General features: G+C 38.2%; 63 protein-coding genes. 36 read left to right on the forward strand and 27 right to left on the reverse strand.

Going from position 1 to position 56,769, the window contains the following annotated elements:
• The first annotated feature begins 434 nt into the window (after positions 1 to 434).
• The 5 genes from ESZ26_RS05170 (at position 435) to ESZ26_RS05190 (ending at position 5,145) form a co-directional block, all read left to right on the forward strand.
• A complete protein-coding gene (locus ESZ26_RS05170) occupies positions 435 to 1,403 on the forward strand; it encodes an HlyD family secretion protein (RefSeq protein WP_146798651.1) in 969 nt (322 codons plus the stop codon).
• On the forward strand, positions 1,400 to 2,371 hold the full coding sequence (locus ESZ26_RS05175; RefSeq protein WP_146798653.1) for an ABC transporter ATP-binding protein: 972 nt from the start codon (positions 1,400 to 1,402) through the stop codon (positions 2,369 to 2,371). Before ESZ26_RS05170 ends, ESZ26_RS05175 begins: the two co-directional genes overlap by 4 nt.
• Positions 2,371 to 3,519, forward strand: coding sequence for an ABC transporter permease (locus ESZ26_RS05180; RefSeq protein WP_146798655.1), 1,149 nt, complete (start codon positions 2,371 to 2,373; stop codon positions 3,517 to 3,519). The genes ESZ26_RS05175 and ESZ26_RS05180 overlap by 1 nt, the downstream gene beginning before the upstream one ends.
• A 164-nt stretch (positions 3,520 to 3,683) precedes the next feature.
• Entirely contained in the window at positions 3,684 to 3,875 is a 192-nt protein-coding gene (locus tag ESZ26_RS05185; protein WP_146798657.1) for a DUF3185 family protein, read from the forward strand.
• Positions 3,876 to 4,056: 181 nt separating this feature from the next.
• Positions 4,057 to 5,145: an endonuclease/exonuclease/phosphatase family protein gene (locus ESZ26_RS05190; RefSeq protein ID WP_146798659.1), complete on the forward strand. Its 1,089-nt coding sequence runs from the start codon at positions 4,057 to 4,059 to the stop codon at positions 5,143 to 5,145.
• 43 nt (positions 5,146 to 5,188) lie between these two features.
• On the opposite strand, the gene ESZ26_RS05195 is transcribed toward ESZ26_RS05190, so the two are convergent.
• The 10 genes from ESZ26_RS05195 to mlaF form a co-directional block, all read right to left on the reverse strand.
• Positions 5,189 to 5,749 carry a TrmH family RNA methyltransferase gene (locus tag ESZ26_RS05195; RefSeq protein ID WP_146798661.1) on the reverse strand — a complete coding sequence of 187 codons (561 nt, stop codon included), beginning with the start codon at positions 5,747 to 5,749 and terminating at the stop codon, positions 5,189 to 5,191.
• A gap of 132 nt (positions 5,750 to 5,881) precedes the next feature.
• Positions 5,882 to 6,484 carry a flavin reductase family protein gene (locus ESZ26_RS05200; protein WP_146798663.1) on the reverse strand — a complete coding sequence of 201 codons (603 nt, stop codon included), beginning with the start codon at positions 6,482 to 6,484 and terminating at the stop codon, positions 5,882 to 5,884.
• Positions 6,474 to 6,923, reverse strand: a complete 450-nt coding sequence (locus ESZ26_RS05205; protein ID WP_146798665.1) for an SMI1/KNR4 family protein — start codon at positions 6,921 to 6,923, stop codon at positions 6,474 to 6,476. Before ESZ26_RS05205 ends, ESZ26_RS05200 begins: the two co-directional genes overlap by 11 nt.
• A gap of 308 nt (positions 6,924 to 7,231) precedes the next feature.
• Positions 7,232 to 8,494, reverse strand: a complete 1,263-nt coding sequence (gene murA / locus ESZ26_RS05210; RefSeq protein ID WP_146798667.1) for a UDP-N-acetylglucosamine 1-carboxyvinyltransferase — start codon at positions 8,492 to 8,494, stop codon at positions 7,232 to 7,234.
• 28 nt (positions 8,495 to 8,522) lie between these two features.
• Positions 8,523 to 8,780 carry a BolA family protein gene (locus ESZ26_RS05215; protein ID WP_070374871.1) on the reverse strand — a complete coding sequence of 86 codons (258 nt, stop codon included), beginning with the start codon at positions 8,778 to 8,780 and terminating at the stop codon, positions 8,523 to 8,525.
• A gap of 12 nt (positions 8,781 to 8,792) precedes the next feature.
• A complete protein-coding gene (locus ESZ26_RS05220) occupies positions 8,793 to 9,107 on the reverse strand; it encodes an STAS domain-containing protein (protein ID WP_170246312.1) in 315 nt (104 codons plus the stop codon).
• A 37-nt stretch (positions 9,108 to 9,144) separates the two neighbouring features.
• Positions 9,145 to 9,777: an ABC transporter substrate-binding protein gene (locus ESZ26_RS05225; protein ID WP_146798671.1), complete on the reverse strand. Its 633-nt coding sequence runs from the start codon at positions 9,775 to 9,777 to the stop codon at positions 9,145 to 9,147.
• 29 nt (positions 9,778 to 9,806) lie between these two features.
• On the reverse strand, positions 9,807 to 10,274 hold the full coding sequence (mlaD, locus tag ESZ26_RS05230; protein WP_146798673.1) for an outer membrane lipid asymmetry maintenance protein MlaD: 468 nt from the start codon (positions 10,272 to 10,274) through the stop codon (positions 9,807 to 9,809).
• A gap of 56 nt (positions 10,275 to 10,330) precedes the next feature.
• Positions 10,331 to 11,107: a lipid asymmetry maintenance ABC transporter permease subunit MlaE gene (gene mlaE, locus ESZ26_RS05235; RefSeq protein ID WP_146798675.1), complete on the reverse strand. Its 777-nt coding sequence runs from the start codon at positions 11,105 to 11,107 to the stop codon at positions 10,331 to 10,333.
• Positions 11,107 to 11,913: a phospholipid ABC transporter ATP-binding protein MlaF gene (gene mlaF, locus ESZ26_RS05240; RefSeq protein ID WP_146798677.1), complete on the reverse strand. Its 807-nt coding sequence runs from the start codon at positions 11,911 to 11,913 to the stop codon at positions 11,107 to 11,109. Before mlaF ends, mlaE begins: the two co-directional genes overlap by 1 nt.
• A 316-nt stretch (positions 11,914 to 12,229) precedes the next feature.
• Between mlaF and ESZ26_RS05245 the strand changes: the two genes are divergently transcribed.
• The 12 genes from ESZ26_RS05245 (at position 12,230) to mgtE (ending at position 21,633) form a co-directional block, all read left to right on the forward strand.
• Positions 12,230 to 13,213, forward strand: a complete 984-nt coding sequence (locus ESZ26_RS05245; RefSeq protein ID WP_146798679.1) for a calcium/sodium antiporter — start codon at positions 12,230 to 12,232, stop codon at positions 13,211 to 13,213.
• Positions 13,214 to 13,257: 44 nt separating this feature from the next.
• Positions 13,258 to 14,223: a KpsF/GutQ family sugar-phosphate isomerase gene (locus ESZ26_RS05250; protein ID WP_146798681.1), complete on the forward strand. Its 966-nt coding sequence runs from the start codon at positions 13,258 to 13,260 to the stop codon at positions 14,221 to 14,223.
• A gap of 1 nt (position 14,224) precedes the next feature.
• Positions 14,225 to 14,770 (forward strand): 3-deoxy-manno-octulosonate-8-phosphatase KdsC, encoded by a 546-nt coding sequence (gene kdsC, locus ESZ26_RS05255; RefSeq protein ID WP_146798683.1) that lies wholly within the window; start codon positions 14,225 to 14,227, stop codon positions 14,768 to 14,770.
• A complete protein-coding gene (lptC, locus tag ESZ26_RS05260; protein ID WP_146798685.1) occupies positions 14,767 to 15,333 on the forward strand; it encodes an LPS export ABC transporter periplasmic protein LptC in 567 nt (188 codons plus the stop codon). The genes kdsC and lptC overlap by 4 nt, the downstream gene beginning before the upstream one ends.
• On the forward strand, positions 15,314 to 15,856 hold the full coding sequence (gene lptA, locus ESZ26_RS05265) for a lipopolysaccharide transport periplasmic protein LptA (protein WP_146798687.1): 543 nt from the start codon (positions 15,314 to 15,316) through the stop codon (positions 15,854 to 15,856). The genes lptC and lptA overlap by 20 nt, the downstream gene beginning before the upstream one ends.
• On the forward strand, positions 15,853 to 16,584 hold the full coding sequence (lptB, locus tag ESZ26_RS05270; protein WP_070374882.1) for an LPS export ABC transporter ATP-binding protein: 732 nt from the start codon (positions 15,853 to 15,855) through the stop codon (positions 16,582 to 16,584). The genes lptA and lptB overlap by 4 nt, the downstream gene beginning before the upstream one ends.
• 78 nt (positions 16,585 to 16,662) lie before the next feature.
• On the forward strand, positions 16,663 to 18,171 hold the full coding sequence (locus tag ESZ26_RS05275; protein ID WP_146798689.1) for an RNA polymerase factor sigma-54: 1,509 nt from the start codon (positions 16,663 to 16,665) through the stop codon (positions 18,169 to 18,171).
• 23 nt (positions 18,172 to 18,194) lie between these two features.
• Positions 18,195 to 18,482, forward strand: a complete 288-nt coding sequence (gene hpf, locus ESZ26_RS05280; RefSeq protein ID WP_146798691.1) for a ribosome hibernation promoting factor — start codon at positions 18,195 to 18,197, stop codon at positions 18,480 to 18,482.
• A gap of 45 nt (positions 18,483 to 18,527) precedes the next feature.
• On the forward strand, positions 18,528 to 18,983 hold the full coding sequence (gene ptsN / locus ESZ26_RS05285; RefSeq protein WP_146798693.1) for a PTS IIA-like nitrogen regulatory protein PtsN: 456 nt from the start codon (positions 18,528 to 18,530) through the stop codon (positions 18,981 to 18,983).
• 28 nt (positions 18,984 to 19,011) lie between these two features.
• A complete protein-coding gene (gene rapZ / locus ESZ26_RS05290) occupies positions 19,012 to 19,866 on the forward strand; it encodes an RNase adapter RapZ (RefSeq protein WP_070374886.1) in 855 nt (284 codons plus the stop codon).
• A 13-nt stretch (positions 19,867 to 19,879) separates the two neighbouring features.
• Complete coding sequence (locus ESZ26_RS05295) at positions 19,880 to 20,155, forward strand: HPr family phosphocarrier protein (protein WP_146798695.1); 276 nt, start codon at positions 19,880 to 19,882, stop codon at positions 20,153 to 20,155.
• A gap of 119 nt (positions 20,156 to 20,274) precedes the next feature.
• On the forward strand, positions 20,275 to 21,633 hold the full coding sequence (gene mgtE, locus ESZ26_RS05300) for a magnesium transporter (RefSeq protein WP_146798696.1): 1,359 nt from the start codon (positions 20,275 to 20,277) through the stop codon (positions 21,631 to 21,633).
• A 108-nt stretch (positions 21,634 to 21,741) separates the two neighbouring features.
• On the opposite strand, the gene pmbA is transcribed toward mgtE, so the two are convergent.
• Positions 21,742 to 23,109, reverse strand: a complete 1,368-nt coding sequence (pmbA, locus tag ESZ26_RS05305) for a metalloprotease PmbA (protein WP_395880742.1) — start codon at positions 23,107 to 23,109, stop codon at positions 21,742 to 21,744.
• Positions 23,110 to 23,216: 107 nt separating this feature from the next.
• Between pmbA and yjgA the strand changes: the two genes are divergently transcribed.
• A complete protein-coding gene (gene yjgA / locus ESZ26_RS05310) occupies positions 23,217 to 23,741 on the forward strand; it encodes a ribosome biogenesis factor YjgA (RefSeq protein WP_146798698.1) in 525 nt (174 codons plus the stop codon).
• A gap of 154 nt (positions 23,742 to 23,895) precedes the next feature.
• Here the strand turns inward: yjgA and efp are convergent, their stop codons facing one another.
• Positions 23,896 to 24,465 carry an elongation factor P gene (gene efp / locus ESZ26_RS05315; RefSeq protein WP_146798700.1) on the reverse strand — a complete coding sequence of 190 codons (570 nt, stop codon included), beginning with the start codon at positions 24,463 to 24,465 and terminating at the stop codon, positions 23,896 to 23,898.
• Positions 24,466 to 24,521: 56 nt separating this feature from the next.
• Here efp and epmB point away from each other — a divergent pair, with 56 nt between their 5' ends.
• Positions 24,522 to 25,538 carry an EF-P beta-lysylation protein EpmB gene (gene epmB, locus ESZ26_RS05320; protein ID WP_170246321.1) on the forward strand — a complete coding sequence of 339 codons (1,017 nt, stop codon included), beginning with the start codon at positions 24,522 to 24,524 and terminating at the stop codon, positions 25,536 to 25,538.
• A 38-nt stretch (positions 25,539 to 25,576) separates the two neighbouring features.
• Positions 25,577 to 25,888, forward strand: coding sequence for a hypothetical protein (locus ESZ26_RS05325; protein WP_146798702.1), 312 nt, complete (start codon positions 25,577 to 25,579; stop codon positions 25,886 to 25,888).
• Between the two features lie 85 nt (positions 25,889 to 25,973).
• Here ESZ26_RS05325 and ESZ26_RS05330 read toward each other — a convergent pair whose 3' ends face one another.
• From ESZ26_RS05330 to ESZ26_RS05345, 4 genes are all read right to left on the reverse strand, one after another.
• Entirely contained in the window at positions 25,974 to 26,483 is a 510-nt protein-coding gene (locus ESZ26_RS05330; protein WP_146798704.1) for a DUF3016 domain-containing protein, read from the reverse strand.
• Between the two features lie 112 nt (positions 26,484 to 26,595).
• Entirely contained in the window at positions 26,596 to 27,129 is a 534-nt protein-coding gene (gene sigX, locus ESZ26_RS05335; protein ID WP_146798706.1) for an RNA polymerase sigma factor SigX, read from the reverse strand.
• A gap of 19 nt (positions 27,130 to 27,148) precedes the next feature.
• Positions 27,149 to 27,973 (reverse strand): mechanosensitive ion channel family protein, encoded by an 825-nt coding sequence (locus ESZ26_RS05340; RefSeq protein WP_146798708.1) that lies wholly within the window; start codon positions 27,971 to 27,973, stop codon positions 27,149 to 27,151.
• The gene (locus ESZ26_RS05345; RefSeq protein ID WP_146798710.1) at positions 27,973 to 28,239 is read right to left on the reverse strand and encodes a hypothetical protein; all 267 of its coding nucleotides are present in this window, start codon (positions 28,237 to 28,239) and stop codon (positions 27,973 to 27,975) included. The genes ESZ26_RS05340 and ESZ26_RS05345 overlap by 1 nt, the downstream gene beginning before the upstream one ends.
• Before the next feature lie 258 nt (positions 28,240 to 28,497).
• On the opposite strand from ESZ26_RS05345, the gene ESZ26_RS05350 reads away from it, so the two are divergent.
• The 5 genes from ESZ26_RS05350 (at position 28,498) to ESZ26_RS05370 (ending at position 34,862) form a co-directional block, all read left to right on the forward strand.
• Positions 28,498 to 29,553 carry an OmpA family protein gene (locus tag ESZ26_RS05350; RefSeq protein WP_146798712.1) on the forward strand — a complete coding sequence of 352 codons (1,056 nt, stop codon included), beginning with the start codon at positions 28,498 to 28,500 and terminating at the stop codon, positions 29,551 to 29,553.
• A gap of 1,139 nt (positions 29,554 to 30,692) precedes the next feature.
• Positions 30,693 to 31,661: a DUF1852 domain-containing protein gene (locus tag ESZ26_RS05355; protein ID WP_146798857.1), complete on the forward strand. Its 969-nt coding sequence runs from the start codon at positions 30,693 to 30,695 to the stop codon at positions 31,659 to 31,661.
• Between the two features lie 63 nt (positions 31,662 to 31,724).
• On the forward strand, positions 31,725 to 32,768 hold the full coding sequence (locus ESZ26_RS05360; RefSeq protein WP_146798714.1) for a methionine synthase: 1,044 nt from the start codon (positions 31,725 to 31,727) through the stop codon (positions 32,766 to 32,768).
• A 244-nt stretch (positions 32,769 to 33,012) separates the two neighbouring features.
• The gene (locus ESZ26_RS05365; protein WP_146798716.1) at positions 33,013 to 33,843 is read left to right on the forward strand and encodes a sulfite exporter TauE/SafE family protein; all 831 of its coding nucleotides are present in this window, start codon (positions 33,013 to 33,015) and stop codon (positions 33,841 to 33,843) included.
• Between the two features lie 134 nt (positions 33,844 to 33,977).
• Positions 33,978 to 34,862, forward strand: coding sequence for a LysR family transcriptional regulator (locus ESZ26_RS05370; protein WP_146798718.1), 885 nt, complete (start codon positions 33,978 to 33,980; stop codon positions 34,860 to 34,862).
• Positions 34,863 to 35,136: 274 nt separating this feature from the next.
• Here the strand turns inward: ESZ26_RS05370 and ESZ26_RS05375 are convergent, their stop codons facing one another.
• Both ESZ26_RS05375 and ESZ26_RS19180 read right to left on the reverse strand, forming a co-directional pair.
• Entirely contained in the window at positions 35,137 to 35,745 is a 609-nt protein-coding gene (locus ESZ26_RS05375; RefSeq protein ID WP_146798720.1) for a hypothetical protein, read from the reverse strand.
• A gap of 15 nt (positions 35,746 to 35,760) precedes the next feature.
• Positions 35,761 to 35,910 (reverse strand): hypothetical protein, encoded by a 150-nt coding sequence (locus tag ESZ26_RS19180; protein WP_170246311.1) that lies wholly within the window; start codon positions 35,908 to 35,910, stop codon positions 35,761 to 35,763.
• Positions 35,911 to 36,618: 708 nt separating this feature from the next.
• Here ESZ26_RS19180 and ESZ26_RS05380 point away from each other — a divergent pair.
• The gene (locus tag ESZ26_RS05380) at positions 36,619 to 37,341 is read left to right on the forward strand and encodes an NYN domain-containing protein (protein ID WP_342353829.1); all 723 of its coding nucleotides are present in this window, start codon (positions 36,619 to 36,621) and stop codon (positions 37,339 to 37,341) included.
• A gap of 167 nt (positions 37,342 to 37,508) precedes the next feature.
• Here the strand turns inward: ESZ26_RS05380 and groL are convergent, their stop codons facing one another.
• The 3 genes from groL to ESZ26_RS05395 form a co-directional block, all read right to left on the reverse strand.
• Positions 37,509 to 39,152 carry a chaperonin GroEL gene (gene groL / locus ESZ26_RS05385; RefSeq protein ID WP_146798724.1) on the reverse strand — a complete coding sequence of 548 codons (1,644 nt, stop codon included), beginning with the start codon at positions 39,150 to 39,152 and terminating at the stop codon, positions 37,509 to 37,511.
• Between the two features lie 120 nt (positions 39,153 to 39,272).
• The gene (locus ESZ26_RS05390; RefSeq protein WP_146798726.1) at positions 39,273 to 39,566 is read right to left on the reverse strand and encodes a co-chaperone GroES; all 294 of its coding nucleotides are present in this window, start codon (positions 39,564 to 39,566) and stop codon (positions 39,273 to 39,275) included.
• A 117-nt stretch (positions 39,567 to 39,683) separates the two neighbouring features.
• A complete protein-coding gene (locus ESZ26_RS05395; RefSeq protein ID WP_146798728.1) occupies positions 39,684 to 40,196 on the reverse strand; it encodes an FxsA family protein in 513 nt (170 codons plus the stop codon).
• Between the two features lie 158 nt (positions 40,197 to 40,354).
• Here ESZ26_RS05395 and cutA point away from each other — a divergent pair, with 158 nt between their 5' ends.
• Both cutA and ESZ26_RS05405 read left to right on the forward strand, forming a co-directional pair.
• Complete coding sequence (gene cutA, locus ESZ26_RS05400; protein WP_146798730.1) at positions 40,355 to 40,666, forward strand: divalent-cation tolerance protein CutA; 312 nt, start codon at positions 40,355 to 40,357, stop codon at positions 40,664 to 40,666.
• 5 nt (positions 40,667 to 40,671) lie between these two features.
• On the forward strand, positions 40,672 to 42,498 hold the full coding sequence (locus tag ESZ26_RS05405; RefSeq protein WP_146798732.1) for a protein-disulfide reductase DsbD: 1,827 nt from the start codon (positions 40,672 to 40,674) through the stop codon (positions 42,496 to 42,498).
• A 48-nt stretch (positions 42,499 to 42,546) separates the two neighbouring features.
• Here the strand turns inward: ESZ26_RS05405 and ESZ26_RS05410 are convergent, their stop codons facing one another.
• From ESZ26_RS05410 to ESZ26_RS05420, 3 genes are read right to left on the reverse strand one after another with little or no spacing between them, the layout of a single operon-like run.
• On the reverse strand, positions 42,547 to 45,012 hold the full coding sequence (locus ESZ26_RS05410) for a putative bifunctional diguanylate cyclase/phosphodiesterase (RefSeq protein WP_146798733.1): 2,466 nt from the start codon (positions 45,010 to 45,012) through the stop codon (positions 42,547 to 42,549).
• 10 nt (positions 45,013 to 45,022) lie between these two features.
• The gene (locus ESZ26_RS05415) at positions 45,023 to 46,207 is read right to left on the reverse strand and encodes a hypothetical protein (protein ID WP_146798734.1); all 1,185 of its coding nucleotides are present in this window, start codon (positions 46,205 to 46,207) and stop codon (positions 45,023 to 45,025) included.
• A 1-nt stretch (position 46,208) separates the two neighbouring features.
• Entirely contained in the window at positions 46,209 to 46,607 is a 399-nt protein-coding gene (locus ESZ26_RS05420) for a type 2 periplasmic-binding domain-containing protein (protein ID WP_146798736.1), read from the reverse strand.
• Between the two features lie 417 nt (positions 46,608 to 47,024).
• Between ESZ26_RS05420 and aroQ the strand changes: the two genes are divergently transcribed.
• From aroQ to ESZ26_RS05445, 5 genes are all read left to right on the forward strand, one after another.
• A complete protein-coding gene (gene aroQ / locus ESZ26_RS05425) occupies positions 47,025 to 47,480 on the forward strand; it encodes a type II 3-dehydroquinate dehydratase (protein WP_146798737.1) in 456 nt (151 codons plus the stop codon).
• A 79-nt stretch (positions 47,481 to 47,559) separates the two neighbouring features.
• Entirely contained in the window at positions 47,560 to 47,997 is a 438-nt protein-coding gene (gene accB / locus ESZ26_RS05430) for an acetyl-CoA carboxylase biotin carboxyl carrier protein (RefSeq protein ID WP_146798738.1), read from the forward strand.
• Positions 47,998 to 48,028: 31 nt separating this feature from the next.
• The gene (accC, locus tag ESZ26_RS05435) at positions 48,029 to 49,375 is read left to right on the forward strand and encodes an acetyl-CoA carboxylase biotin carboxylase subunit (RefSeq protein ID WP_146798740.1); all 1,347 of its coding nucleotides are present in this window, start codon (positions 48,029 to 48,031) and stop codon (positions 49,373 to 49,375) included.
• A 225-nt stretch (positions 49,376 to 49,600) separates the two neighbouring features.
• Positions 49,601 to 49,765: an oxidoreductase-like domain-containing protein gene (locus tag ESZ26_RS05440; RefSeq protein WP_146798741.1), complete on the forward strand. Its 165-nt coding sequence runs from the start codon at positions 49,601 to 49,603 to the stop codon at positions 49,763 to 49,765.
• 18 nt (positions 49,766 to 49,783) lie between these two features.
• Entirely contained in the window at positions 49,784 to 49,939 is a 156-nt protein-coding gene (locus tag ESZ26_RS05445) for an oxidoreductase-like domain-containing protein (RefSeq protein WP_146798742.1), read from the forward strand.
• 2 nt (positions 49,940 to 49,941) lie between these two features.
• On the opposite strand, the gene elbB is transcribed toward ESZ26_RS05445, so the two are convergent.
• From elbB to ESZ26_RS05460, 3 genes are read right to left on the reverse strand one after another with little or no spacing between them, the layout of a single operon-like run.
• A complete protein-coding gene (elbB, locus tag ESZ26_RS05450) occupies positions 49,942 to 50,595 on the reverse strand; it encodes an isoprenoid biosynthesis glyoxalase ElbB (RefSeq protein ID WP_146798744.1) in 654 nt (217 codons plus the stop codon).
• A 1-nt stretch (position 50,596) separates the two neighbouring features.
• On the reverse strand, positions 50,597 to 51,799 hold the full coding sequence (locus ESZ26_RS05455) for a multidrug effflux MFS transporter (protein ID WP_146798745.1): 1,203 nt from the start codon (positions 51,797 to 51,799) through the stop codon (positions 50,597 to 50,599).
• A complete protein-coding gene (locus tag ESZ26_RS05460) occupies positions 51,796 to 53,244 on the reverse strand; it encodes an aminotransferase-like domain-containing protein (RefSeq protein ID WP_146798746.1) in 1,449 nt (482 codons plus the stop codon). The genes ESZ26_RS05455 and ESZ26_RS05460 overlap by 4 nt, the downstream gene beginning before the upstream one ends.
• Positions 53,245 to 53,441: 197 nt before the next feature.
• Here ESZ26_RS05460 and ESZ26_RS05465 point away from each other — a divergent pair, with 197 nt between their 5' ends.
• The 3 genes from ESZ26_RS05465 to ESZ26_RS05475 all read left to right on the forward strand — a co-directional run bounded on the left by ESZ26_RS05465 (position 53,442) and on the right by ESZ26_RS05475 (position 56,577).
• The gene (locus tag ESZ26_RS05465) at positions 53,442 to 54,338 is read left to right on the forward strand and encodes a DMT family transporter (RefSeq protein ID WP_146798748.1); all 897 of its coding nucleotides are present in this window, start codon (positions 53,442 to 53,444) and stop codon (positions 54,336 to 54,338) included.
• A 220-nt stretch (positions 54,339 to 54,558) separates the two neighbouring features.
• Entirely contained in the window at positions 54,559 to 55,320 is a 762-nt protein-coding gene (locus ESZ26_RS05470) for a substrate-binding periplasmic protein (RefSeq protein WP_146798749.1), read from the forward strand.
• A gap of 147 nt (positions 55,321 to 55,467) precedes the next feature.
• Positions 55,468 to 56,577, forward strand: coding sequence for a M28 family metallopeptidase (locus tag ESZ26_RS05475; RefSeq protein WP_146798750.1), 1,110 nt, complete (start codon positions 55,468 to 55,470; stop codon positions 56,575 to 56,577).
• Positions 56,578 to 56,769: the final 192 nt, after the last annotated feature.

The following is a 56,769-nucleotide window of genomic DNA, read 5'->3' on the forward strand; positions in this document are numbered from 1 at the left end:
ATCCAAGAAATGGACGATGCCGATAAGAAACTGGAAAACGGCCTTGAATCGATTTATGATTGAATTCGAAGACCGCTTAAAGGACTTTATTTAAAACGGGCAGTTACACAAAATCTGTTACAGGCTCCGATAAAGCGATGTATAATACCAAGCATAAAAAACATGATCTCTGCTGATAAATAAATGTTGATAATTTCTAATGCTACTCTTGATCCTTTTCTGATCCTAAATAAGTAATACTTTACCCATTAAGTTTGATTATTAAACGTTATTTTGACCAACACGACTATTACTTGGCTTAATATGCCCCACAACTTAACGTCATATTAAGCCTCAGCTTAGTTCACAGCTAGCTTGTACTAGAGAATAAGTTGACTTTTAACTGATTGAGAATAAACTAAAAACTAGTTTATATTTCAATGAGATAAATCACCATGTCTGCTAAAACTTTCGCTACTTGTTCGTGTCTATTGACATTATTTATAACCCTAGCGGCACTCAGCGGTTGTGATAACAAAAAACCAGCTATTGCCTTAGGTACGTTAGAACGAGAACGCATAGCGCACACGGCAACAGTGAGTGAAGTGATCATTGCATTACCTGTTAGTGCAGGTAGTCAAGTCCTTAAAGGCACGGTATTGGTTCGGCTGGACGACACGATTCAAAAAGCTTATGTCGCCAAAGCGCAAGCTCAGATGCAACAAGCAAAAGCTAACTTAGAAAAAGTGCATAATGGTGCTCGTAAAGAGGAAGTTGCAGCAGCCTCGGCAGAAGTCGCAGGTGCGAAAGCCGCATTGATCAAAAGTGAAGCGGATTATAAACGCACTCAAATACTGATAAAAAAAGCATTATCGAGTCAAGCAACGCTCGAAAATTCCCTGGCATCACGCGATGAAAATACAGCTAAGTTACACAGTGCCCAAGAAAAACTATTACAGTTAATTAATGGCGCTCGCATTGAGGACTTACAAATAGCTGAGGCTATTTTAGCAACCGCTGTTGCGGTACTCGACAGTGAAAAGAAAAAACTCAACGATTTAACCATTACCGCAAAACGTGATGGTCTATTAGATAATCTCCCGTGGAACCTCGGTGAACGTGTCACGCTTGGTAGCCCAGTAGCAATTATATTAGCGGGAAGTGCTCCTTTTGCACGTGTCTATGTTCCAGAGCCCTACCGAGTAAAAATAAAAGTCGCAGACAAATTAACCGTACAAGTCGATGGTTTAACAGACACTATTATTGGTACTGTTCGCTGGATATCTTCTGAACCTGCTTTTACGCCTTACTTTGCATTAAACCAAGAAGAGCGTGCAAACCTGATGTATTTGGCTGAAATACAATTACCTGATAGTGCTGCAGAGCTTCCTATGGGTGTGCCCGCGCAAGTTATAATGCCATGAATGACTTAAACGATGGCCAAGAAAAAAATCTTAATGTTGGCAGCCCATTTGCGATAAGCGCACAAAAACTCACTCGAAAATTTAGCGAATTAACCGCGGTATCTGCGCTAGATTTAACTGTAGATAAGCAAACTATTTACGGATTTTTAGGCCCCAATGGCTCAGGTAAAACCACGGCAATTCGATTGCTGACCGGTTTATTAATTCCAACCAGTGGTCAGGTTAACGTTTTGGGTTGTCATTTACCGCAAGAGGCCAATAAACTGCGAATGAAAATTGGCTATATGACACAGAAGTTCTCTCTCTATGAGGATCTTACCGTCAAAGAGAACTTGCAATTTATCAGTCGAATTTATGGTCTAACGGCTAACCAACAAAAATCACGAATTAGTGAGTTGTTAAGTACTCATCAATTAACACAGCAAAGTCGGCAACTTGCTGGCAGTATGAGTGGTGGTCAAAAACAAAGACTAGCACTTGCCGCCGCAGTAATACATAAACCTAAGTTACTCTTTTTAGATGAACCCACTTCGGCAGTTGATCCGCAAAACCGACGAGAGTTTTGGGAGCAATTATTTGATCTTTGCGATCAAGGCACCACAATATTAGTCTCAACCCATTACATGGATGAAGCGGAGCGTTGTCATAAGTTGGCCATTTTAGAGAATGGTATAAAAAGAGCGGATGATAGCCCTCAAAACTTAATGAACAATATGCCTGCTCAAGTGGTTGAAGTTGGCGCAAGCAATATACGCCAAATAAAAGAGTGCTTGATCAAATTGCCACAAGTAATTTCTGCCGCTCAGCTGGGTACTCACTTACGTGTCTTAGTCAATAAAGAAGAAAGTAACCCTATCGCATTATTACAGCGCCAGCCCTGCTTAAATGATACGGCTAAACTTGCTATTGTTAGACCCAGTCTTGAAGATGTTTTTGTTAGTTGCACCGGCCAAGGGATGACACAGTAATGAAAACATCGCTATTAAGAATTCAGGCCATTGTTATAAAAGAACTACTGCAGCTTAGGCGCGATAGAATGACCTTTGGCATGGTAATAATGATCCCCCTAGTACAATTACTTCTATTCGCCTTTGCTATTAACACCAATGTGCGAGATATCCCAGTCGGTGTTGTAGATCATAGTCAAACATCTTTGAGCCGAGTATTACAGCAAACCGTTGCCGCAACCGGCATTGTTAATTTCACCCGCAGTTATCATTCAATAAAAGAAGCACAAGCCGCCATAGATAGCAGTGAGGTGCGGGCAGTGTTAATTATTCCACAAGATGTTAGCCAGCGTTTAGTTCGACACCCTAGTGTCGGTTTTGGTTTGCCACCCTCGAGTAAACAAGAGACAAGCAGGCCAATAGCACAATGGTTAGTCGATGGCTCTGATACAGTTATAGCGGGTAGTATTAAAAGTTTACGCAGTATGCCACTTACAGAGTTATTAGATAAACCCGCCAACCGAAATACTGCAACGTTTGAAGTGACCTTACTTTATAATCCAGAGCAGCGCAGTGTGGTTAATATAGTACCTGGGCTTGTTGCCGTCATCTTAACAATGACGATGATAATGTTTACCTCGGCCGCCATTGTTCGCGAGCAAGAGCGCGGTAATATGGAGATGCTAATTACTACGCCACTTGGCTCACTTGAGCTAATGATTGGTAAAATATTTCCTTATATTTTTATTGGTGCGATTCAAGTCTGTATTATTCTTGGTTTAGGTTATTGGCTATTTGACGTCCCCTTTAATGGCGGTTTTGCCCAACTAGCACTTGCGACTTTACTCTTTATTTGCGCCAGCTTAGTGCTTGGTTTAGTTATATCCACCATTGCTAAAAACCAATTACAATCAATGCAAATGACAATATTTATTTTACTGCCATCTATATTATTATCTGGCTTTATGTTCCCTTATGAAGGTATGCCACTGCCCACACAATATATTGCTGAAGCACTGCCCGCGACACACTTTATTCGCTTAATAAGAGGTGTAGTATTACGTGATGTTGCTGTTATTGAGATGAGTTTTGATATGCTATGGTTGATTGCTTTTACCTGTTTTGGCTTACTTGTTTCAGCACTGCGCTTTAAGAAAACACTCGATTAATTTATATGATAGTTACATTGCACAAGGTGAGATATTTGGGTTAATGAGCTGTCCAATTAGATTTTGATTGGTGAAAATGATAGATAAACTGTTAACATGGCGTTATATGCTTTCGTCAGTATTGACTCGATCAAACTATCGTCTTATAAATATTTGGAGTAGAAATGAATAATAAAATTATTGGTATTACCCTTATCATTGTTGGTGTTGCTGTTGCGATTTGGGGTTATAACATTTATGACTCAGCTAGCGCTCAACTTACTCGCACCTTAAACGGGGATACGCCTGTTGAAGCTTGGGCAGGAATGATCGGTGGTGTTATTGCTGTTGTTATCGGTATCACAAGAATCAAGTAACCGTTAATTTTTGTGGTTTAACGCATATTAGTGTTTACTCGTAAAAATTAGCTTTGAGCTATTTATTTTAAATAAATAGCTCTCTATTTGCGGCTTATTATAAGCGTTCAGCAATAGATCAATAACGACGATCTCGACAGTTGCGAGATATTAAGCTTAAGCGAACAAGATCAGGCTCTCAATGTTAACCATACTCATATTTTTCACCCTGTTTATTGCGCTAACAACTTTTCTGCCCTTGTCTCGACATACCCATTGGATTATCAGGGGCATGGACTTTCCTCGCTTACAGTTCACTATACTTGCAATCATATTGTTACTTGCTCATTTTATTTTTCTTGACCCGCAAATAGTAACTACACAGGCACTGATTATCAGCACAACGCTGTGTTTGATATGGCAATTATCCTGGATATTACCTTATACTTTTATTTATCCCAAAGAAGTTAAAACCTCCACCGAATACGATGCCGATAAACAACTTAGTATTATTACTTCAAATGTTCTGACACCCAATCGCAATGCCAAGGCACTGATAAAGCTGGTTAAGAAGCACCAGCCCGATGTACTCGTTACACTAGAATCAGACCTATGGTGGGAGGAACAACTTAACGTCCTAGAAACCGACATGCCTTACACCGTTAAATGTCCACTTGATAATCTCTATGGCATGCATGTATTCTCGCGATTACCGATCGCTGAACAGGAAATCAGTTATTTGGTTGAGAAGGATGTTCCGTCAATACACACAACAATAGTGTTACGTAGCGGCGACAAAGTGCGAGTGCACTTTCTTCACCCTGCGCCGCCAAGCCCAACAGAAAACGCTGAATCTGCAGAGCGTGATGCTGAGCTGATGATTGTTGCTCGAAGTGTTGCCGACAGTGACCTACCGGTTATCGTCACAGGCGATCTTAATGATGTTGCTTGGTCTGCCACCACGCGACTGTTTCGTAAAATTAGTGGTTTGCTCGATCCTCGCGTTGGACGAGGAGTATTTAACACTTTTCATGTCGACTGCCCATTGGTTCGATGGCCTTTAGATCATTTGTTTCACAGCAAACATTTTTCACTGCAAAAAATTAAGCGTTTACCGTCAATCGGTTCAGACCATTTTCCATTGTTAACCCAACTCTCGTTTACCGCACGGCGTTGTAATAATCAAGCTGGTATAAAAGCAGACGCGGCTGAAGATAAGTGGGCACAAGAAATATCTGAAGCGCAAAATGTCAGCAAAAATGATGTACCAAAGCCTGGTAAAAAAAATTAACTCGATAACCGTTCTCGATTAACGGCTCAAGGGTTACAGCACGTTAAATCGTAATTTTGCTGACTGATTTTTTGCGAATTTGGTCAGCGCACTCAGCTAAGACAATAGCACCGGCCGTTGATACATTAAGAGAATTCCCCATACCAAACATAGAAATGTGTATTTGGTGATGACTTAGCTTTAATGCCGCCTCACTTACGCCCTTGCGTTCATTACCTAACACTAATGCACAAGCTGATGGGTAAGTAACATCTTTATAATCAACCGACTGATGACAAAGTTCAACGCCAAAAACAGTATAGCCGTCGTCTATTAATGTTTGTAAGCTTGCCGTTGTGCTATCACTGTATTCAATATCCACCCATTTCGCTTCATTTCTAGAAGCTTTTTTCAATTTTTTATCTGAAATAGTGAGTTCGCCACAAACGATAATTTTTTGAATAGCAAATGCATCGGCTAAACGAATAAAAGCACCGATATTATAGCTATTGGTGACATGATCTAATACCAGGACTAAAGGAATTTTTGCCTGTTTTACGTATTCATCACGGGTCGGTTTATCTTGTCTGATGTCTTCTTTACTCAATTGTATTTTTGAATGCATGATAACTGCTCTTATTATTTGCTAATGAAGCGGCTGCTTCACCTGACTTAATCCATTAGCTTGATATTTAGTTTTGAGGTTGTTGGTTGCTACTTTGTTACCGTAAGCACTTAACCGCTTTTAACGGTAAATTTATGGTCGTTCAAGCGCTACATATGCTGAGGTAAGACTAAAACCATCGCCACCCATTTTACCAACAGAATCGAGCATCACTTGATTTATACCCTCATCGCTATAAAGGTCGTCTCTTACATAAACGAACTTTACATCTAACAACACTAGGGTTCCTCCCGCAGGTAAATCACCGAGGGTAATGAGTTCTCTTAATGTGCATTCGTATCGAATTGGCGAGGCTTTCACCGAAAAAGGAGCGACTGTGCTGCTGGCAATTTTATCGACATCGGCAAAGTCAAACTCACTTTCGTCAATGGTAATACTGGCACTGGTTTTGTTCATTTTTTCCAGTAAGTGGCTATTGACGATATTGATAACACATTCACCGGTTGCTTTGAGATTCTGTAAAGTATCTTTATCAATACCATTCCTTTGGCTTACTTGGGTATAGAGAAGTACGGGGGGATTACAGCTAGCCACCGTAAAAAATGAATAAGGAGCAAGGTTATCAACCCCCTCTTTTGAACGCGTACTGATCCAAGCGATTGGCCTTGGTGTGACACCACCGTTTAGTAGGCGATATTTTTCTTGAACACCAAGTTCTGCAATATCAAAGTTCATTAAATGCCTCTAGCCATCCGGTGAAAGAATTAGCGACTTGAGTAACTGTTGCAGCGCTGTGGTCATAAAACCATACTGCACTGTCTGCTTGTTTCTGTGCACAATCACTCAGCTTGAAGCAAAACATGCTGCCCTTACAATCTGAGGCAAACAAGATATGGCCTTTGGGCATCCCGGTCATTTCATATAGCTTTGAAAGAGAGAAGATATCGTCAAGGCTTAAAAAGTCTTGTACTTCGGTAATATCGACACCTAAGTCACAGATTTTAGTTAATACATTCGGCGTGTGCACCAAACCATAGGTTGATATTAAATATTTGTATGAATCGGGTAAGTAAGCAGTTAACTTTAATTCAAGCTCGGTAATATCATCACTAGCTATGGGAACCATGGCGCCTTTACTGCCCCAATTTTTTACAAAAAGATCAATGCTATTCATCTGGATACTCTCATTCTGTTACTGTGCTATTTATATTGAACGCTTTATAATTTGCCAATCTATCGTGCTTTGATCAAACTTAGCCGTAAATAAAAATAAAGCGCTTCTCCCTGCTCAAGACGTCGTATTCTAACAGTTTAAGAGCACAGGGTATCACTAATTAAAAGCGTAAATAGTGTTGCCTGTTTGGTTATTTCAGCTAAAAACGATACTGATAATATGTAGCTAAACCGTTCATTTTATTAAGCGATAAAAAAAGCACCTAAAAAGGTGCTTTAATAAATAATATCTTTTATCTTAATTTCAGACTAGCTTGCTTTTATGCGCGTAATGTTTGCGCCAAGTGCTTGTAGCTTATCTTCAATGTTTTGGTAACCGCGGTCAATATGATAAATACGGTCAACTTGTGTTTCTGAGGTCGCCACTAAGCCAGCAATCACTAAACTTGCTGAAGCACGTAGGTCTGTAGCCATTACTTGCGCGCCGTTTAACGATGCCACACCACAAGAAATAGCGGTATTACCTTCAAGGCTAATATCCGCGCCCATGCGTTGTAGCTCAGGAACGTGCATAAAACGATTTTCAAAAATAGTTTCTGTGGTCGTTGCTGTACCTTCGGCAATCACGTTCATCGTCACAAACTGTGCCTGCATATCGGTAGGAAAAGCAGGATGAGGAGCAGTGCGAATATTGACCGCTTTTGGTCGCTGATTCATCGTTAGCTCAATCCAGTCAACACCTGTGGTAATTTCGGCACCGGCTTCTTGTAACTTGCTTATTACCGCCTCTAAGGCTTTAGGATCTGTGTTTACACACTTGACCTTGCCTTGAGTAACCGCAGCAGCCACTAAAAAGGTACCGGTTTCAATACGGTCTGGCATTACTCGATACTGTGTTCCTGATAACTCAGCAACACCTTCGATAGTCAGTGTATCTGAACCCGCACCCGAAACTTTCGCGCCCATAGCGTTTAAGCATTTAGCTAAATCAACAATTTCTGGTTCGCGGGCAGCATTTTCAATCGTGGTAATACCTTCGGCTAACGCTGCTGCCATCATTAAGTTTTCAGTGCCGGTAACACTTACTGTGTCCATAAAAATGGTGGCACCTTGTAAGCGGCCATTATTACGAGCAATGATATAACCGTTTTCAACATCGATATCTGCGCCCATTAGCTTTAAACCGTGAATATGTAAATTCACCGGTCTTGCGCCGATAGCACAACCGCCAGGCAAAGAAACTTCAGCATGACCAAAACGGGCCAATAACGGGCCTAAAACTAGAATAGACGCACGCATAGTTTTAACTAACTCATACGATGCACGACAATGGTCTAGGGTACTCGCATCAATCACTAATTCATTGTCACCTGACCAATGAGCTTTAGCACCTAATTGGCTGAGCAATTTAATGGTCGTTTCAATATCATTTAACTTAGGAACGTTACTAAATGTAATCGGTGTCTTAGAAAGCAGTGCTGACATTAATATCGGTAAAGCGGCGTTCTTTGCGCCCGAGATGGTTACTTCACCTTTAAGGGCCGTACCACCTGTTATTTTAAATGCATCCAATAGAATATTCTTATTTGGTTATGAAAATTTAAAGCGGAAGATTAAACATTTTTTCACGTTGCCAAACTGACGTTGTGAAGGTTTTAATCGATACCGCATGAATTGCACCGGCTTTAATAGTCTCTGCTAAAGGTGCATATATTGCTTGCTGCTTCTTTACTCGGCTTAATTCGCCAAGAAAATCTGCAACCGCGATCACTTTGCACTGTGAGCCATCAAATGCAACATGTAACTCATCTAGTTCAAGGGCATCATTAAGTAATTTTTCTATATCTGAAACTTCCACATTTATCTCCGATTACTGATTAAGCTTACTATCAGTTTTTGGTAAGAACATATCAACACAACTTAACTGAGCTAATTTAATTAAATCTTTTGGTAGCTTATCAAAAGTTAATTGACAGTCAGTCTTATTACTTAATTCTAGCATGGCCAGTAGCCAAGCTAAACAAGCCGTGTCGACTTTTGAAACATTCGACAAATCAAAGATTAATACCCCTGATTTAATCAAATGTTTTGATTTTTTTTCAAATGAATTATCAATAGTTAATAAGGTTAATTCACCACTAAAAATAACTCGGGAATCTTTTTCAATAAAACTAATTTTCTTCACTTCAATTCCTAATCTTCACAGAAATAGCTTAATAACGCTACTTAAAAACGATTTTTTGATCGCTTTTTTCTTTTAACATTTCAGTAACGTACGGCAAGCCCTTTTGACGTATTAAGCCACTAAGCTCTGCTTCTTTACTATCAAGTAAGCTAACGCCTTCGGCAACCATATCATAAGCTTTCCATTCATTGGTTGTGGTGTTTTTTCTAACACGAAATGAAATATCAATAGGCGGTCTACCGGGATCTAAAACAGAGGTTCTAACAGCAACGACTTTCGCTTCGTCAAAGTCTCTTTCAGGCTCAAATTCAACTTCTTGTTGCTTATACAAGGTAAAAACTTGTGCGTATGAGGTAACCAAATACTCTCTAAATACATCAACAAAATCAGCTCGACTTTGTGTAGTAGTTTGTTCAAAGTTTTTATAGCCAATAACTTTCAATGCCGCGTATCGGTAGTTGATATAAGGCATCAGCTCTTCACGAACGATATCTTTCAATATTTCCGGGTCCTTGCGAATCTCTGGTTGTTCGTCAGCAAAACGTTTAAACGTTACTTTCGCTACAGTTTCGATCATCGTGTATGGGTTTTTATTGTTAACAGTTTTAGCTGTTGCACTAACACTCACTAATAATGCCAAGGCTATTATTACTGTAAATAAATTTCTCATGATATTGCTACTCTCCATTGGTAAACATGTTAGTCACTTCCTTGACTAAATAAAAATTGTCCAATTAATTCTTCTAGTACTAATGCCGGTTTAGTATCTTCAATAAAGTCACCTGGAACTAGCGTGCCTACCGATTCATCAATAAAACCAGGTCGTAAGCCAACGTATTGCTCACCCAACAAACCAGCGGTTAAAATAGAAACCGACGTTGCTTCTGAAAAGTTAATATACTGGGTATAAATATCTAAAGTGACCACCGGCGTATAATCTTTGGCATCAATGGTAATATGACTAACACGGCCAACCACAACACCACCCACTTTTATCGCTGAACGGACTTTTAGACCGCCAATGTTATCAAACTTAGCATAAAGTTGATATGTCTCACTATTGCCAGAAATACCACTATCAGCAACTTTTAGCGCAAGCATAAGCAACGCCGCAATACCTAATGCAGCAAATAAACCTACCATTAATTCAATTTTTTTCGACACCATGCCTTCCACCAAACCTAAAAATAAAAATTATTATAAAAATTAACTAACAGCAAAAATTAACTCGCAAACATTAATGCTGTTAATACAAAATCTAACCCTAAAACTAATAACGATGATTGCACAACCGTAGACGTTGTCGCTCGACTAATACCTTCTGATGTTGGTACACAATCGTAGCCTTTATAAACTGCTATCCAAGTGACAACAAAAGCAAAAACAACAGATTTTATCACCCCATTAAGAATATCTTTTTGAAAATCGACTTGATCCTGCATCACTGACCAAAATGTACCACTGTCTACGCCTAACCATTCAACACCGACAAGGTGACCACCTAATATACCAACCGCAGAAAAAATAGCCGCTAGCAAAGGTAAACTAATAAACCCTGCCCAAAATCGTGGTGCGATAACGCGACGTAACGGGTCAATCGCCATCATTTCTAAGCTCGACAATTGCTCTGTTGCTTTCATTAAACCGATTTCGGCCGTTAATGCCGAACCTGCACGACCTGCGAATAAGAGTGCCGCAACCACAGGACCTAATTCACGTAGTAAAGATAACGCGACCATAGGTCCTAAACTGCCTTCAGCGCCATAGCCCACTAAAATAGTATAGCCCTGTAACGAGATAACCATGCCAATAAATAAACCTGACACCACCACTATCATCAGTGAAAGTACACCGACGGAATATAACTGTTGCACCAATAAAGGGAAACCTTTGCGAATATTTGGCACGTGCAACAAGGCAGAAAGTAATAAAATAATCGCTCGGCCTAAACCGGCAATAGTAGCAATAATGCTTTGTCCTAAGCTTTGTAAACTATTCATTATGACCGTTCCTTACCCATTAATTCATCTTGATAAGAGGCAGCCGGAAAATGAAATGGCACCGGACCATCAGCTTCACCTTGAATAAATTGTTGCACCAATGGTGATGTTTGCTTGCTAATTTCTGATGGTGTGCCATGACCAATAATTTTCTTTTCGGCAATAATGTAAATGTAATCCGCAATACTCATAACTTCCGTAACGTCATGTGAGACCACAACTGACGTTAAACCTAGCGCTTCATTTAAATCTTTTATTAAGCGAACAATAACACCCATAGAGATAGGGTCTTGTCCCGCAAAAGGCTCGTCGTATAAAATGAGTTCAGGGTCTAAAGCGATAGCACGGGCAAGGGCAACTCTTCGCGCCATGCCGCCAGAAAGTTCGCCAGGTGCTAAATTTCGTGCACCACGTAAACCAACCACTTCAAGCTTCATTAGTACCATTTTTTCAATTAACGATTCTGACAAAGTACTATGTTCGCGCATCGGAAAAGCAATATTGTCGTAGACACTCATATCGGTAAATAACGCGCCACTTTGAAACAACATACTCATACGTTTACGCGCTTCATAAAGAGCACTTCGTGATAACGTTGGAATATTTTGTCCATCAAAAAGTATTTTTCCAGAGTTGGGCCTTAGTTGACCACCAATTAAACGTAATAAGGTGGTTTTACCAATACCACTTGGCCCCATTATCGCGGTAACTTTTCCTTTGGGGATCGACAAACTAATATCATCATAGATCACTCGTTCATCACGTTTAAACGTAAGGTTCTGGATATCGACCAAGTTTTCAGGCATAAGATTTATATAACGTCACTGGTTGTTATTATTAAAGTCATATGAATTTTACCTGAGCAATCAAAAAACGTCATTATAATTGCGTTAAAAATGTAAATAAAAATCGTAAGAAAGCGTGTAAAAACGTAATAAAGTGTAAGATTTACCTCCCGATAGATATTTTTTTGCTTTAATGAAATATTAACTTTGGCTGTTTTTTAACAACCGCATGTAAAAAAACCGCCTTTTGAGCACTTTTTTACCGAGATCCGATTATTTCTCTTTGTTTTTGCTTCGCAACCAGCGACAATTTGCGCTCTTAATATAGGAGCCCTTAATGTTATTACAGATTCTAATTTTACTTGTTTCACTTGTTACTCTGGTATGGAGTGCCGATAAATTTGTTTTTGGTGCGTCATCACTAGCAAGAAATTTTGGTATCTCACCGATGATTATTGGCTTAACTATCGTTGCCATGGGTTCATCTGCACCAGAAATGATGATTGCAGCGACGGCATCTTTAGATGGTAATAATAATACCGCGATCGGTAACGCGATCGGCTCAAACATTACGAATATTGCTTTAGTACTGGGTATAACGGCATTATTTCAACCTTTAAACGTATCCTCTTCAACAGTAAGAAGAGAAATCCCGTTAATTCTAATTGTTACCGCTCTTGCCTATTGGATGCTATCAGACGATTACTTTGGTTTTAACGAAGGCTTGTTGTTAATGATCGGCTTTTTTGTTTATATTTTCGCCTTACTTTTTATTACCCTAAGAGCCTCTAAAAGTCGACCGATTGATGATCCATTGATCCTTGAAGCAGAACAAGAAGTGCCTGACGCCGTCAGCAAACCTAAATCCTTACTCTGGCTAGTGGTTGGTATTATTTTCTTACCTATGAGTGCCAGTTACTTGGTCGATTCATCTGTTTTCATTGCCAAAGCTTTTGGTATCAGTGACTTGGTCATTGGTCTGACCGTTATTGCCGTTGGCACAAGCTTGCCAGAACTTGCCGCAAGTATTATGAGTATTATTAAGAAAGAAGATGATTTAGCGCTAGGCAGTATTATTGGCTCTAATATCTTCAATATTTTGGCGGTACTCTCGCTGGCTGGGCTTATTGCACCAGGCGAAGTAGACTCGGACGCAGCAGCACGCGATGCCCCTTACATGCTTGGTGTTACCGTTTTATTGTTTATACTGTGTTTCACACGTCGTGCCGGAAAATTTTGCATTGGCCGCGTAAAAGGTTTGTTATTAATAGGTGCTTTTGTCGCTTATCAAATCCTACTTTTTAGCCAAATAAAGCAATAAAAACGCTATAATAGTGATTTATATAAAATAGAAATGGGCTAATAATGAACAATTTCAAACAACTAGCGTTAGACGTTATTCAGATAGAACAACAGGCTATTGCAGAGTTAGCCCAGTACATTGATGAGAACTTTGAATATGCCTGCCAGTTAATGTTTAACTGTAAAGGTAGGGTTATCATTGCTGGTATGGGTAAGTCAGGTCATATTGGTGGCAAGATTGCCGCTACTTTAGCCAGTACCGGCACACCAGCATTTTTTGTTCACCCCGGTGAAGCAAGCCACGGTGATTTAGGCATGATAACGGCTGATGACGTCGTGTTAACTATTTCACACTCGGGTGAAACTGGTGAAGTGTTAGCGATAGTTCCTGTGATAAAACGTATTGGCGCTAAACTCATTTCAATGACGGGTAATCCAGCATCCACCTTAGCAAAGTTAGCTGATACTCATGTCTGTGTTGCTGTTGCGCAAGAAGCATGTCCGTTAGGATTAGCGCCAACATCAAGTACTACAGCAACCCTAGTAATGGGTGACGCACTCGCTGTTGCGTTATTAAATGCTCGCGGCTTTACTGCTGACGACTTCGCACTTTCTCATCCCGGTGGTAGTCTAGGAAAACGTTTATTATTACGCCTTAGCGATATAATGCATGGTGGTGAGCGCTTACCAACAGTGAATGCTCAAGCTAAAATTAAAGACGCATTAGTTGAAATGTCGTTAAAAGGCTTAGGTATGACTGCGGTAGTCGACGACAGTGGTCAATTACAAGGTTTATTCACTGACGGAGATTTACGCCGTATTCTTGATGAACGCATTGATATTCATCTTGATACTATTGAATCAGTGATGACTAAAAATCCCACTGTTGCTCATCAAGACATGCTCGCCGCCGAAGGCTTAAAAATCATGGAAGACAAAAAAATTAATGGCTTAATTATTGTTAATGACAATAATGTACCTATTGGTGCGATGAATATGCACGACTTACTCAAATCAGGTCTTATCTAACATGCAAACATTATATGGCGAAATCACTGACGTAGCATTCAATGCTATGAAAAATATCAAGCTGCTAATATGTGATATTGATGGCGTTTTTTCTGATGGCCGTATTTATTTAGGTAACAACGGTGAAGAATTAAAAGCTTTTCACACTAAAGATGGTTATGGCATAAAAGCATTAGGCGCCAGCGGCGTTGATGTGGCTGTGATCACCGGTCGAACATCAAATATCGTCGCAACACGCATGTCTGCGCTCAATGTAAAATACATAGTGCAAGGCGAGGAAAATAAGTTACCTGCATTAAAGAAAATGGCAGAAAAATTAAATTTATCCCTCGATGAAATTGCCTATATTGGTGATGACATGCCAGATCATGAATGTATCGATTATGTAGGCTTAGGCATTGCTGTGCAAGATGCCCATCCGAGTATTTTATCTATTGCTAATTACACCACTTTTAACCGTGGCGGTTTTGGTGCGGTTCGAGAAATATGCGATTTAATCATGCTTAGCCAAAACACCTTAGCCAATGCTTCCGGTGCGAGTATATGAATCGACTTTATAGTTTAACCTTGTTGTTTTTTCTCATTGCGGGAGGGGTCTACGGTATAATCGAATGGAGAAATTCCTCAACACCACAATTACAAGCGATTGATAAAACCCTGACACCTGATTTTATTGCCGAAAACTTACACAGTAATGTCTATAAACACGAAGGAAATTTAGCTTATGTCGTCGATGCTCATCGCATGGAACATTATCCTGAGCTAAATATTACCAACTTTGAGTTTCCTCAATACACACTTCATCCAAAAAATGATGCGCCAACATGGAAAATATCCGCTAATGAAGGCATATTATACAATAACAACCGGGTAAAATTAGAGAAGCGTGTTCGCTTGTTAGCAACAGATCCCGATAGCTTATTACAAGAAGTTCAAGGAAAATACTTTGAACTTGATCTAAAAACTAACATCATAAGTTCAGAACAAGAAATTAAAATTATTGGTAAAGGATTTACCATCGATGGTAAAGGTTTAATTGTCGACTTAAACACCAACCAAATGACACTAACTAAACATGTGAAATCAATTTATGAAATTGTTAAAAAATAGCCTACTGTGCTTATTGTTATCAACTCCGCTATTTTCGTCAGCTTTTGCTGAAAAATTTGATATAAAACAAAAGATTGAAATCAACGCTTCAAGACAGGCCGTTGACCTTAAAAATAAAATATTCAGCTATATTGATGATGTAGTGATCACCCAAGGCTCATTAGTGATACGTGCTGACTTAGTACAAGTACTGACCCAATCAGGCAGCGAGGAAAAAACTTATATCGCTAAAGGTAAGCCAGCAACCTTTAAACAAACCTTAGCCGATGGCACTCCCCTTAGCTTGCAAGCCGATGAAATAAGATATGAGCCCGCCAATAATTTAGTGATAATTTCAGGCAATGCGCTATTACAGCAAGAAGGCAGTGAAGTGAGTGGTAGTAGAATTACTTACAATATCGCCACTCAGTATGTTAATGCTGAAAGTAAATCTAACGAACGCACTAAAACGATTTTTCAGCCAAAAGAAAAAATTAAAGCGACAACCACAGACGCGAAAACTCAGGAAAAAAGTAATTTATGAGCACTAGCACCCTAATGGCCAAAGGCCTTGCCAAAGCCTATAAAGGCCGGAAAGTGGTTAAGAATGTCAGTATGCAAGTTTCAGCAGGACAAATAGTCGGTTTACTTGGCCCAAATGGCGCAGGAAAAACCACCTCTTTTTATATGATTGTCGGTTTAGTTGAAAGTGATAGTGGTGATATTATTTTAAATGACGAAAACCTGACGTTAGCGCCTATGCATGAGCGCGCCAGAAAAGGTATTGGATATTTACCACAAGAAGCATCTATTTTTCGAAAACTCAGTGTTTACGATAATATTATGGCTATTTTACAGACACGAAAAGAATTATCAGATGCTGAACGTGAAGAAAAATTAGAGCACCTAGTTGAAGAATTTAACATAGGTCATATTAAAGATAATTTAGGCATGAGCTTATCTGGTGGTGAACGCCGCCGAGTAGAAATTGCTCGCGCTTTAGCTGCTGAGCCAAAATTTATTTTATTAGATGAACCTTTTGCAGGCGTTGACCCAATTTCAGTAGGTGATATTAAAAAAATTATTCTACACTTAAAAGAACGCGGCATTGGTGTGTTAATAACTGATCACAATGTACGAGAAACTCTCGATGTATGTGAACATGCCTATATCGTGAGTCACGGTGAACTTATTGCAGAAGGTACTGCAGATCAAATTCTTGCAAATCAACACGTAAGAGATGTATACCTTGGTGAACAATTCACGCTATAGTAGTGAATAAATGAATAGTATCTTCGTATGAGAAAACGAAAATATCCCATTAAAAATAATAGGAAGTTAATGACCTAAATGCGCCCTACTCTACAACTCCGCATAGGACAACAATTAACCATGACGCCACAATTGCAGCAAGCAATCAAATTGCTGCAACTGTCTACGTTAGAGCTTCAACAAGAAATTCAAGAAGCCTTAGAAAGTAATCCATTGTTAGAAATGGATGAGTCTTCAAATAATCCCGAAGATAAAAGTACTGACAACCTTGAAGAAGCTCACACTGCCGGTACCGGTGATGTTAAAGAAGCCCCTGTTTCTGATGGTAGCGAAGACGCTACGCCTACCATTGATGAAATCACCACCACTGAAGCCATGGACAAGAACGATATCCCTGAAGAATTAAACATGGATACCACTTGGGATGATAACTACACGGCTGGTGCAGCAACTTCAAACTCAGGTCCAGCTTCAGAAGACTATACTTACCAAGGCGAAACTCAAGACTCCATTCAAGATCATTTACGCTGGCAAATGGAATTAAGCCCTTTTACTGAAACAGACCGCGCTATAGCCACAGCTATTATCGATGCCGTTGATGACGCCGGCTACTTAACGGTATCCAGTGAAGACATTTTAGAAAGTGTTGCCATTGAAGGGGTAGAGCTTGATGAAATTGAGGTGGTACTAAAACGTATTAACCTCTTTGATCCTGTTGGTGTCGCCGCTCGTTCTATTTCTGAATGTTTAATTATTCAACTTAATCAATTTGATCCCGCAACACCTTGGTTAGCAGAAAGTAAGTTGGTGTTACGTGACCATATTAATCTGCTGGGTAGCCGAGACTATCGTACGTTAATGCGTAAAACTCGACTAAAAGAAGAACAGCTGCGCGAAGTGGTACGGCTTATTCAATCACTTGACCCTAGACCTGGCGACAGTGTAATGAAGAGTGACGACCAGTATGTTATTCCTGATGTTTCTGTTGAAAAGAAAAATGGTCGTTGGGTGGTAGAATTAAATCCTGATACTGCGCCAAAACTTTCAGTAAATCAGCAGTATGCTTCGATGTCACGTTCAATGAAGTCGACAGCAGACACGCAATTTATTCGTTCAAATTTACAAGAAGCTAAATGGTTTATTAAAAGCTTAGAAAGCCGTAATGATACCTTATTAAAGGTTTCAAACTGTATTGTGCAACGCCAAATTGGCTTTTTTGAACATGGTAATGAAGCCATGCGCCCGATGGTGTTAAATGATATTGCCGAAGCGGTCGATATGCATGAGTCCACCATTTCACGAGTGACGACACAAAAATACATGCATACACCACGTGGTATTTTTGAACTGAAATTTTTCTTTTCTAGCCATGTTGGCACCGAAAGCGGTGGTGAATGCTCATCAACCGCTATTCGCGCACTCATCAAAAAATTTGTTGCCGCCGAAATTCCGGCAAAACCACTCAGTGATAGTAAAATGGCTGATTTATTGGCCGATCAAGGAATAAATGTAGCTCGACGCACCATAGCAAAGTATCGAGAGTCACTTTCTATTCCACCTTCTAATCAACGAAAAAGTTTACTTTAACGAAAAGATGAGGAATTAAGCTTATGCAAATTAATCTTTCTGGCCACCATGTTGACATTACCGAAGCTTTACGAGAAAACGTCACGACTAAGATGGCAAAATTAAGCCGACATTTTGATCATATCAATAATGTTCATGTTGTTCTCACCGTTGAAAAATCAAACCAAATTGCTGAAGCGACTGTTCATGTCAGTGGTTCTGATTTACATGCAAAAGCTGAAAATGCTGACATGTACGCCTCTATTGATAGCCTTGTTGTTAAGCTTGACCGGCAAATATTAAAGTACAAAGGTAAAACGAATCAGCATTAATGTTGTTTATCGCCTGTTCACTCACCAAAAAATGTAAGTAGTATAATGAAGTTGCAAGATATCCTCACCCTTGATTGCACCCTGTGTGCCATCAAGGGTACAAGCAAAAAAAAACTCCTTGAAATAATTAGCACAACTGCGGCAAAAAAATTCGACAATATTGATACCCATCAATTATTTGAAAGCTTAATGGCGCGTGAAAAAGTTGGCTCTACCGGCATAGGAAATGGTATTGCTATTCCCCATGGTCGACTGTCGAATACATCACAAGTTATTGCTGTTTTACTGACCAGTGAGCAAGCCGTTGAGTTTGATGCGATAGACAATCGTGCTGTCGATATTATTATTGCGCTGTTTGTACCCGAAGAAAACTGCCAGCAACATTTAGACACCTTGCAAAGTATTGCCCAAATATTTAGTACTAAACAAATCGCAAAGCAAGTAAGAAAATGCAAAAATTCGCAAGAGCTTTTTAATATCATTAAGCATGCTGAACGTTAATAAAATCCAATAATCCAGGAAAATTCAAATGAAACTTTTGATAGTCAGTGGTCGCTCAGGGTCAGGTAAAAGTGTCGCCTTACGTGTGCTCGAAGATTTAGGCTACTACTGTGTCGATAATATACCGGTAAATTTATTACCGGCATTAGCACATACCGTTATTAATGATTATGACAAGGTAGCCGTTAGTCTAGATGTTCGTAATTTACCCAATGACCCTAATGACGTTTCAGAAATATTAGATTACCTGCCGAAAACGGTAAAGCTCGATATTCTTTATTTAGATGCCGATGATTCTGATCTTATTCGACGTTTTAGTGAAACGCGTCGTTTGCATCCTTTGATCAAACAAAATATCCCACTCGACCAAGCTATTTCTTTAGAGAAAAAGTTGCTTGAGCCTATTTCTACACGCGCAGGTTTGTATATAAATACCAGTCAGTTATCACCTCATCAATTATCTGACCTGGTGCGTGAGCGAATCTTAGGAAAAACGTCAGCATCTATGGTGGTGGTATTTGAATCTTTTGGTTTTAAACATGGTGTACCACAAGACGCAGACTATGTTTTTGATGCACGTTTTCTGCCTAACCCTTTTTGGGAAAAAGACTTAAAAGGTTTTACCGGTTTAGATCAACCCGTGCGAGATTTTTTGGCTAGCCAACCAATTGTCACCAAATTTATTTGGCAAATTAACAGTTTTATGATGACGTGGTTACCTCATTTAGAAAGAAACAATCGCAGCTACATTACTATCGCTATTGGTTGCACCGGTGGAAAACATAGATCGGTTTATATTGCTGAAATCTTGGCGAATAACCTTAGAAAAGAGCGCGAAGATGTTCAGTCTCATCATCGCGATATTAAAATACAAAGTACTTAATAACGGTCACTGTATGCCAAAATATATCAAATCATTAACCATTAGTAATAAACTGGGATTACACGCACGTGCTGCCACTAAACTTGCCCAGTTAAGTCAAAAGCTTAATGCTAATGTTACTATTTGCCTAGAGGGCAAAGAAGCCGATGCCAGTAGTATTATGGGCTTAATGTTACTGGCTGGTGGTTTTGGAAAAACCGTTGAAATTATTACCCAAGGAGAAGATGCGCAGCAAGCACTTAGCGATGTATGCCAATTATTTTCTGATAAATTTGATGAAGACGAGTGATAAAAAGACTGAATAAAAAATTAAGTTAAGTTATTATTCATTACAACACCTTAGCCAGAAAATCTTGACTAAGATAAAAAACATATAATTTTCGTATTACTGCGGCACAGGAAAACTTTATGCCGGAAATATCAGAGCAACAACAAAATCATCAACGTCTGCAACAAGTCAATCAAGCACTTGGTAGCGGCATGTTTGTGCACGTTCGAAAATTACTACAGAACATGCCAGCCTATGATATTGCTTTAATATTAGAGTCATCTCACCCAAAAAGTCGTGCCGTATTATGGCAACTTATCGACGCTGATAATCACGGTGAAGTGCTTGAAGAACTCAATGAAGAAGTTCGCAAAGGTATTTTAAAAACCATCCGTCCTGAAAAATTAGCTGAAGTTGCTGAAGGAATGGATGTTGATGATTTAGCGGAAGTTTTACGTACTTTACCCGATAGTGTTTATCAAGAAGTATTAAGTGCTATGGACTCGCAAGACCGAGGTCGTGTCGAAGCGGCTTTATCATTCGAGGAAGATACCGCTGGCGGTATCATGAACACAGATACCATAACAATTCGTCCAGATGTTACGGTTGATGTGGTCTTACGTTATTTGCGTTTACGGGGTGACTTACCTGAGGCAACCGATTCTTTTTACGTCGTCGATGGTAAAAATCACTTTATTGGTGCTGTTTCTTTAGCCGCGATAATTACCGCTAAACCAGAAGTTATTATTTCGACACTTATTGATAAAGATATTGAAGCCATTCAAGCGCATTTGTCTGAAAGTGACGTAGCACAACTCTTTGAAAAATTTGATTGGTTCTCTGCACCGGTTATTGATGATAAAGGCCGATTACTTGGCCGTATCACTATCGACGATGTTATCGATATTATTCGTGAAGATGCCGAGCGTTCGATGATGAGTATGGCCGGTTTAGATGGAGAAGCAGATACCTTTGCTCCGGTATTAAAAAGCACCCAACAACGCTCTATTTGGCTAGGCGTTAATCTCATTACTGCACTACTCGCTGTTGCTGTATCAAGTATGTTCGAAGGTGTTTTAAGCCAACTGGCGATTTTGGCGATTTTAAATTCTTTAGTACCTAGTATGGGTGGCGTTGCCGGCAACCAAACCTTAACGCTGGTTATTCGCGCCATTGCGCTAGGCCATGTTGGCGACTCAAATGCGAGAATATTAATTCAGAAAGAGCTTGCTGTTGGTTTTCTGAATGGCGTTATTTGGGCGGTATTAATTGCCGGTGTCGTGGCTATTTGGCAACAAAATTTAATGCTTGGTGGCGTAATAGCCTTTGCGATGTTAATGAATTTAACCGCCGCGGGTATCGCTGGTGTTGCTATACCGCTGTTTTTGAAGCGGATAAATATTGACCCGGCTCTCGCCGGTAGTGTGATATTAACGACGATTACCGATGTAGTTGGAATATTCGCTTTCTTAGGTACCGCAACTTTATTTCTTACCTAATCTTAACTAGACATCAGCGTATTGAGATCTTGATACTTTTTCAAGATCTCATTGCTGCTCTGTTGGTTTTAATTATCAAAAGTACCCTGTTAAAATAACACGGTCTGATTAATTACCTCCAACCTGCATCTCTTCAATTAACAATGAACCGGTTAAGATGCTGCCTCGTAAATCGACATCACTGCCAACAGCAACTAAGCCTTTAAAAATATCAGATAAATTACCAGCAATGGTAACTTCTGATACCGGATAAGCAATTTCGCCATTCTCAACCCAGAAACCGGCAGCACCACGTGAATAATCGCCATTGACGACATTAACGCCTTGTCCCATTAATTCAGTAACGAGAAAGCCAGTACCGAGTTTTTTCAACATGGCATTAAAGTCACCACCATTGGCAGACCCTTTGGCATTAATTTGCCAATTATGGATACCACCGGCGTGACCTGTAGATTTAAGTCCTAACTTGCGTGCTGAATAACTGGTCAATAGATAGGTTTCTAAACAACCATCAACAATAATTTCACGATCAACGGTTTTTATTCCTTCACTGTCGAAGGCACTACTCGCTAACCCCTTTAAAATATGAGGGCGTTCACTGATATTTAAAAAATCAGGAAAAACTTGTTTACCAATAGCGTCCATTAAAAAGGATGACTTACGGTATAAATTACCACCGCTGATCGCGGCAATAAAATGTCCAAAAATGGAATTAGCAATGTCGGCACGAAACATCACCGGCACTTTTCCTGTGGGCAGTTTCTGCGCATTCAATCTCGATAGCGCTTCTTTTGATGCCTGTACACCAATAGCAATGCCATTATCCATTAAATCAAAATCACGATTAACAGTGTAAGCATAATCTCTTTGCATATCATCACCTTCAGAGGCGATCATTACACAGCTTAAACTATGGCGAGAGCTCGGATAGCCGACAATTTGTCCATTGGTATTGCCATAAACCTTATAGCCTTCAAAACTATCAAGTGATGCACCATCTGAGTTGGTAATACGTGGATCGTAGGCTAGCGCACTATCTTCACATTCTTTGGCGAGTTGGATAGCTTGGTCTGTTGTTAAGACTTTCGGGTGATACAAGTCTAGATCAGCAGGTGACATTTCCAGCATGTCCTTGTCTGCCAAACCTGAACAGTCGTCAACAGAAGTATATTTTGCAATATTAACCGCTGCTTGTACCGTTTGTTTTAACGCCGCTTCTGATAAATCTGCGGTTGAAGCACTCCCTTTACGACCTTGCTGATAAACCGTAATGCCCAACGCACCGTCATTAGTAAATTCAACCGTTTCCACTTCACCAAAACGTGTACCAACACTTAAGCCCTGTTGACGGCTTATAGAGGCTTCAGCTGAGTCTGCTCCTAGCGATTTTGCTAAGTCGAGTACTTGTGCTACACGTTGCTCAACATCTCTTAATTGTTCTTTCATCGATTCTTTAGCGTTCATCGTTTCAGTCATAATTTATTGTTTTCTTCTATAAATGCAGGAAATTGGAGAATATGCGCTGTATACCATAAGCACTTACGAGTATAATAGCGATAATTATCACTTTAATAACGAATATTATGCCCGACTCTGCTAACGATATCGATGAATTAGATGAAGAATTAAAAAGTAAATCAGAAGTAAAGCGCGAAATGATCCAGTTACAAATCTTTGGACAGTCGCTTATTGATTTATCTAAGCATCAGCGCAGTAAAATTCCTTTTACTGAGGAGATTAAGGACGCCTTAATTTTAGCTGATAAAATTAAAAACAAACATGAGGCATTACGTCGTCATGTTAGACACTTGGCAAGAATATTATCAGAATCTGATTTAGAGCCAATTAAACATGCCCTTGATGTTATGGCAAACAAGCATCAACAAGAAACAGCTAAGTTTGTTAAACTTGAAAAGATGCGCGATGATGCGATTGATAAAGGTAATGACTTTGTTGAAGCTTTACTGACCGAGCATGAGTCAATGGAAAGACAAAAACTACGTCAATTAGTGCGACAAGCAGCAAAAGAGAAAAAAACAGAAAAGCTGGGTAAGTATTACAAAGAACTATTTGATTATCTAAAACTTCATACTAGACAGATCAACTAGTCGTTTATCTATAAAAAAACCTGCATCAGCAGGTTTTTTTAATACTAAATTTTTATTGATGACTCAGTCACAATAAATATCAGTAACCAAATTACTCTGGTTACTCAGTAATACACTTATTGAAAATAAATGAGTTGGTAGTAGATAAAATTACTTATTTACTTGCACGTGATACGTATTCACCCGTGCGTGTATCTACTTTAACTGTCTCACCAATTTGAATAAATAGCGGTACACGAATAACAGCACCGGTATGTAATGTTGCTGGTTTTCCACCCGTACCGGCAGTATCACCTTTTAATCCTGGATCTGTTTCGGTAACATCTAGATCAACAAAATTAGGGGTTGTTACTGTAATAGGTGAACCATTCCATAAAGTAATGGTACAAAGATCGCCTTCTTTTAACCATTTAATACAATCTACAACTGCTTTTTCATCAGCGGCGATTTGCTCAAAGGTCTCATTATTCATAAAATGCCAGAATTCACCGTCAGCATACAAATAAGCTAGCTCGGTTTCCATTACATCAGCGCCTTCGCAAGACTCGCCTGATTTAAAGGTTTTTTCTAAGACTTTATTAGAAATTAGTTTACGAATTTTTACGCGGCTAAAGGCTTGGCCTTTACCTGGTTTTACTAATTCGTTTTCTAAAATGTTACATGGTTCGCCGTCAATCATTAATTTAAGGCCAGCCTTAAATTGGTTTGTACTAAAATTAGCCATATGAATGTTCTCTTATACTCAAACAAATAACGCAGAGATTTAAATTGAAATTACAAATGCCGCAGATAATACCCCAAATAAGCGAACAATTGCACATTTCTTGGCAAAAAGAGTTAAGTAATGTCGTTACAGATCCGAAAAAGCTTTTAGAGATGCTAGAAATAGACAGCCAAGATTATCTGCAACACTTTTCCGCACGAAAGTTATTTCCGGTCCGTGTGCCCCGACCTTTTATTGCAAAAATGAAAAAAGGCGACTTTAACGACCCTCTGCTTAAACAGGTTATGCCACTCTCTGATGAGTTTGTTATCTCTGATGGCTATTCAACAGATCCACTAGAAGAACACGACACCGTTGCCGAAGGCTTATTGCATAAATATAAGCACAGAGTATTGATGATTATAAAGTCGGGTTGTGCGGTGAATTGCCGTTACTGTTTTCGTCGCCATTTTCCTTATGATGAAAACAGTCCCAATAAAGTTCGCTGGCAACCAGCACTAAAATATATTGCCGATCATCCTGAAATTAATGAAGTTATTTTTAGTGGTGGCGATCCTTTAATGGCAAGTGATGATCATCTACAGTGGCTTATTGAACAACTTGAGCCAATTAAACATGTGAACCGCCTGCGAATTCATACTCGTTTACCCATTGTTATCCCACAGCGCATAACGGCATCATTGGTGAAGATTTTGTCTGAAACGAGATTAAAAGCAACCATGGTTTTGCATATTAATCATCCCAATGAAATCGATGATGAAGTAAAAAAAACCCTTGAAAAACTCCGCGTCGCAAGAATTCCTTTATTTAATCAAAGCGTATTATTAAAAGGAGTGAACGATGATGCCGAACTCTTATGTCAGCTTAGCGAAGCTTTATTTGATAATGGTATTCAGCCTTATTATTTACATATGTTTGACCCTGTACAAGGAGTTGCTCACTTTGATATATGTGAAAACCAGGCAAAAATAATTGTCAAAAAAATGATGGCAATACTGCCCGGATTTTTAATGCCTAAATTAGTACGAGAAATTGCCGGAGAAGCTAACAAAACGCCAATCAATTTGTCATAATAGCGACATATCAAAACAATATTTAATATAGAGACACTATGAGCGCCACTGTCAGTAAACAACTCGTTGATAATATTTCAATTATTTTAAAAAAGTCACTAGCCGCTGATGCGACTTTAGCCGATTTAAGAAAAAACAAGCAAGCGAGCTTCGAAGCGATATTTAAAACAGACGCTGGTTTCAAATGTTCGGCCAATACTTTTCAGCCTTATGTTGAAGAAGTCGCGAACGATTTAATTTTTTGGCAAAAAACCTCAGATCAACAAACGTTAATCGATACAGTAAAGAAAATAGAAAAACTTTTTACTGTTTTAGCTAACTTTGAAGGCAGTGCAACGGTTACTCATTAACGGTAAAGCTTAAAAGTGAAAAGGCCATCTTTATTGCATGATAAAGATGGCCTTATGCTGTCTATAACGTTAAAAGATTGGTACTTTATTTATCAACATAGTTTGCGAAAACATCCTTAAACCAATCATCAAGCAATTTTTTTTCATAACCTAACGCATTATTTCTATATTTTAAGCGTCCACCCATCATAAAATTCATATCTTTTAAATTAACATTGTCGCTAAGTATGATTGCTTTCTCAGCATTTATTAATGTAAATGATAACTTTATTCTTGGAAAATAAAGGTCTTTAATCACTCTTATTTGGTGTAAACCACTGGCGAGAACATCACCCGCTAAATCAATGTCTGTTACTTCTATATTAAGTGTTTGAGATACAGGTAATGCTTTGGCGAGTTTTGATAAATGTTTTTCAAATTCGCTAAACATGTTTTCTTGAAAGCGCTTTCTACCTTCTGTTCCTGCATCAATATCTCGGTATTTATCAGGATCTGTCCAAGTGACGTTTACCTCAGCAGCTTGCGCGGTATGAAGCGCTAAATTCATGCTGCCCAGTACTAAAGCAGTCAATAAAGTGAATAGTGATTTAATCATCGTTTATCCTTAATCATAAAGTTTATTAATGCCGAGTTGCTTATTTATAATTAGCCTGAATACAAAACGGCGCTAAAATTATCTTAACCATAGTTACACAGGTTACTTAACTTTACTGCTTTAATCGCTTTTGTAAGAAACCTATAACCCTCTTATGACGCATTTTTACCGCAGAAATATTGAGATGACAAATGTCAGCGACTTCCTGAAACTCTAAACCGGTTCGGTAGCGTAGCAGCATAATATTGCGATCTACAAAGGACAAATTAACCATTAATAATGAAAGTGCTGTCGCCAAATCTTCATGATTACTGTCATCATCGATTATGCTTTCCAGATATTCGTCATTGTGTTCGATAGTATCCCAACGGCGATCTCTTATTTTATTAATACATTCGTTATGGGCAATTTTAAATAGCCACGCTTTAAAAGATACTGCCCACTTAAAGTTTTTTAAGTGGGCAAGTACCTTTATAATTGTTTCTTGTACAACGTCTTCGGCATCAGGCCGGTTATTGAGCAACTTTACACAGTACCCTTTTAAAACAGGTAAATAGGGTGTAATTAGTTGCTGAAAAAGACGCGTATCATAAGGCAGACTTGCTTGCACTAAGGCAACAAGCTGGCGTTCGTTAGGCGTAGTCAAACCGTAAAAGAAGCCCCAACTATTGCTTAATAACTTTATTAGCTAATAAGAAAGTATTCGGTATGGTCGTTAGTGATTCATCAGCGGCCATTATTTTACTCGCGACACTGCCAATCACAGCTAAGGTGCCCTTAATGTCTGTTACTTCAATTGCGTCGCCTATTTGGTACATTTCTCGAAGATACACACCAGCAACAATCTCTTGCGCCATGGCTTTGGTACCAATTCCTAACGAAATAGCCGCCGCTAAACCGACACTGCCAATAAGTACCGTCATGATGTTGTTTAGCAGTGATACATCAATGTCTAATTGCGTAATAGATAATGAAACAGTGATAACGATAATAATACCACGACAGACTTCAGCAACTGATCGTCCATAGTCAATACCAGTATTTTTAGCCGCTATTTTTACGCCATTAAAAACAATCTGTGCCACAAAGAAGCCACAGATTAAGACAGCGAGTGAAGCGAGTAATTTAGGTAAAAATAAGACCAAAGTATCAATTAAACCTGAAAGTACCGTTAAGCCCAAAATATCTAAAGCAGCTAATAAAAATATCAGCAAGAAGAATGTCGAAATAAGACTAGCAACGACTTGGCTACCCGTTATAGCAACATCCATTTTTTTTAATAGTGAATCTAAACCAAGTTTATTTAAAAACGTATTAAAGCCAATTTTAATTAATGATTTATTAAGAAAGTTTTTAATTATTGTAGAAATAAGCCAACCCGCAAGTAAGAATAAAATAGCGACGATTAAATCGGGGAGAAAAGTAACCACTTTATGCCAAACAGTCATTAAGCCAGAATAAGCTTTATCTGTGATGTTTTCAGTATCCATTATTTGTTCTCATTATTGGTTGTGTGATTACTTATTGTCTTTGGGCAAGGTGCCATATTTTTAAATATCGGTTTTAAAACTTTCATGAATAGGCTGATAAAAACAACCCAAAGAGAAGCTAAACCCAAAGCGACAAGATCTTTTGTGCCTTGCTGATTATTCGCTGTTATTGCTGCACGTTTAAAAAACTCATCATCTGAGGTGCTAAAAGCTAAATCTCCATCACGGCTTAACTCTTGCGCTAAACTTTTTTCTATATTTTTCATCTCATCCTCGAGCAATAATTTTATCGCTTTACTCTTTAACGCTTGAGCAGTTAAAAAGTCACATTAAACTTGTATGTTTTTTATTCTTATTTTGTCCACACACATTAACTTTTTTAATTCGGGTGCATTCTACGCTAATCAATTTTGAGTTTTAGTGTTAATTGTAAAAATTGATAAAGTTTGTGACTTTTGAGCTTCTTATCCGTTATAGAGCTAGAAATTACATAATATTACCTGAAACTTACTAAGGATTTATCCATGAAAACGTTTAACATGACCCTGATAGCCGCATTAATTAGCGCTCCGCTCGCTGCAGAAACTATTGATAAAACATGGCAACTTGGTGTCTTTGGCGACTACATCAAATCAGACACAAATAAAGAAAACAATATTGACTGGCTACAAGTGGAAGCAGGCAGAGGTCTTGGTATTGATTTACAAAAGATCATTAACGATCGCTGGGATATTCGTCTTGAATTAGCAAAAACTCGTTACGACATTCAAAATGGCAATAATACAGATTACGGCACTCGTGCTGGTATTGATGCCATTTATAAACTTGAAGATAGCAATTTTTATCTTTTCACTGGTGTGAAGCGCTTTAATAATATGAAAAGTTATAACGCCGCCAATGTGGGTGCCGGTTATGGCCTACAAATAAGCGACCGTTTTTCACTATATAGTGAAGCCGCTGTTTATCGCGATTTGGATTATGGTCAAACAGATCAAGGTTTTAAAATAGGCTTAAAATATACTTTCGGCGATGTAAAAAAAGCAGCCGTTGTTAAAAAAGCGGTCAAAAAGATGGTAATGCCGACTCCTGTAGTTAAAAAAGTCATGATGATTGATACTGATAATGATGGAATTAGTGATGATAAAGACCGTTGTGCTAATACACCAGCAAACGTAAAAGTTGATTCACAAGGTTGTACCTTATATTCAGAAAAATCAGTCGCGATTAAATTAAATGTCACCTTTGAAAATAATAGCTCATTGGTTAAGCCGGCAATGGTTGATGATATTCAGCGTTTAGCTGATTTTATGAAAGAATACAAAAATACAAGTGTTGTTATTGAAGGACACAGTTCAGCTTCTGGTACTGAGTCATATAACCTAATGCTTTCGCAAAAACGTGCTGATACTATTAAAGGCCTATTAATCAATAAATTTGCTATTGATGCTAGCCGTTTATCTGCTAAAGGCTTTGGTGAAACACAGTTGATTGCTCAAGGTACTTCGCCTGCAGACAATAGTGTAAACCGCAGAGTTGTAGCAAAAATAGAAACTGTTGTTAAAAAAGTAATAACAAAATAAGGCTAAGCAGCCTAACTAAAAGGGAAGCTATTATTGGCTTCCCTTTTTTATTACCGCCAGTAAAATATTTTCTGAGTTCTTTCTCCGTTCGGTCACACTCTTCTCATAGAGCTAAATCTCATTCATTGACTATGCAATCATCGATAAGATATGAAAAAATCATCTAACCTTTTAAGAGACTCAATAAGTAAACTAAGCCATTATACATTTATTAATGAAGACGAATATCTATTTTAGTCAGTTTAATAATATGACTGGCAGATATGCTGGTAGCCATAAAAAATGCAATTAGAAATATTTTGTGAAATCGATACGTTGATCAACAATACGATCAACATCTATTCCGTTATGATTGACTGGATCCCTTTAGTAAACAGCAAGCAATATGCTTTTCTACAGAAAGTCTTTGACCGACATTATACCCATCACTTTTTCTCTACCTAAGTCAGGATATTGAGCTAGTTTCAATAATGCGGCATCTATGGTTTGAGCATAGTTCAAGTTTGATTATTAGAACGTTAATAAAAAACTAGAATATTTCACCTCCCCATAAAAGTAGCTTTTAGGCTAACTTTGCTAACGGTTGCGACAAAGTTCACTAAATTGAAGTCTTAATTTATTGCCACTCTGGTCCGCTTAGCTACAAAACCGGTCATTCTCGCGATTTATCGGCATGACTAAAAATACTATTTTGAGTTATCTACATTTATCTACCAACTCAACTTACTATTGAAAAAGGTAGGCGTTTAGTAATACTCACATTTTAATAACTCCAAATAAGCGTGATTCTTCTAAAGCGGTGTTTGATCAATAATCAGTTTAAAACTAAATGTGTGCTCGTATATCCCCGAAATTACCGGTGGGAATGTTCTAAAACTTACCAACAAAAAAACACATGAACACAGCTCATAAATCAATGAAATAAAATCAATTTTATTCATCTAACGAACCCAGTATAAAACACACACTGCTTTTAACTTTAAACCATATTACAAGTTGGTTCTCAATTAGCCTTTAGGTATATACCAACAAGACGATGAAGACAATTGACTGGAAAAATCAAAAAATAAAATTAAAAGCCCCGAAAGATCACGAAATAAATTTAGGTTTTATCTCAGGAAATAGGATACCGGATGACAATGAATAAAGACTTTACCTTTACGATTAAAAGCACTTGTCTTGATGAAAATTATCAGCCCTCAGACAATACGCGTATTACAACTAACTTTGCTAATTTAGCGAGAGGAAACAGCCGTCAAGCGAACTTGCGTAACGCCTTAAATATGATTGACAATAGTTTCAATGCCTTGGCACATTGGGATAACACCCAAGCAGATCGTTATTCTGTCGAACTTGAAATCATTTCCGTTGATATAGATATTGAAGGCAGTGGTCAAACCTTCCCATCAATTGAAATATTGAAAACGAATATTGTTGATCATAAAAATAACAAACGCATTGAAGGCATTGTAGGAAATAATTTTTCCTCTTATGTGCGAGATTATGATTTCAGCGTATTGTTGTTAGATCATAATAAGGATCAATCAACATTTAGCATTCCAGATAATTTTGGCGACCTGCATGGAAAGCTCTTTAAATATTTTGTAAATTCGAGCGCTTATCAGCAACACTTTAACAAGCCACCGGTAATATGCCTTAGTGTTTCTAATAACAAGACCTATCATCAGACAGAAAATCACCATCCCGTATTAGGTGTTGAATACCAGCCAAATGAGTCTTCTTTGACTGAGCAATATTTTAAAAAAATGGGCTTACAGGTACGCTATTTTATGCCCGCAAATAGTGTTGCGCCTTTGGCTTTTCACTTCTTTGGTGATTTGCTTAATGATTACACCACACTTGAGCTGTTAAGCACCATTAGCACGATGGAAACCTTTCAAAAAATCTATCGACCGGAGATTTATAATGCGAATGCTGTAGCAGGTAAATGCTATCAACCAAATTTGAATAATTTAGATCATTCATTAACTCACATTGTTTATGATCGAGAAGAACGTAGCAAGATGGCTAATCATCAGGGAAAGTTTGCTGAGGAGCACTTTATCAAACCATACCAAACGGTTCTTGAGCAATGGTCTGCTAATTAAGCTCAATAGCTACATTTAAGAATTATCTTTAATAAATACCTCAAATTTACGGCATCAACTATTATGAAAAAATTATTACCAATTTCAACGGCAGGCAGTTTACCTAAACCTTCTTGGCTTGCACAACCTGAGACTCTTTGGTCACCTTGGAAATTGCAAGGTGATGAATTAATTGAGGGAAAACAAGATGCTTTACGTTTATCATTACAAGATCAACAACAAGCAGGCATTGATATTGTCAGTGATGGCGAGCAAACACGCCAACATTTTGTTACGACATTTCTTGAGCACCTCAACGGAGTTGACTTTGAGAAACGTAAGACTATAAAAATTCGTAATCGCTATGAGGCGAGTGTACCTACGGTTGTTGGTGCTGTTTCACGGCAAAAGCCAGTTTTTGTTGAAGATGCCAAGTTTTTACGTCAACAAACTAAGCAACCGATTAAATGGGCGCTACCAGGTCCCATGACGATGATAGATACACTTTATGATGACCATTATAAAAGTCGTGAAAAGCTAGCTTGGGAATTTGCCAAAATTCTTAACCAAGAAGCCAGAGAGTTAGAGGCAGCAGGTGTTGATATTATTCAATTCGATGAGCCCGCATTTAATGTGTTTTTTGATGAGGTTAATGATTGGGGTGTGGCTTGTTTAGAGAGAGCAATTGAAGGGCTTAAGTGTGAAACGGCTGTACATATTTGCTATGGCTATGGCATTAAAGCCAATACAGATTGGAAAAAAACCTTGGGGTCTGAGTGGCGACAATATGAAGAAGCCTTTCCCAAGCTGCAAAAATCTACTATCGATATTATTTCGCTAGAATGTCACAACTCTCATGTACCAATCGAGCTACTTGCACTTATTCGAGGTAAAAAAGTGATGGTAGGAGCCATTGATGTCGCAACCGATACCATTGAAACACCAGAAGAAGTCGCCAAGACCCTACGCGAAGCTCTCAAGTATGTCGATGCCGACAAGCTCTACCCTTGTACAAACTGTGGCATGGCTCCTTTATCTCGTAAGGTAGCAATGGGGAAATTAAATGCGTTAAATGCAGGTGCAGAAATAGTTCGAAGAGAACTCTCTAATGGTAACGAACTGATATAATAGAGTTAATAAAATAGACTATGGTTTCTCGCCATAGTCTAAATGGTCACCCTTGAGTGCAGGCTAAAGTCCTAGAGAGCCAGGAAGAAGAATAAATAATGACGGCAATACGTTATCTTGGATTTTGCCAGCACCGAGCAACTCGGTGCCGTTGTTTTACTTAAAGACCTAACAACGGAGACTGCAATTTCCCGTTGAATTAATAGTAAGGCCTTTAGCGTTATTAAACATAAAAGTAGGTGTAATGAATATCATTGAATTTATAACAAATAATATCTCACCGTTTTTTGCATTGGTTGCAACCGGTGTATTCGCAGGCATTTTAGCGGGCTTGTTAGGCGTAGGTGGTGGTATCGTTATCGTGCCAGTATTATTCTTCTTGTTCCAGAGCTTTGGCGTATCACCAGAGTCTGCGATGCTAGTTGCGACAGCAACCTCACTGGCCACCATAGTACCAACATCTATTAGCTCTATCCGTTCTCACCATAAAAAAGGTAATGTCGATTTTGACCTACTCAAACGTTGGGCTGTCTTTATTCTTATCGGGGTATTGGTTGGTAGCTGGTTAGTAACTCGCGTTGAAGGTACTATGCTTACTATCTTGTTTGGGATGATAGCGGTTTTATCAGCACTAAACATGATGTGTCGAACGGGGAAATCCGCTCTGTACCCCAAGCTACCTAAAACAACAGGACAAACGGTTATGGGAGTATCTATTGGCTTTTTCAGTTCTATGGTCGGGATCGGCGGCGGCACTATCTCGGTTCCATTACTCACTCTATATAACTATCCTGCCCATAAGGCTATTGGCACAGCAGCGGCAATAGGGTTAATAATTTCCTTGCCAGGTGCACTAACAATGTTGATATTAGGCAGTACGCCAACCGATGCTCCAGCGGGTACCTTTGGTTTGGTCAATCTATTTGCCTTCACTTGTATTGTGCCGCTAACCGTATTATTCGCACCGTTAGGGGCATCATTAGCAGCCAAATTAGATGCGGTAAAACTGAAAAAAATCTTTGCCTTCGTCTTACTCTTCACCGGCTTACGTATGTTGGCGCAACTTTTCTTATAGATTTTATTACTGTTCATTGTTGTTGAACAGTAAATGATAATTGTAAATTAACTTATTTGATTGATAAAATGAACGGCACTGGCACTCATCAAGCAATGTCGTTTATCATTAAAGCTAAAAAAAGGAGTTAACCGGTGTTAGAAAGGATCCATTTAGAAATACTAAACGCAATAAAAGAGCATGGAACCCTAACTAAAGCGGCTGATTCGTTGCACTTATCCCAATCTGCGTTAAGTCACAGTATTAAAAAACTAGAAGGCCAAATTGCTACTCCAATATGGAAAAAAGATGGTAGAAACCTACGCCTAACTGCGGCTGGAGAGCGTATTCAAACGCTTGCAAATAGAGTATTACCCCAGTTTTTACATACAGAATTATTGCTGAATCAGATTGCAAAAGGTGAAATGGGCTCGCTACGAATTGGAATGGAATGTCATCCTTGTTATCAATGGTTACTTAGAGTTATTCAACCTTATCTAGAGCAGTGGCCGGACATTGATATGGACGTCAAGCAGGAGTTCCAATTTGGCGCTTTAGGTGCATTGCTGAGCTACGAAATAGATATACTTATTACACCAGATCCACTCTTTAAACCTAAAATAGTCTACATCCCCGTTTTTGACTATGAACATAGGCTGGTCGTTTCAGCGTCTCACCAACTTGCAAAGCAAGATTTTGTTTTACCCGAGCAATTAAGCGAAGAGGTACTGTTTAGCTACCCTGTTGAGCCGCAAAGGCTAGATATTTTTAGTCAGTTTCTTAATCCAGCAAAGTGTTCAGTAAAAAAACACAAAAACATTGAAACAACTGAGATCATGTTACAAATGGTCGCTGCTGGTCGAGGTATTTGTGCCTTGCCGGGTTGGCTAGTAGATGAGTACTCAAAATCAATGCCTATTAAGAGTATTCGTTTTGGAGAAAAAGGTATTAATAAGCAGATTTTTATAGGTATTCGCAAAACCGATCAAAATATTGACTACTTAAACGATTTTATTGCTCAAGCTAAAAAAACCAAATAATCACTTAACCCTGCTTTGCGGTGGGGTCTGAATAAAATTAAATTCCTAAAATAAAGAAGACGGCAAGCTTGCCGCCAATTTTCTGTGCCTCTCAAGACGCTGTTCCATCCGTACAAAAGATATAGAACGGTGGTGCAAGCGCAAATTAATCTACTGGTTTTTTTGATATTTAAATAGAATGCCTTGGGTTTGCTTAGATAACCATTTAGAGATAATTGTTCTCATCACCATTAAATTAGCTCTATATGTGCTGTGTTTTATTATAATTTACTTATTAGCTGCTTTTAGCAATAACGCCAACAGGGTAGTTATCTTCTATCTGATGAATTATTTTTTGCATTAGTTGAATATTTTTTTCAAGATACATAGAAGTCAATGTAGCAGTAGCATATATATCCGCATAGATATTTTCAAACACTAGTGATTTAACGAATAGCTTAAGCTCGACAACGTTTTTACTTGCTGAAATTTTTTCTGGCCATCTTTGATGCATAATGTTTTTAACACTGATATTCCTATTAAATAAAGGAATTTGTTTTTCCATAAAAATATCCAATGTTTTTTTGTTTTCAACTTTTATATCTTGAATAGAGTTACTATAAACGTAAAGTAAAATGACCAATTTTTTTGTTTTATCAGACTCTAATTCTTCCATACTTAAAAGACGGTTTAGTTTGCTAATTGACGGAGTATAATTATCAATTATCGCTGAAGCCATTATTTCTTGATGTAAGTATTCGTCAGATGCGATGGCGAGATCCTCATCAGTTATATTTAATAAATGATGTATGGCAACTAAACGAGTTTGGTTTTTCTCCTTGAAATTGATTGTAGATTCAATATTTTGGATGACTTCAATATAAAGAGCCTTAATAATTTCCAATTCTCGATTGAGTTTTTACCTGTCCTGATTCCACGTGTTAATTTGTATAGCAATCAAAATACCAATAACAATTAACACGATTTCACCAACGGCATATTTGAAGTACTGGCTTGTTTTACCTTCTTGTAAAAGGACACCTCGAATTTTTCTAAAGAATGTAAACATACCTAACTTAATCCCTTATCGACAGTAGTGTGTTCGTATATAAAAAGAATAAACGCTATACCTGATCTAAGCAATGAACAACAGGAGGTGTTTGTTGTAACCAATAAGCAAAAATAACGATTCAAATTGCATATAATAGCGTTGTACTTGAAGTTGTAATGACACTTGGGGGATTTAACAAGATTTAACTGGACACCCACCCTAAAATAACCAAGCTACTTGATCATAGCTGAGTTATGACTACAACAAGGAAACAACAAATCAGTTTAGCAAACTTAATAATATCGCTTTCAGACATGCTTACAACCTCACCCTCATACGATTTTTTTGTAATGTTCATATTTAAAGCACGCACATGCTTCAAATTTTAAAAATAATATTGAAATAAAACAATCTTTGCTTCATAATTAACTTAACAACTAACCCTACTTCCACGCGCAGCATTGAGTCTCCTGGATATAGGGAGAAAAAGCCGGCCTTAGTGTCGGTTTTTTTATAACTAAAATCTAAGGGTTAGCTTTGAAGACGCGAGTATACATTGATGGGTACAATTTATATTATGGCTGTCTTAAGCGAACACCTTATAAATGGCTAGATCTATCCAAACTATTTATCAATTATATTCTACCTAGTTCCTCAGAAGAAACACACTCTTATCAAGATCTAAGCATTAAGTTTTTTACAGCTGATATTGTTGGTAAAGCAGCAATGTCTTCAGATTCATTAAATGATCAACAGGCTTATCACCGCGCTTTAAACTTCAATAATGAAGGCAATCAACTAGAACTTATCAAAGGTTATTACGCAATAAACGCTACACGTGCATTCAAAATTGACGCAGATGAACCAAATAAACCGCCTAATGAATGTGAATATGTTGATATCTGGAAACTTGAAGAAAAACAAACTGATGTCAATATTGCTGTCGAATCGCTATATGATGTATTAACTGATGATACGATCGAACAAGTTGTCTTTGTAACTAACGATACTGATTTAGCCAGTGTTTTAGAAAAGATAAAATCTCTGGGCAAGGTTAAAGTTGGCTTAGTTATCTCAACTACAGATAGCATTCGAAATCCAAATGAAAAACTCGATAAATTTTCTGATTGGACCAGAAAGAACATTTCGATTGATGAACTAAGGTTGTCTCAATTGCCAAGGGTGGTCCATGGTGGAAGAAAGCCAGTCATTAAACCTATAGGCTGGTTTGGACAACCAACGATAATTGAGAAAATAATCGAGATATTATTACAAGTAGAAAAAAATCGAAGTAAATGTTGGAGGTGGTTAGAAACTGAACCACCAACCTTTGAAGACTTACCTCAACTAACTGAACTCCCAATTGCGTTACTCAATGATGAAGATACTGCCAACATTGTGCTTCAGTACGCCCATAGACATGTTCATATTCGTCAAAATAAAAATTAAGTTACTATTTAGATCGGCATGGCCAATTATTCTAATGGTAGGATGTAGTTGTGTAACAAATTAGCATGCCAATTGAAAATTTTAGATGGCCTAATAAAAAGCCCGAATATTGCTATTCGGGCTTTCGTTTACATGATTAAAGCTAGATTTATAGATTTAAAAATCTATTACATCATACCGCCCATTCCACCCATACCACCCATATCAGGCATACCACCAGCGCCAGCATCTTTTACTGGTGAATCGGTTATCATAGCTTCAGTTGTTAACATTAAGCCAGCTACAGAAGCAGCAAACTGTAATGCACTACGTGTTACTTTAGTTGGGTCAAGAATACCCATTTCTAGCATATCACCGTAAGTAGAGTTACCGGCATTGTAACCAAAGTTACCTTTACCGTTACGCACTTCGTTTAATACAACTGAGGCTTCATCACCACAGTTAGCAACGATTTGACGAAGTGGTGCTTCCATTGCGCGAATTGCAACGTTAATACCATGTGTTTGGTCTTCGTTAGCACCTTCAAGGTCTTTAATAAGGTCAGCAGCGCGAACTAATGCAACACCACCACCAGCAACAACGCCTTCTTCTACTGCAGCGCGAGTTGCATGCAATGCATCTTCAACACGGGCTTTTTTCTCTTTCATTTCGATTTCTGTTGCTGCGCCAATTTTAATAACTGCAACACCGCCAGCTAATTTAGCTAAACGTTCTTGTAATTTTTCTTTATCGTAGTCAGAAGATGAATCTTCGATTTGACCACGAATTTGCATTACACGACCTTGAATATCAGCTTCGTTACCAATACCGTCAATAATCGTTGTGTTATCTTTAGTGATAACAACACGTTTTGCTTGACCTAAATCTTCTAATGTTGCTTTTTCAAGCTCCATACCGATTTCTTCAGAGATTACCGTGCCACCGGTTAATGTCGCGATATCTTGTAACATTGCTTTACGACGGTCACCAAAACCAGGTGCTTTAACCGCTGCAACTTTAACGATGCCGCGCATGTTATTGACTACCAATGTTGCTAAGGCTTCACCTTCAACATCTTCAGCAATAATTAATAATGGCTTACCTGATTTTGCAACGCCTTCTAAAGTAGAAAGTAATTCGCGAATGCTGCCTACTTTTTTGTCGACTAATAGAATGAATGGGCTTTCTAATTCAACAGTGCCACTTTCTTGGTTGTTGATAAAGTAAGGAGATAAATAGCCACGGTCGAATTGCATACCTTCAACAACGTCTAATTCGTCAGTTAACGCTTGACCTTCTTCAACCGTAATTACGCCTTCAGTACCGACTTTTTCCATCGCTGTTGCGATGATTTTACCAACAGTTTCGTCCGAGTTAGCCGAAATAGTACCTACCTGCTCAATCGCTTTGTTATCGCTACATTCTTGTGACAAACTTTTTAACGCTTCAACGGCGGCAATAACGGCTTGGTCGATACCACGTTTTAAGTCCATTGGGTTCATGCCAGCAGCAATTGATTTCAAACCTTCATTAACAATAGCTTGCGCTAAAACAGTTGCGGTAGTTGTTCCGTCACCAGCTTCATCATTGGCTTTAGAAGCAACTTCTTTAACCATCTGTGCGCCCATGTTTTCAAACTTGTCTTCTAATTCAATTTCTTTTGCAACAGTAACACCATCTTTGGTGATGATTGGACCACCAAAAGATTTGTCTAAGACAACATTACGACCTTTAGGGCCTAATGTTACTTTTACCGCGTCAGCTAAAACATTTACACCACGTAGCATTTTTGCTCGTGCGTCATTACCAAATAATACGTCTTTTGCAGCCATGTTGTTTCTTCCTATATTTTGTTAGTTTGTCGAACATCATTCGACAACAATAATTAATGCACTGTAAGTTGAGGCTTAGCCTAACGAATTCCTACAGTTTGTATAAAGTCAGTAGGGTTACTATGACTCAACAATCGCTAAAATGTCTGATTCAGAAAGTATCAAAACTTCTTCGCCGTCAATTTTTTCAGTTTTAACGCCGTAACCTTCACTAAAAATAACTTGGTCACCTACTTTTACGTCTAAAGCACGTATTTCACCATTTTCTAAAATGCGACCGTTACCGACAGCAATAACTTCACCGCGCGTTGATTTTTCTGCAGCACTTCCTGTTAAAACAATACCACCAGCTGATTTTGATTCTACTTCTTTACGTTTAATTATTACGCGGTCATGTAATGGACGAATGCTCATTAATTTTCTCCTGAGAGTTTGTTCACTCTCAATAAATTTAAATAAAAGGTTATAAAACTTTGTTGCAATTAAAGATGGGGTTAATTTAAAACTTCACAAGCCCCGTTAAAACATTTTTTATTCTTTGCGTTCATACTCACCTTCAAGCGTTTCCCCCTGGTGGTGTTCAATCGGCTTCTTAGTGCCTAGCCCCTGCTCAAACGGATCAGACGTAAAGGGCTGTTCTTGCTGAGTATGCACCGAACTTTGATAAGTAAAACCGGCCGCACTTTGATTCATAACAAGATGTGACTGCACTGATTTTATCAACAGACTTCTAACACTTGGAATGAGGAGAGATAATCCAAAAATGTCAGTAACAAAGCCCGGAGTTACTAAAAGTATGCCCGCAACCAGTAAAAGTAGTCCTGCAACTATTTCATCTGAAGGCATTTCGCCTTGCGCCATTTTAGTTTGTACTGAGTTTAAAGTAGCAATCCCCTGCTGTTTAACATTTCTCGCACCCAGCCATGCGGTAATAATAACAATTGCAATGGTTGGCCATGCACCAAGCCAAGTACCCACATTGATCAGTACCATAATTTCGATAATAGGAACGACAATAAAAAGGATAAATAGAAATCGAAACATTTAAAGTCTCTTCATTAAAAAATTTTATATAAGATGAAACATATATGGGGTTGTGCAGGTCTTTTTCAAGCATCAGGTAAATACAAGATAGTTGATATGTTGATTAGCTATTAATTGTAATTTAAATAGCTTAAGTTTTTGTTAAGGAAAATACGTTAATGTTTCAATTAATAATGTGCACTTGTCCTGATATTAGCAATGCAAAGCTGATTGCAAAACACTTAGTACAAGAAAAACTGGTTGCTTGTGTCAATATTATTCCTAACGTTATCTCTGTTTATCGCTGGCAAGATAATGTTGAATGTGATGATGAAATACAGTTAATGATAAAAACACAAAGCCATAAATTTAACGATGTAGCTAGTGAAATTAAACGCTTACATCGTTATGATACCCCTGAAATTATCGCCATGAACATCCAGCAAGGCGACAATAGTTATTTAAACTGGATCACTGAGTCTTTAAAATAGTTGTTATGAAAAAAATTGTCTTACTTTTTTGGTTAGTCTTAACCAGTGTTTTTTTACAAGTTCCCTATGCGCAAGCGCAAGATTCAATTTTTGATACTTCATCCGCTTCGTTATTCAGTAACGATGATGAATTTCTTAGTGTTGAAGAAGCCTTTGAATTTAATTTTCATCAAAAAGATGATCAATTATCGGTCTCCTTTACCATAGCTGAAGGCTATTACTTATATCGTCACCAATTTAAATTCAGCGTTGAAAATGCAGAAATAATACCCGTTGAACTACCAAAAGGTGAAGACCATGAAGATGAATTTTTTGGTGTTCAGCAAATATTTACCGAGCAACTTAACTTCACTATTAAACTTGTTAACGCCGATAGTAATGCCAGTATCAAAATACGCTATCAAGGTTGTGCCGCAAAAGGCTTATGCTTCCCACCAAAAAGTAAAGTTGTAGCCCTGTCAAAAGTTAATCATGATAAAGCCATTGATACCAACAATGTTTTCGCCGCTATATCGGCTGATAATCAAGCGGATAATGTATCTGTAACTGTTGAAAGTGCTAGCGAACAACATCAATTAGCCGACATGCTAAAAAGTGATAATATTTGGCTAACACTGCTTGCTTTTTTTGTTGGTGGTTTACTGCTTTCATTTACGCCTTGTGTATTTCCTATGTACCCTATTTTGACCGGTATTATCGTTGGACAAGGCGATAAGTTATCTACATCCAAAGCCTTTCGTTTATCGTTTGCTTATGTTCAAGGTATGGCAATAACTTATACTTTACTGGGTATTGTTGTTGCACTGGCTGGCGCTCAATTTCAAGCGATGTTTCAACATCCCGCGGTTTTAATCGTCTTAAGTGTTTTATTCATCTTTTTAGCACTCTCTATGTTTGGAATTTTCAACCTTGCTTTGCCAAGTAGCTGGCAAAACAAGTTGAATAACATCAGTAATAGCCAAAAAGGTGGCTCATATTTCGGTGTTGTTGTTATGGGTGCGATTTCTGGTTTAGTGGCATCTCCATGTACTACGGCTCCTCTAACGGGTGCTTTATTATATATTTCGCAGTCAGGTGATATTTGGTTAGGTGCTTCGGCGTTGTACGCGTTAAGTTTAGGTATGGGTGTGCCATTACTTGTTTTAGGTAGCTCTGGCGGTAAGTTACTACCAAAAGCTGGCACATGGATGACAGTAATTAAAAATGTTTTTGGTTTATTACTCCTTGCTGTTCCTATCTTTTTAATGGAAAGGTTTTTACCTGAAGTGGTAACACAAGCCATGTGGGCAGTATTGGTATTATCAAGCGCAGGTTATTTTTATACGGTCAATCAACAAACCCAAAATAACTTTTGGTTTGGTGTGAGAAGTGTGGTGATATTTGTGATGATATTTTTTGGAGCAAACCAGGCTTATCAATTAATAAATCCGAGCCAACAAGTTGCCGTCACCAATCAGCAAGTATTACAACAGCACTTTACTAAAGTGGCAACATTGGCTGATTTATTAGTGGAAGTTGAAAAAGCGAATGCGCAAGGAAAAACAGTGATGGTCGATTTATATGCCGACTGGTGCATCGCTTGTAAGGAATTTGAAGAATACACCTTTAATGCCCCACAAGTTCAAAACGCGCTGAATAATACCTTATTGCTACAAGTAGATATGACTGACTTCGACTCTACTGACAATGCTGCATTTGCTAAAAAGTATCAAGTGCTAGGCTTGCCGAGTATTTTGTTCTTTAATCAACAAGGTAATGAATTAACTCAGCAACGGGTGACAGGCTTTATGGGGGCAGAAGAGTTTACTGAGCACCTGCAAAAAATCTTTTAACCTTTAACGTCAAAAATAAGTACACTTTAACTCGCATACTCCTGCGGGTTAAAGTACTGATACTTTCCAATAACCATTGACGATTTTTGTATCAATAAATTCCATCAATTTGGTTTCAGGAATAGGTTTAGAAAAATAATATCCTTGAATAATATCACAGTCGTTTTCCGTTAAACTGCGTAATTGGGCACTCGTTTCAACACCTTCTGCGATGACCAGTAAACCTAATTTTTTCACCATAGCAATGGTTGACATAATAATTTGATAATCAGCTCGATTTTCTAACATGCCAAAAACAAAGCTTTTATCTATTTTAATAACGTCTACTGGCATTTTTTTCAAATAAGCTAATGACGAATAACCGGTACCAAAGTCATCAATGGCAAAGCTAAAACCTATATCTCTTAAACCATTCATCATTTCAATAGCGCTATCAATATTTTTTACTAAGGTTTGCTCTGTTAACTCAAGTTCGAAGTGATTAGCTTCAAGCGAAAACTCAGCAAGTAAATCGATTAAATAATCGGTTAAGTGAGGATCTGCGAATTGTCCTGCCGACAAGTTTATCGCAATACGGACATCAGTTAAGCCCTTATCTATAAATGTTTGGCAAAGCTCAAAGCAGCGTCTGATCACCCAATAGCCAAGCTCAACCATATACTGAGAGTTTTCGAGAAGAGGAATAAAATCTTCCGGTGAAACCATACCTCGCTCCGGATGCTGCCAGCGGAGTAATGCTTCAAAGCCGTATAGTTTTTTTGTTTTTGCCTCTAATTGTGGTTGTAAACTTAAGCTAAATTGATTTTTAGCTAAAGCCTGTCTTACTTCACTTTCCATCATCACTCGAAGCGCAACTTTTTTATACATTTCTTCATGGTAAATATGATATTTAGCGCCACCATCACCTTTAGCTTCATACATAGCTATATCGGCATAGCTAATGAGATCTTCAGACTTGGTCATTTCTTGAGGAGCGAAGGCGATACCAATACTAGTACTTATATAAAAAAGGCTATTTTGTATTTCAATAGGTGCTTTAAATGCCTCTAAAATTTCTTTTGCGACCAGCACCGCATCATTTTCATTATCTATATGCCCGAGTACCACCACAAATTCGTCGCCACCAAAACGGCAAGCCATATCCACTCGTCTAATACTGGATCGCAAACGATTAGCGGCTTGAATTAACAACTTGTCGCCATCGGTATGACCATGGCTATCATTTACTTTTTTGAAGTCATCAAGATCTAAAAATAAAACGGCAATTTGCCCATCACTGCGTGAAACATTCATAAATGCTTTACGTAATTGATAGTTAAGCATATTACGGTTAGGCAATCCGGTTAATAAATCATACATGGCAATATTTTCGAGCTCTTTAGTTTTTTGATCAATTTCAATATTTAATTGTTCAAGTTCAAAACTTAGTTCTGTGGCTGCATTTGCCAAAATATCTAGCTCATCAATATATTTACCATTTCTTTGTAGGTCTGTTTGACGAAACTGGCCAAATTCTTTTTTTGCTAATAAAGGTAAAACATCTGACAACACCAGTAAGCGACGGGTAAATGGGCTAGCAACAAAATGTATAACAATCACAAAAGCAATAAGTACAACTAAGGTAAAAATTAAAAATTGTTGACGGTTTTCCTGATAGTTATCTTTAAAAACAGTGACATCATCAATGAGTGCCAGGTAGAAAAAACGTTGATCATTATTAGCGATGGGAATTAAATTAATAAGATAACTGTTATCATTAACAGAGACCTTTATACCTTCGGTTTTAATTGTCTCTGTATTGAAAACCTCTGGGCTAGCAACAAACAGTTCACTGACGAGTTGGGTATCGGTCGAGAAAAGAAATTTAGCTTCGGACAGTTTAAAGGTCTCTTTGCCACTGATGGTCGATAAAGGTTGATCAGCACGAGAAAAACTCACCATGACTAATTCATTGACAAGCGCTTTATTAATATCGTAAACCATATCGACAAGTGACACTGTCATCGCGACAACAGCCATATCTCCTTTGCCATTTAATACCGGTACTGTGATTAACTGCACACATTGAGTTTCACAATATAATGAATACTCTGGTTGTTGTCGTTCAAGGACATTTTCAATACTGGCTTGAACAAATTTAGGAATAGGATCAGACAGATATAATTTTTCATTATTGGCTGCAACCAACCACACATTTTCAACATTTTGATTCATTTGTAAGGTATCAAATTGTGCCGAAAACTCTTCTACCAACACATCAAAATTTTGCTGCTCTTTCAAGCGAACAATATCGGAAAAAGATTCTAGCCACACACGTCGTTGTTGACGTAAAACATCACTTTGTACCGAAAATTGCGCCTGACCTTTACGTAGAGTATCACTTTGATATTGAGTGAATTCTTGATTTAAATTTGATAAAGACAGATAAGCAAAAATAGTACTTAACAGTAGTAATGCGCCAACAACTAAAACAAGCAATTTGACAGGGACACTAATAAATCTTTTTTTCATCATATTAATCCCATCAGAACCAGTACATTAATTGTATCGCCCACATTTTCCAATGCTCGCTGTTCGCTTCAGGGTTGGGTAACACAATTGGATTCAAGCGGGCAGTACCTTTTACCCAATGGTATTCAGCATTAACTCTCAAGCCATCTGAAAAATCATATGAAAAACCTAGCATTGCATCATGTTGATAAGCAAAGTAATCAGGTACGGTGCCAAAGCTTTGTTGTTGTAATTTATCACCTTGCTTATCATCTTTATTGGTGTAGAAATTCTCATAGCGACCAATAAACTTAAGTTGTTGATCAACCTTGTACACCGCTTGAAAATAACCACCTTGTCCGATGTTGTCTTGATGATACTGAGGAGCATAAAAACCTTCAGTTAAAAACCTAGTTTGTAAAATTTCAGTAGTAAACTCCCAATGTTCTCCTTCATATAAAGCATTCATTGTATAAAACTGAAAGACAAATCGCCCATCAACAAAAAAATCAGGACTTTCACCCATATAGTTGAACTCTGAATCTAATAAGGTTAAACCAAAGCGCCATTGTGAAAATACCGGGCGCCAATAAAAGCTCGCCTGTGTGTCAAGTTCATGTTCTATATTTCCTTGTGCGAAGTTACTAAGAATAACCTCTGAATCGTCACTATCAATCGGACTTTTACCACGGCTAAAATTGAAATCGAATTCGCCATATTCATCGCTGTTGTAAGTCAATTTTAATGCAGCGCCATCGCCTCCTATTGCGATGTCACGAAAACCATCAAAATAAGTCCCTTGCGGTAATAAAATTGAGGGCCGTGCAAAAGGAATATCACGGGTACTTGAATGCAGCCAGTGCGCATTTTTAAAACGACCAACGTATAAATTAGCCTGCCACTGCTCTGAACTATAAGCATTCCAGTCTATTAAAAAATAATCAATACGCAAGCCTTCATTATATCGATTACCGCCATTTAAATAGACCGCTTGTGCCGCAAAACGATAATCGTCTGATAATTGATATGAGGTGTTGAGTCCTATTTCGGTTAACTTTAATGAAATCTCACCATCATCATTAACAAAATTACTGTTATCGACATCAATAACGCCTTGCGCAACAAAGCCATGTATTTTTAAGGGGTCTGCAAAATGCCCCTCTTGTGCCTGCACATTAAACGTAAGCAATGCCAATAAGCAAATTACTTTACAACTCATTTTATTCATCAATTTTAAGCAGATTGACATCACTTACCTCATTAATATTTTCAATGTAACCAATAGCACCTGTTGTTGACTGTACGGCTTTAATTAACGCTTTTTCACTCATCACAACAGTTGGTGAAATCCCCATACCTGAGAACGTTAACTTGTCCCAGATACGGTCAAGTTGATACGGAAATAAGCGCAAGGTATCTTTACAGAATTTTTGGTGAGTGGGATGAGTACTTGATAAAACAAAAATTGTTATTGGTACGCCATTGGCCCATTTAATTTGACGCATTGAATAGATGCGACGTAACTGAGTGGTTGTTATTGACGCAGTATCCGCAGTTATATTGGTAATAACGTCGACGGCATAGATTGTCGGACTACCAAAAAAAACAGCAAGTACCATTAATCTGATTAGAATTTGGTTGATAACTAAATCCTTGTGAATGAGAAATAAATAGTTATTTGTTTATCTAACGAAGTGCTCGGTAACGACTAGTAGTAAACCGCTACAAGATACCAAGCAACCGACAATTATATATCCACCTGTATATAAAAACCGCTAAACCAATGAATTAACTAATAAATATAGATAATGATAGTGTAGTAAATTTTATCCAAAATACAAAACTTTATTATCATCTTATCTATAAAAAATTAACAACAACAGATCAGACCAGTATTTTGCTGCTATATTCTGCGAAAACACTATAATAATCGCCTAACAGCAGAAATGCTCGATTTTGTTATTAGCTATTCCATCACTCTAGTTTTTATGTGATGATATTTGTTAATTTGCTATTTAATAGGTTTTTCTCAGAAAATGACTACAAAGTTTAAAGTTTTAGTGATAAATGGCCCTAACTTAAATATGTTAGGGAAACGCGAGCCTGAAATTTATGGTGCGCAATCATTAACCAATATTATTGACGATTTAACCTTGCAAGCTTTGCCACTGAGAATTGAATTAAGTCATTTACAATCAAATGCTGAACACCTGCTGATAGAAAAAATACATCAAGCTCATAATGAAATAGACTTTATTGTCATTAATCCAGCTGCATTCACTCATACTAGTATAGCGATACGTGACGCACTACTTTCTGTAGACATTCCATATATTGAAGTTCATCTTTCAAATGTCCATGCCAGAGAGTCGTTTAGACATCATTCGTATCTATCAGACAAAGCTATTGGTGTTATTTGCGGCTTAGGTGCCGATGGTTATAAATATGCGTTAGCGTCAGCTTATAGATGGTTGACTGATCATAAAAGTTAATGAAAAAACAACAGAGAGTGGCCTAGATTTAGCGGCTCTATTTACAACATAAATTACACATTGATAAAAAGGTATTCAAATGGATATTCGTAAAATAAAAAAATTAATTGAATTAGTACAAGAATCAGGGATTAACGAATTAGAAATTTCTGAAGGTGAAGAATCAGTACGTATTTGTCGTGGCGGTACTATGGTACAAGCTGCTCCAATGATGCAATCTGCTCCTGCTGCCGCACCTCTTGCCGCACCTGTAGCGACTGAAACTGCACCAGCTGTTATTTCAGGACACGTTGTTCGTTCGCCAATGGTTGGTACTTTTTACGCTTCAGCATCACCTGATTCACCTGCATTTGTCGAAGTAGGTAAACATGTCAATGCTGGTGATACTTTATGTATTCTTGAGGCAATGAAAATGATGAACCAAATTGAAGCTGATAAATCTGGTGTTATTAAAGAAATTCTAGCGGGTAACGAAGACGCTATAGAATTTGACCAGCCGCTATTCATCATTGAATAATCCTATAGATATCAAACAAAAGGATCATTCCATGTTAGATAAAGTTGTTATCGCCAATCGAGGCGAAATTGCACTAAGAATATTACGTGCATGTAAAGAACTCGGTATAAAAACTGTTGCTGTGCATTCTACGGCTGACAGAAACTTAAAACATGTTTTATTAGCCGATGAAACTATCTGTATCGGCAAAGCACCAGCGCCTGACAGCTACCTTAATATTCCTGCCATAATAACGGCTGCAGAAGTCACTAACGCCGTAGCAATACATCCTGGCTATGGTTTTCTAGCCGAGAATGCTGATTTTGCAGAACAGGTTGAAAAGTCAGGCTTTGCCTTTATCGGTCCAAAAGCTGAAAGCATCCGTATTATGGGTGATAAAGTTGCAGCGATTAAAGCGATGAAAATAGCGGGTGTTCCTTGTGTTCCAGGCTCAGATGGCCCACTTAATGATGATGAAGCAGCCAATAAAGCTCATGCTAAACGTATTGGTTACCCGATTATCGTTAAAGCTGCTGGCGGCGGTGGTGGTCGTGGTATGCGTGTTGTGCGCAGCGAAGAAGATTTAGTTGACGCTATTGCATTAACCAAAAGAGAAGCCGGTACCATTTTCAAAAATGACATGGTTTACATGGAAAAATTCCTTGAAAACCCTCGTCATGTTGAAATTCAAATAATGGCCGATGGTCAAGGTGCTGCAATTCACTTAGGTGAGCGAGATTGTTCTATGCAACGTCGCCATCAAAAAGTAGTTGAAGAAGCTCCTGCACCGGGTATTACGCCTGAAATGCGTGCTAAAATTGGTGAACGTTGTTGTAAAGCTTGTATTGATATTAATTATCGTGGCGCCGGCACTTTTGAATTCTTGTACGAAAACGGAGAATTCTACTTCATTGAAATGAATACCCGTATTCAAGTTGAGCATCCAGTCACTGAAATGATCACCGGTGTTGATTTGATCAAAGAGCAATTACGTGTTGCTGCTGGTCAACCGTTATCTTATACCCAAGATGACATTAAAATCGCTGGCCATTCAATTGAATGTCGTATTAATGCTGAAGACCCGCGTACTTTTGTTCCTTCACCGGGCAAAATCACTCGTTTCCATCCTCCTGGAGGATTGGGGGTTCGTTGGGATTCTCATATTTACGCTGAGTACTCTGTGCCACCAAATTATGACTCTATGATCGGTAAACTGATCACTTGGGGTGATAACAGAGATGTTGCAATTGCACGTATGCGCAATGCCCTAGCCGAATTAGTAATTGATGGTATTAAAACCAACATAGCCTTACATCAAGATATCTTAAACGACAAAGGTTTTGTTAATGGCGGCGCAAATATCCATTACCTAGAAAAAAAATTAGCTGAAGCCGAATAAGCTCCAGTAAATTTAACAATCAAGCCCTGCATCGTAGGGCTTTTTTATTTCAGGGATAACAGTATTAAGCGGTCACATGCAAGTGAAAGAGCTGTTATGTCTGAGCCAAGCAGTCAACGTTTTAGTTAACGACAAAAGTGAAGTCCCAACATCCAAATAGCAGTGATGTCGTGTTACCATAGATGATAATCGCTGACCTACACCTTACTCACTGAATTTTAAAATATGACTGAATTACTTGAAAAACCTTTACCTCCTGCCGATGGTGAATGTTGTGACAGCGCATGTACACCTTGCGTCTGGGACAATTTCTATGCAAAACGCAAAGAATGGCGCCTTCAACAAGTCGCACTAAAAGAAAAGCAAGCCAAAGACAACGAAGCAAATTAAGATTAAGCGATTTTGTGTATGACTGAACTACTTAAAGAACCCTCTCTTCCTGCCGACGATGACTGTTGCGGCGGTGGCGCTTGTTGCCCTTGTGTATGGGACCACTACTATAGCGAATACGAAAAGTGGCGTTTACAGCAAGTTAAATTGCAAACAGATGTCAAAGCTGAATAATATTAGCTGAGTAAAATCACTTTTTTTACTAATTTATTAATACCGCTGGCTGCTTCAACAAGTGACGTCGCTAGCATGTAAGCCGGTGTTGAAACAAGTTTACGTTTTCCATCAACAATAATATCGCCTACTTCACAATCAACGTGTGCTAAACCGCGCTTTATTAACGATTCCGCGATATCACGGTCTTTACCTATGGTTGCTTGTACATCCTCACCATAAATAAGGGGGATCATTGCCGGGGCAATACACATAAAACCGAGTGGTTTATCCGCTTTAATGAAGCGTTGTGCAGCGACAAGTACTTCAGCATTAATTTGATAGTTTTCTGCATCAAGGGCAAAGCCACAGAGATTCTTTGCGGCGCCAAAACCACCTGGAAAAATTAACGCATCAAATTCTTCATGGTAGAGCTCGGTAATATCTTCAATGTCACCACGAGCAATACGCGCAGATTCAACCAGAACATTACGTGTTTCATCTTCACTAACCGCGCCAGTTAAATGGTTAATCACGTGATGCTGATTAATATTAGGCGCAAAACAACGATAGCTTGCCCCCTGCTGTTCAATCGCTAATAACGTTAAAACACTTTCATGTATTTCACTACCGTCATAAACGCCACAACCAGATAAAATAATCGCTATTTTTTTCATGTTAATCCTTAATTTCTATACTTTTTGTCATATTAGGTAACTGACACAATAAAACAACTATTATCGAGCACCACATTAATAATGCAAACGGTAAAGCGCTACCATCATAAAAATACGCTAATATTGGCCCTGCCAATGCGCCAATGCCAAAGCGAAGGGTACCTATTACCGCACTAGCCGTACCTGATTCGCGGGTAAATTCTTGCATAATAAGTGCATCAGCATTTACCGCTATCATTGATAAACTCCCCATCAACGGCAATACCGCAACCGCAGTGAACATTAATGGCAGCTGTAAGAAGTTCACCGCCACTAACAAAGAAGAAAAACATAACGCAACGATTAAACCGTAGGTCAACATTTTAAATGAGCCTTTACGACTAACTAAACGGGTATTAATAAAATGGGCGGTCATTAATGCTAAAACATTCACGGCAAATAATAGGCTAAATTCAAATTCAGAGACGTTAAAAACTGTCAGATAGACAAAAGGGATAGCGGTAATATAAGCAAAAAAAGCCAAAGAAATAACCATAGAAGTGACAATATTTAGCTGTGACTTTTTATTAGATAAGACAATTTTATAGCGTTGCAAAAAACTAACTGGTACTAAATTTTTCTCACGCTTAACTTCGGGCAAAAAGCGATAAACCAAGAGTAAAATAATAAAGCTATAGGCCGCTAAACTTAAAAATATAAGCTGCCAGCTATGCAGCAGTAGCACGGAACCAATCGCGGGCGCTATCATAGGCGCTACCATCATAATCATAGATACATAAGAAAACCCTTTGGCGGTATCTTTGCCATAACGCTCTTTTATCGTACCTGGCACAACGACTGTTGCCGCACTACTAATAAATGCCTGAAAAAATCGACAGGATAAAAACTGTTCAATACTGGTGACAAACGTTATCGCTATGCTCATCACGATAAAACCCGAGATACCGAGCATCACTAATTTTCTTCTACTGCGCTTATCTGCTTGTGGGCCGAAAAATAACAGACCTAAAGCGTAGCCTAGCAAATAAATACTCAGGCTATTTTGTACCATTGGCATATCTGTTGACAAATGTTCTGCTAATATCGGCATTGCCGGCAAATACATATCGATTGCCAGTGGTGAAATGGCAATAACGGCGGCTAATAAGGGCAACAATAATTTTAATGAAAGCTCGGTTTGCTCGCTAATTTTTAGGTGATTCATGATTTTTCCGGGTAATCGTGAACAAGTTTGCCAAGATCAGCAATCGCTTTATCAATTTTTTCACACCATTTCACCCCATAGCTGATACGCATAAAGTTTTTGTATTGCCCCGTTGGTGAAAATATTTCACCCGGGGCAAAGCTCACACCTTTGGCAATAGCCTGAGTAAAGAATTTACTGGTATCAACATGAGAACGACAACGTACCCATAAGACACTGCCTCCTTGAGGCTGTGAAATACAGACCTCTGGTGGAAAATGACTGGCGATTAAAGCGCGCATCCGTTCACAGTTATAACGTAAGGTTTTTCTTAACACTTGTAAGTGACGATCATATTCGCCACTCATCAAATAATCGGTTAATGTCCATTGCTGTAACATAGGTGTTGAACAAGACTGTGCGCGTTTAATACGCTTCGCTGCTTCTTCAAATCTGCCCGGTAATAGCCAACCGACCCGATAACCAGGTGCAGCCGTTTTTGAAAAAGATGAGCACGTCAGGACTAGACCTTTTTTGGAATAAAGCTGCGCAGGTACTGGCCGGTCCTTGCTAAAATATAAGTCACTGTAAACTTCATCTTCAATAAGTGGAATATCATGTTTTTCTAATAAGCTGACCATGTTCTGGCGCTGTTGATTAGTCATCATAGAGCCAAGTGGGTTAGAGATAGCGGTAGAAAACAAACACGCTTTTACCGGGTGTTGCTCGATAACCTTAGTGAGTTCTTCAACACAAATACCTTGTTCAGTGCAGGTATAAACTTCCAAAGCTTTCATGCCCAAACTTTCAATTAATTCAATCAAACCAAAGAAGCACGGTGATTCAACGGCGATAATATCACCGCGTTCAGCGACACACTGTAAGGCAATTGAGAGTGCTTCTTGGGCGCCACTGGTAATAATTATATCGTCATGATTAATCGCTACGCCTTGTTCATGATAACGATAAGCAAGATTTAAACGTAATTTTGGGTCACCATTTACGGGGCCGTAGCTCACCGCTTTTTCGGCATTCTTACTTAATACTGAACGCATTAAGCGCGCTAAGGCTTTATCTGGTGGATGTGCATTAACTGGGTTAGAAATGCCCAACGCGACCGTGTCAGGTAAATGAACAGCTTCATAAACTTGTTCTATTATGCTTCGACATGAGATTTCAACTGGCTGACAACTTGCCCATAATGACCGCATAGGTTTTAAGGTTCGTGCTTGTTTAGCTTTTAAATAATAGCCTGATTGTGGTCTTGCAGAAATACTCCCCTGACGCTCTAATTCAATATACGCTTGTTTTACTGTCGGTATACTTATCTCAAATTGTCTGCTGAGTTTACGTAAACTAGGTAGTTTATCTCCCGCTCTTATTGCACCACTTTTTTCTTGGTCTTCAACAAAGTCGATGACTTGCTGGTATAAAAATTCTGAAGAAGATTTATCTAAAAGTCGCATTTTATTTCACCGCAACAAAAACTGTATAGGTTACATTTTATATTTTCTGTATCTGTTACACAACAGAACAATCTATAAACTAGCATTCTACAAATGGGTCGACCTTAAGAAATAGTACTTCATATAAGAAATGCTGTTACAGTGATTTAGTCAAAATTAATTGAGAAGATCGCGCTTAAATTTTTCAGGAAAGAATAATGAACAACACACTATTATATGTGATCACCGTACTTATCTGGGGAACAACTTGGATCGCCATTAATTATCAATTAGGTGACGTTCCTGCCGAAGCATCGATTGTTTATCGTTTTGGCTTAGCTGCACTTCTGTTATTTGCTTATTGTCGTGTTAAAAAGCTCTCACTTGCCTTTAACAGAAAACAACACTTACAATTTTTGTTTTTTGGTTTAATGTTGTTTGGCTGTAATTACTATTTCTTATATTCAGCTCAACAGCATATAAACTCAGCACTTGCCTCGATCGCGTTTTCAATGATTATGTTTTTCAATGTGGTCAATGCCCGCATCTGGTTTAAAACTAAAATCACTCAACAAACTTATCTAGGTGCTTTACTTGGTTTAACCGGTATTGTGGTTTTATTTTGGCCACAAATTAACGATACCGAGTTAGGGGCGGAAACATTACTGGGTTTATCACTTTGCTTCGTTGGGACATTATTTGCTTCAACAGGCAATATGGTCTCTATGAAAAATAAACTGATGAATTTACCTATGATGCAAGCCAATGCTTGGGGGATGTTTTATGGCTCAATCTTTATGACGGTATTACTGCTGGCACAAGGAAAATCATTTAGTTTTTCATATACCTTACCCTATATCAGTTCGCTGATTTACCTATCGGTTTTTGGTTCTATTATTGCCTTTGCCAGTTACTTAACACTTTTAAATAACATTGGTGCCCATAAAGCGTCATACGCAAGTGTGATGTTTCCTGCAGTTGCGGTCGTTATCTCAACAATTTTTGAAGGTTTTAGCTGGAATATTTATACTGTCATTGGCTTATTAATTATTGTCGCTGGGAATATTGCCGTGTTAACTAAACCTAGAAAAAAAAATGTAATAATGACACCATAAAAGTATGATTAAATTTTGCACCTTTGCTCACCAGTGCTACTTGTTGTTTGACAATAGTGTTGCATAGTCATTTATAAATAATAGCGCAGCAGTTTATAAAAATGATGATTTACGCTGTTATTTTTGATACAAATTTAGTGAAAATAAAGACATAATGTTATTGAAGTGCTACTCTTTTTTAAGGTGATTAATTTTTAAAAAATCATTAATTAGGGGCAAGATGTTAAATAACTCATGGTGTCAATTGTTAATATTAGCGCTATTGTTGCTTTTGACGACAAGGGCTGCTGGCCAACCAGTAGATAATAATCATTATTTACCCATAGTAACCTTAAAGTTTGACCCTTCTGGCTCAAGTGCTTGGTATCCCTATTACATTAATAGCGGTGAAAAGCGCGGTATTGTCGTTGATGCCGTAGCCATAATACTGGCCACTGCCAATATCAGCGGTAAAGAAATTGTCTTACCGCCAAAGCGCACTAATTTATCACTGAAGAATGGCCTTGTTGATTTTGATTTAATTAATCCTGATTGGTTGTCTAAAGTGCAACAGTCTAACGACTATGTTTTTAGTGACCCCGTTATCCCAATTAAAGAACATATTATTTATTTGGCCGGGACAGCTCTTCCCAAAAACTTAGGAGAAGACCAACAATTAACCGACCAACATATAGGTACTGTTCGAGGTTACTATTATCACAATGATAATTTATTTAATCGCCTAGATTACCCTTCAGAAAAAGAGTTAGTAAAAGCACTCTTTAGAAAAAGGATCTCCTTTGCTATTAGTGGTGATAAACCAGCACAATATTGGGCTAAAACATTATCAGTACCGATAATTTTAGGCCCGGTCCATTCTGATGGTTATTTAAGGATTAGACTAAGAAAAGAGCTAAAATACCTTTTACCCCAAATCAATGATGCCATTGAACTATTAAAGGTAAATGGCAGTATTGAAAGCATTATGAATGCCTACATTTAATATCAATCGATTTATTAACTGCTAAATACCACCTAAGGTCAGTTATCGAGCATTTATTATCGCGCGTAGTTGTTAATAGCAAGTGACTCCATTATTCTATTACCTTAAATAATCCGCTTTTATCTCGTCTTAAAATTTAAGGGTAATATGAAATATTTCCATCGCTCAGTGCTGCCTTGTTTGCTTTCCAGTTCTTTATTGCTAGTAACGTCTTGCTCGCTATCAAACGATAAAACCAAAACAGATAGCAATGAAACTGCTGCTTATAGCTATCTTAAACAACTCGTTTCACCTACCGATGGCATAGGTGCTCGTGAAGCAGGAACAGAAAAAGAACAGCAAACAGCAAGCTATATTAAAGCGAAATTTGAAAAGTTTGGTTACCGTGTTACCGAGCAAAATTTTTCATATAACAGTAGAAAAATGATCGGTGAATCAAAAAATATTATTGCCGAATGGGGTGATGCAACAAAGCCAACCATAATACTTGGCGCACATTATGATTCAACGGCAATGAAAACGGGTTCAATGGGCGCCACAGATAACGGCGCAGGTGTTGCGGCAATGTTAGCGATAGCGCAAGCATTAACCACAAAAATGCCAAATAATTATAGTATTCGCTTTATTGCCTTTGGCGCAGAAGAAATTGGTTTGCAAGGTTCAAATTATTACGTCAACGACCTACTAACCAATAACAAATTAGACAAAATCGCAGCGATGATTAATTTTGACACCATTGCCGGTGGCGACAAGGTTTATGTGCATAGCGCGCATTCACAACCTTATGATGACTGTAAAAGCGAAACTTATAACAGTGATACTTTTATGCGAAATGCCTTACTCAAGGCGTCAATTCAAGTATTAGGTGAACAGAACAAGTATGTTATTCATCCTGACTACGAAGGCTATCCTGAAGGGGTAACTGGCTCTTGGTCTGATCATGCTAGCTTTGCCTGTGCTGGTATTCCTATCGCGTATGTAGAATCAACCAACTTTTCAATTAATGGCCAGAATGGCTATGATGGTTACTCTCAATCAACCGCAAAAAAACTGTGGACTTGTTATGATAAAAAGAACTCAACGGCTTGTGATAAAAAATCCGAGAAAAACTGGGGAAATATTTGGCATACCCAATTTGACCGTTTAGATAAACTTGATGAAATATTTCCGGGACGTGTTAAGCAACAGCTTAATAATAATGTTGAGGTATTAATTGAATTATTAGCTGATCCTGATAAATATTTACATGGAAAATAAATATTTATTCAAGTCATTCCATTATTTTTGTTATCATTGGCACTTAGGTAAAGTTGAATGCTTTCATCGCTACCTTCGAAAATAAAAGAATATAATGAATTAACGTGCACCCGCTATTATTTGCTATTTAACGGCATTAAGTAGCCAACAATTTTATCACTCTATTTACAAGAGTTTTACTCTAAATCAATT

Source organism: Colwellia hornerae (assembly GCF_007954355.1).
Taxonomy (GTDB): Bacteria; Pseudomonadota; Gammaproteobacteria; order Enterobacterales; family Alteromonadaceae; genus Colwellia_A; species Colwellia_A hornerae.

What these genes read in the sequence shown, in the direction of transcription:
- ESZ26_RS05170 (WP_146798651.1), top strand. Translation starts at nt 435, where the DNA reads ATGTCTGCTAAAACTTTCGCTACTTGTTCGTGTCTATTGACATTATTT.
- ESZ26_RS05175 (WP_146798653.1), top strand. Translation starts at nt 1,400, where the DNA reads ATGAATGACTTAAACGATGGCCAAGAAAAAAATCTTAATGTTGGCAGC.
- ESZ26_RS05180 (WP_146798655.1), top strand. Translation starts at nt 2,371, where the DNA reads ATGAAAACATCGCTATTAAGAATTCAGGCCATTGTTATAAAAGAACTA.
- ESZ26_RS05185 (WP_146798657.1), top strand. Translation starts at nt 3,684, where the DNA reads ATGAATAATAAAATTATTGGTATTACCCTTATCATTGTTGGTGTTGCT.
- ESZ26_RS05190 (WP_146798659.1), top strand. Translation starts at nt 4,057, where the DNA reads ATGTTAACCATACTCATATTTTTCACCCTGTTTATTGCGCTAACAACT.
- ESZ26_RS05195 (WP_146798661.1), bottom strand. Translation starts at nt 5,749, where the DNA reads ATGCATTCAAAAATACAATTGAGTAAAGAAGACATCAGACAAGATAAA.
- ESZ26_RS05200 (WP_146798663.1), bottom strand. Translation starts at nt 6,484, where the DNA reads ATGAACTTTGATATTGCAGAACTTGGTGTTCAAGAAAAATATCGCCTA.
- ESZ26_RS05205 (WP_146798665.1), bottom strand. Translation starts at nt 6,923, where the DNA reads ATGAATAGCATTGATCTTTTTGTAAAAAATTGGGGCAGTAAAGGCGCC.
- ESZ26_RS05225 (WP_146798671.1), bottom strand. Translation starts at nt 9,777, where the DNA reads ATGAGAAATTTATTTACAGTAATAATAGCCTTGGCATTATTAGTGAGT.
- mlaD (WP_146798673.1), bottom strand. Translation starts at nt 10,274, where the DNA reads ATGGTGTCGAAAAAAATTGAATTAATGGTAGGTTTATTTGCTGCATTA.
- mlaE (WP_146798675.1), bottom strand. Translation starts at nt 11,107, where the DNA reads ATGAATAGTTTACAAAGCTTAGGACAAAGCATTATTGCTACTATTGCC.
- mlaF (WP_146798677.1), bottom strand. Translation starts at nt 11,913, where the DNA reads ATGCCTGAAAACTTGGTCGATATCCAGAACCTTACGTTTAAACGTGAT.
- ESZ26_RS05245 (WP_146798679.1), top strand. Translation starts at nt 12,230, where the DNA reads ATGTTATTACAGATTCTAATTTTACTTGTTTCACTTGTTACTCTGGTA.
- ESZ26_RS05250 (WP_146798681.1), top strand. Translation starts at nt 13,258, where the DNA reads ATGAACAATTTCAAACAACTAGCGTTAGACGTTATTCAGATAGAACAA.
- kdsC (WP_146798683.1), top strand. Translation starts at nt 14,225, where the DNA reads ATGCAAACATTATATGGCGAAATCACTGACGTAGCATTCAATGCTATG.
- lptC (WP_146798685.1), top strand. Translation starts at nt 14,767, where the DNA reads ATGAATCGACTTTATAGTTTAACCTTGTTGTTTTTTCTCATTGCGGGA.
- lptA (WP_146798687.1), top strand. Translation starts at nt 15,314, where the DNA reads ATGAAATTGTTAAAAAATAGCCTACTGTGCTTATTGTTATCAACTCCG.
- lptB (WP_070374882.1), top strand. Translation starts at nt 15,853, where the DNA reads ATGAGCACTAGCACCCTAATGGCCAAAGGCCTTGCCAAAGCCTATAAA.
- ESZ26_RS05275 (WP_146798689.1), top strand. Translation starts at nt 16,663, where the DNA reads ATGCGCCCTACTCTACAACTCCGCATAGGACAACAATTAACCATGACG.
- hpf (WP_146798691.1), top strand. Translation starts at nt 18,195, where the DNA reads ATGCAAATTAATCTTTCTGGCCACCATGTTGACATTACCGAAGCTTTA.
- ptsN (WP_146798693.1), top strand. Translation starts at nt 18,528, where the DNA reads ATGAAGTTGCAAGATATCCTCACCCTTGATTGCACCCTGTGTGCCATC.
- rapZ (WP_070374886.1), top strand. Translation starts at nt 19,012, where the DNA reads ATGAAACTTTTGATAGTCAGTGGTCGCTCAGGGTCAGGTAAAAGTGTC.
- ESZ26_RS05295 (WP_146798695.1), top strand. Translation starts at nt 19,880, where the DNA reads ATGCCAAAATATATCAAATCATTAACCATTAGTAATAAACTGGGATTA.
- mgtE (WP_146798696.1), top strand. Translation starts at nt 20,275, where the DNA reads ATGCCGGAAATATCAGAGCAACAACAAAATCATCAACGTCTGCAACAA.
- pmbA (WP_395880742.1), bottom strand. Translation starts at nt 23,109, where the DNA reads ATGACTGAAACGATGAACGCTAAAGAATCGATGAAAGAACAATTAAGA.
- yjgA (WP_146798698.1), top strand. Translation starts at nt 23,217, where the DNA reads ATGCCCGACTCTGCTAACGATATCGATGAATTAGATGAAGAATTAAAA.
- efp (WP_146798700.1), bottom strand. Translation starts at nt 24,465, where the DNA reads ATGGCTAATTTTAGTACAAACCAATTTAAGGCTGGCCTTAAATTAATG.
- epmB (WP_170246321.1), top strand. Translation starts at nt 24,522, where the DNA reads ATGCCGCAGATAATACCCCAAATAAGCGAACAATTGCACATTTCTTGG.
- ESZ26_RS05325 (WP_146798702.1), top strand. Translation starts at nt 25,577, where the DNA reads ATGAGCGCCACTGTCAGTAAACAACTCGTTGATAATATTTCAATTATT.
- ESZ26_RS05330 (WP_146798704.1), bottom strand. Translation starts at nt 26,483, where the DNA reads ATGATTAAATCACTATTCACTTTATTGACTGCTTTAGTACTGGGCAGC.
- ESZ26_RS05340 (WP_146798708.1), bottom strand. Translation starts at nt 27,973, where the DNA reads ATGGATACTGAAAACATCACAGATAAAGCTTATTCTGGCTTAATGACT.
- ESZ26_RS05345 (WP_146798710.1), bottom strand. Translation starts at nt 28,239, where the DNA reads ATGAAAAATATAGAAAAAAGTTTAGCGCAAGAGTTAAGCCGTGATGGA.
- ESZ26_RS05350 (WP_146798712.1), top strand. Translation starts at nt 28,498, where the DNA reads ATGAAAACGTTTAACATGACCCTGATAGCCGCATTAATTAGCGCTCCG.
- ESZ26_RS05355 (WP_146798857.1), top strand. Translation starts at nt 30,693, where the DNA reads ATGAATAAAGACTTTACCTTTACGATTAAAAGCACTTGTCTTGATGAA.
- ESZ26_RS05360 (WP_146798714.1), top strand. Translation starts at nt 31,725, where the DNA reads ATGAAAAAATTATTACCAATTTCAACGGCAGGCAGTTTACCTAAACCT.
- ESZ26_RS05365 (WP_146798716.1), top strand. Translation starts at nt 33,013, where the DNA reads ATGAATATCATTGAATTTATAACAAATAATATCTCACCGTTTTTTGCA.
- ESZ26_RS19180 (WP_170246311.1), bottom strand. Translation starts at nt 35,910, where the DNA reads ATGTTTACATTCTTTAGAAAAATTCGAGGTGTCCTTTTACAAGAAGGT.
- ESZ26_RS05380 (WP_342353829.1), top strand. Translation starts at nt 36,619, where the DNA reads ATGTCTTCAGATTCATTAAATGATCAACAGGCTTATCACCGCGCTTTA.
- groL (WP_146798724.1), bottom strand. Translation starts at nt 39,152, where the DNA reads ATGGCTGCAAAAGACGTATTATTTGGTAATGACGCACGAGCAAAAATG.
- ESZ26_RS05390 (WP_146798726.1), bottom strand. Translation starts at nt 39,566, where the DNA reads ATGAGCATTCGTCCATTACATGACCGCGTAATAATTAAACGTAAAGAA.
- ESZ26_RS05395 (WP_146798728.1), bottom strand. Translation starts at nt 40,196, where the DNA reads ATGTTTCGATTTCTATTTATCCTTTTTATTGTCGTTCCTATTATCGAA.
- cutA (WP_146798730.1), top strand. Translation starts at nt 40,355, where the DNA reads ATGTTTCAATTAATAATGTGCACTTGTCCTGATATTAGCAATGCAAAG.
- ESZ26_RS05405 (WP_146798732.1), top strand. Translation starts at nt 40,672, where the DNA reads ATGAAAAAAATTGTCTTACTTTTTTGGTTAGTCTTAACCAGTGTTTTT.
- ESZ26_RS05410 (WP_146798733.1), bottom strand. Translation starts at nt 45,012, where the DNA reads ATGATGAAAAAAAGATTTATTAGTGTCCCTGTCAAATTGCTTGTTTTA.
- ESZ26_RS05415 (WP_146798734.1), bottom strand. Translation starts at nt 46,207, where the DNA reads ATGAGTTGTAAAGTAATTTGCTTATTGGCATTGCTTACGTTTAATGTG.
- ESZ26_RS05420 (WP_146798736.1), bottom strand. Translation starts at nt 46,607, where the DNA reads ATGGTACTTGCTGTTTTTTTTGGTAGTCCGACAATCTATGCCGTCGAC.
- aroQ (WP_146798737.1), top strand. Translation starts at nt 47,025, where the DNA reads ATGACTACAAAGTTTAAAGTTTTAGTGATAAATGGCCCTAACTTAAAT.
- accB (WP_146798738.1), top strand. Translation starts at nt 47,560, where the DNA reads ATGGATATTCGTAAAATAAAAAAATTAATTGAATTAGTACAAGAATCA.
- accC (WP_146798740.1), top strand. Translation starts at nt 48,029, where the DNA reads ATGTTAGATAAAGTTGTTATCGCCAATCGAGGCGAAATTGCACTAAGA.
- ESZ26_RS05440 (WP_146798741.1), top strand. Translation starts at nt 49,601, where the DNA reads ATGACTGAATTACTTGAAAAACCTTTACCTCCTGCCGATGGTGAATGT.
- ESZ26_RS05445 (WP_146798742.1), top strand. Translation starts at nt 49,784, where the DNA reads ATGACTGAACTACTTAAAGAACCCTCTCTTCCTGCCGACGATGACTGT.
- elbB (WP_146798744.1), bottom strand. Translation starts at nt 50,595, where the DNA reads ATGAAAAAAATAGCGATTATTTTATCTGGTTGTGGCGTTTATGACGGT.
- ESZ26_RS05455 (WP_146798745.1), bottom strand. Translation starts at nt 51,799, where the DNA reads ATGAATCACCTAAAAATTAGCGAGCAAACCGAGCTTTCATTAAAATTA.
- ESZ26_RS05460 (WP_146798746.1), bottom strand. Translation starts at nt 53,244, where the DNA reads ATGCGACTTTTAGATAAATCTTCTTCAGAATTTTTATACCAGCAAGTC.
- ESZ26_RS05465 (WP_146798748.1), top strand. Translation starts at nt 53,442, where the DNA reads ATGAACAACACACTATTATATGTGATCACCGTACTTATCTGGGGAACA.
- ESZ26_RS05470 (WP_146798749.1), top strand. Translation starts at nt 54,559, where the DNA reads ATGTTAAATAACTCATGGTGTCAATTGTTAATATTAGCGCTATTGTTG.
- ESZ26_RS05475 (WP_146798750.1), top strand. Translation starts at nt 55,468, where the DNA reads ATGAAATATTTCCATCGCTCAGTGCTGCCTTGTTTGCTTTCCAGTTCT.